This window comes from Bradyrhizobium sp. SZCCHNPS1003, assembly GCF_032381555.1.
In the GTDB taxonomy this organism is placed as follows: domain Bacteria; phylum Pseudomonadota; class Alphaproteobacteria; order Rhizobiales; family Xanthobacteraceae; genus Bradyrhizobium.
Genome location: NZ_JAUHIU010000001.1, coordinates 112746 through 168397 on the forward strand (window position 1 = coordinate 112746; position 55652 = coordinate 168397).

Sequence of the window (55652 nt, forward strand, 5' to 3'; positions counted from 1 at the left end):
TTGTCGACGCCGATCGGCCAGACCTCGCTCGGCAACTACATCTTTGCCGGATTGCAGACCCAGAACTGGGTGCTGGTCGTGTTCGGCTGCGTCGCCGCCGCGGTGCTGGCGCTTGCGGTCGATCAGTTGCTAGCGCTGATCGAGCATGGCTTGCGCACGCGCAGCCGCGCCCGCGTGGGCCTCGGCACCGCGACGATCGCGCTGATGGTCGGCGCCAGCCTGCTGCCCTCGCTCGCCGGCACGTCCGCGCGCTACGTGATCGGCGCCAAGACCTTCACCGAACAATATGTGCTGTCGGCGCTGCTCGGCGAGCGGCTGCGGGCGGCAGGCCTCACGGCCACATCCCGCGCCGGCCTCGGCTCCAGCGTCATCTATGGTGCGCTCAAGAGCGGCGACATCGATCTCTATGTCGAGTACTCCGGCACGCTGTGGGCGAACCAGTTCCACCACACGGAGCAGCTGCCGCGCGTCGCACTGCTCGGTGCGTTGAAGCAGGATCTCGCCAAGGACAAGGTCACCCTGCTCGGCGAGCTCGGCTTCGAGAACGCCTATGCGCTGGTGATGCCGCGCAAGAAGGCGGAAGCCCTCGGCATTCGCTCGATCGCCGACCTCGCGCGCCATGCCTCCGAGATGTCGATCGCCGGCGACTACGAGTTCTTCTCGCGCCCGGAATGGGCGGCCCTGCGCGACGCCTATGGTCTCGCCTTCCGCGCCCAGCGCCAGATGCAGCCGGACTTCATGTATGCGGCAGTCGCGTCCGGCGAGGTCGACGTCATCGCCGGCTACACCAGCGACGGGCTGATCGCGAAACACGACCTCGTCGTGCTCGACGATCCCAAGCAGGCGATCCCGCCTTACGACGCGATCCTGCTGCTGTCGCCGAAGCGCGCCGAGGACCACGCATTGCAGGATGCGTTACGGCCGCTGCTCGGCCGCATCGACATCGCGACCATGCAGCAGGCCAATCTGCGCGCTTCCGGTAGTGATGCACAGTCCTCGCCGCAGGCGGTGGCGCGCTGGCTGTGGAGCAAGATCGCGAAGTAAGCCCTGCCTTCGCAGCACGTCATTGCGAGGCGCGTAGCGCCGAAGCAATCCAGAGTCCTTGCGGAGCCCTGGATTGCTTCGCTTCGCTCGCAATGACGGCGGTGGTTGGCGCTGCGACCGCCGCACCAATCAGCTGGGCACGCTCACATCCCCGGCTCGATCGGCTTCTCCACCCCGCCGCCATTCTCGGCCCAGTCCTTGAACGCGCCGACGTTGAACACCTTGTCGTAGCCGAGATCCTTCAGCGTCTTGCCCGACAGCGCCGAGCGGCCGCCCGAGGCGCAATACAGGATCACGCTCTTGTCCTTGGCGAAATTCTTGTCGTGATAGGGCGAGTCCGGATCGGCGCGGAATTCGAGCATGCCGCGCGAAACGTGCACGGCGCCGGCAATCTTGCCGCTCTTCTCGACCTCCGGCGCATCGCGCACGTCGACGATGAGGGTGTTGCCCTTGGCGATTATGGCCTGCGCCTCGGCCGGCGTGATCTTCGGAACCGCGGCGTTGGCGGCTTCCAGCATCTGCTTGACTGATGTCGACATCGATTGGCCTCCCGGACGTTGAGGCGGCACCGGTAGCGGGCCTCCACCCGCGTCACAAGCCACGATCGGGCGAGCATCGCGCGTGGCCACCGCACGTCCGACATTTGTCCACATAGTGGACGTACAATCATTATATCTACAAATATATGGACTCTCCAAAATTCCTGGATCATTCTCCGCCGCATGCCCGCACCTCCACGATCCGCCCTCGCCGTCCGCAATCGCGCCCTCGAAACGATGCTGGCCGACAGCGCCGGCGACGCCGCCTTTGCCACCACGCTGGCCAAGGGCCTCATCGTGCTGGAGGCGTTCGGGACGGAATCTCCCGTGCTCGGAAACATGGACATATCGGTGCGCACCGGAATTCCGCGGCCTACGGTCGCCCGGCTGACCCACACGCTCACCGAGCTCGGCTATCTCTCCTTCGATCAGGACCTCGCGAAATATCGCCTTGGTGTCCGCGCGCTGCGGATGGCGCATCCGCTGCTCGCCGACATGCCGTTCCGGCAGCTCGCACGACCGTTGATGCAGGATTTTGCCGCCAGCGTGCGCGGCACCGTCTCGATCGGCCTGCTCGACGGCAACGCCGTGGTGTATGTCGAGACGGCGCGCTCCGGCGATGTCGGGCCGCACGTTCCCGACATCGGCATGCCGATCACCGTGGTCGCGACCGCGATGGGACGCGCGGCGGCCGCGATCCTGCCTCCAGCCGAAGCCGCGCGCTTCGACGCGCAGCTCGCCGCCGACGATGCCAAGCAATGGGCCAGCTTCCGCACGCTCTATTTCGACGGCATCACGCAATGTGCCGAGCGCGGCTTCTGCACCTGTGTCGGCGAATACATGCCCGCGATTCACGCCGTCGCTGCGCCGCTGCATTACGCGAACAGCTCCGGCCGCGCCTTCGCGATCAATTGCGGCATTCCCGCTTTCCGGCTGCAGCCGGGTCAGCTCGAGGCCGAGATCGGTCCGCGCATCACGGCGCTCGCCGCCAGCATCCGGGCGCTCATCAACGAAGCCGAGCCCGAGATCATCAGGCGCGCGCCGGAGCCGGCGCTTGCGGCCGAAGCCGGCTGAGACAGGTGCATCACGACATGGCCGGGCCACTCCAGGGTTTGCGCGTTCTGGACATCGCGACGATCATCGCTGCACCGTTCGCGGCGACGCTGCTCGCCGACTACGGCGCCGAGGTTCTGAAGATCGAGATGCCGGGCGATGGCGACGCTGTCCGCACCTTTCCGCCGTTCAAGGACGGCAAGCCGCTGTGGTGGAAGACCGCCAACCGCAACAAGAGCCTCGCGACGCTCGACCTGCGCACGCCGGAGGGGCTCGCGCTGTTCAAGCGGCTGCTGCCGCGCTTCGACGTCCTGATGGAGAACTTCCGCCCCGGCACGCTCGACCGCTGGGGCCTGACGAAAGAGGTGCTGTGGTCGATCCAGCCGCGCCTCGTCATCCTGCGCGCCACCGCGTTCGGCCAGGACGGGCCGTACCGCGACCGTCCGGGCTTTGCCCGCATCTTCGAGGCGATGGGCGGGCTCACCTACATCACCGGCGAGGCCGAGGGCGAGCCGACCCATCCGGGCTATCCGATCGGCGATGCCATCGGCGGCGCGTTCGGCGCACTCGGCGTGCTGGCAGCGTTGTGGAAGCGGGCTGTTGATCCCGAGGCGCCGGGCGAGGAGATCGACCTGGCGCTGACGGAGGCCGTGTTCCGGCTGCTCGACGTGCTGCCGGTCGAGCACGATCAGCTCGGCTTCAGCCGCAGCCGGATCGGCAATGCCAACGGCTACTCGGCGCCGGCCGCGGTCTATCGCACCCGCGACGATCGCTGGGTGACGCTCGCCGGCTCGACCAACGCGCTCTACGCCGCCAATTGTCGCGCGATCGATCGTCCCGACCTGATCGACGATCCGCGCTTCGCGAACAATGCCTCGCGGGTGAAGCATGCGGCCGAACTCAACGCGATCTTCGCCGCCTGGTGCGCCGCGCATGACCTGGATGATGTCGTCGCCCGCTTCACCGAGGCCAAGGGAACGATCGCACCGATCTACGCGATCGACCAGATCGCGACTGATCCGCAGGCGATCGCGCGCGAGATGATCACGCGCGTGCCCGACCGCGATTTCGGCTCGGTGGCGATGTCGAACGTCGTGCCGCGCTTTGGCAACGATCCCGCCACGCTGCGCCATGCCGCCGGCGACGTCGGCCAGGACAACCGCGAGATCTACCAGGGCTGGCTCGGACTATCAGACCAGGAGATGGACGATCTCGCCCGCAGGAAGGTGATCTGACGCGGCGCGAGCAAAGACGACAAGGCGCGGCGAAGAACGCGTCGGAGCAGCCCGGACAAGGGATGCAGCAGACAGGGAGACGCGCGATGAGACAACCGACGATGACGCGCCGCGGCCTGCTCGGTGCAGGGGCCGCGCTGGCGCTGGGCTACGGCCATCGTGCACGAGCCGAGGGCGATTGGCCGACCCGCATGGTGCGGCTGATCTGTCCCTATGGCGCCGGCGGCGCCAGCGACATCTCGCTGCGCCTTCTGGCGGCGGAGTTCGAACATCACCTCGGCCAGCAGTTCATCATCGAGAACAAGCCCGGCGCCGGCAGCCGCATCGCCAACGACCTCGTCGCCCGCGCCGCACCCGACGGCTACACCCTGCTCTACGCCGCCGCGCCCTACGTCACCGCCGAAGCGCTGTTCGGCAAGCTGACCTACGATCCGGTGAAGGACCTGCGCCCCGTGGCCGGCACCGTCGTTGCGCCGATCTTCCTGATGATCAGCGCCAACGCGCCGTTCAAGACGCTGGCCGAGCTGATCGCCTACGGCAAGTCCAAGCCCGAGGGCCTGACCTTCGCCTCGCCGGGCGCCGGCTCGCAGCCGCATCTCGCCGCCGAGCTGCTGTTCCGCGACGCCAAGGTGACCGGCCTCAACATTCCCTTCCGCGGCGACTCGATGGCCTACACCGAGCTGCTCGCCGGCCGCGTCGATGCGACGCTGACCGCGATCAGCACCGCGCTGCCCTACATCCAGGCCGGCCAGTTCCGCGTGCTCGGCGTCGCCGCCACCGAGCCCAGCGCGATCTATCCGCAGGCGCCGCCCCTGCGCGAGCAGGGCCTGCCGAACGTGGTCGCGTCGGGCTGGTACGGCTTCATGGCGCCGGGCGCGACGCCGCAGCCCATCGTCGACCGGCTGTCGCGCGAAATCCTCACCGATCTCGCCGCACCCGAGGTGAAGCAGAAGCTGCTCGCCCAGGGGCTCGATCCGCAGCCGCGCGACGCTGCAGCATTCGGCCAGTTCATCGCCGACGAAACCAAGAAGTGGAGCGCGGTCATCCGCGACGCCGCCATCAAGGCCGAGTGAGTTTCACAAAAGATATTCAGGGAGTGGATGTGATGAGGATTGGGACCACCGCGCTGGCCGCGCTTGCTCTGCTGTCGCTCGCGGCAACCGCGCCGGCGCTTGCCGCCGAGAAGAAGTACGATACCGGCGCCAGCGACAGCGAGATCAAGGTCGGGCAGACCGTGCCGCTGAGCGGCCCGGCGTCGGCCTATGCCACCATCGGCAAGGCGCAGGCCGCCTATATGAAGATGATCAACGACCAGGGCGGCGTGAACGGGCGCAAGATCAACCTGATCCAGTATGACGACGCCTACTCGCCGCCGAAGACGGTCGAGCAGGTGCGCAAGCTGGTCGAGAGCGACGAAGTGCTGCTGACATTCCAGATCATCGGCACCGCGCCGAACGTCGCCGTGCAGAAATATCTCAACACGAAGAAGGTGCCGCAGCTGTTCGCGGCCACCGGCGCCTCGCGCTTCACCGATCCCAAGAACTTTCCTTGGACGATGGGCTTCAATCCGAGCTACGTCGTCGAAGGCCGCATCTACGGCCAGTACATCCTCAAGACCCATCCCGACGCCAAGATCGGCGTGCTCTACCAGAACGACGATCTCGGCCGCGACTATCTCGCCGGCCTGAAGGCCGGGCTGGGCGACAAGGCCGCCAAGATGATCGTGGCCGAATCGTCGTACGAGATCACCGAGCCGACGATCGATTCTCACATCCTGAAGCTGAAGGACGCCGGCGCCGATCTGCTGTTCAGCGCCTCGACGCCGAAGCAGGCGGCGCAGGCCATCAAGAAGGTCGCCGAGCTCGGCTGGAAGCCGGTCCACATCGTCGACATCAATGCCAATTCGCTCGGCGCCACCCTGAAGCCCGCCGGGCTCGAGAATGCCAAGGGCCTGATCAGCGTCGGCTACGTCAAGGACCCGCTCGAGGAGGGCTTCAAGAACGACCCCGGCGTGCAGCGCTATCTCGCCTTCATGGAGAAGTACTATCCCGACGGCGACAAGGGCTCGAACTTCAACGTCTATGGCTACATCACCGCCGAGCTCCTGGTCCAGGTGCTGAAGCAGTGCGGCGACGAGCTGACGCGGGAGAACGTGCTGAAGCAGGCCACCCATCTCGACCATGTCGAGCTCGGCATGCTGCTGCCGGGCATCAGCATCACGACCTCGCCGACCGACTATCGCGTCAACAAGCAGTTGCAGATGATCCAGTTCGACGGCGCCCACTGGCAGAACATCGGCGGCATCGTCACCGACACGGCGGCGGAGTAGCAGCGGGCGTTGCAAACACGTTGCCCGGCCGACCTTGGCGTCGGCCGGTCACAGCCCCCGGATCAGCTCGGCGTCGATCAGCATGCGGTTGAAGCGGCGCGCCTCGGCGCCGTCGCCGCAGGCGTAGAACACGCCCTTGCAGCGGAGCATGATGTCCTTCTGCTCGGCGAAGGACGGATCGAGCGGAATGCCGGCGGCTTCGAGCGTGACCAGCGGCAGATAGGCGGCGTCGATCCGATCCATCACGACCGCGCTCTGGCGCGGCTCGAAATTGACGGCATCGACGGCGTAATAGGTCCGATAATAGCGCGGATCATAGCTCTCGAGCTTCTCGCCGATGCCGGCCTCGTCGAGCTTGGGATCGAGAATGTGCGGCGAGAACTCCGGCTGGTGATCGCCGTAGCGCACGATCAGGAACGGCTGGTCGCCGAAGCGCTTCTTCAGGCTGGCGAGGAAGCGCTGATAGTCCGTCGCGCTCATCGCCTGGCGGCGCAGATACTCATCGATCGAAGGCAGATTGCCGGGCGCTCGCCAGGATGGCGTCAGGTCGGGCCGGAACGTCGTCTCCCACGGGAAATGGTTGGCGGCGAGATAGACGAACATGAACAGCGGCTTTCCGCGCGGCCGGTGCTGCATCAGATCGAGCGCGGCATCGTAGAAGAAGCCGTCGGGCTCGACGCCCTTGGCGCCGAGATCGCGCGCGTCGAGGAAGCGGTCGACGCCGACCGTGGTCTGGAAGCTGCGCGCGCTCATGAAGGCGCCCTGCGCGGGATAGAGCGACACCGTGTCGTAGCCGCAATTGCGCAGCGCCAGCGGCAGGCCGCGCTCGACCCGGCCGGACGCGATCCGGGTCACGAAATAGGCGAAGCGGCCGAACGAGCGCGACGACAGGCCGGCAAGCACGTTGTACTCGGTGAACCAGCTCGGTCCGCCATTGCTCTCGGCCATGAACTGCCGCGCCTTGCCGTCGAACGACTTGAAATGGCTGCCATAGCCATCCGGCACCTTGATGCCTGGCGCCGAGCGGATGTCGAAGCTGGATTCGTCGTGGATCAGCACGATGTTCGGGCGCCGTCCGGCCGGATGACAGGAATCCGGGACGAAGGCAGCCAGACTTCGATCAGCCGTGGCGTCGGATTCCATGAAGCCGTTGGCGAGGAAGTCCGACACCGCCGTGACGCCGGAGCGGGCGAATTTCGACAGATAGCCGTCGTCATAATAGCCGCGCCAGGTCTCGTCGCGCCAGTTGAGCGAATACAGCGTGAGCGCGGCAAGGCAGGCGAGCTTGCCGGCCAGCGCCGGCAGCCGCGCGATCCGGAACGGATCCGCCCACCACAGCAGCCCCATCAGCGGCAGCACGACGGCGGCCGCCACCAGCACCGACAGCTTCAGGTTCGGGAAGATCGTGAACAGGAACGCCGCGCTGTCGTGATCGATCAGCATCACGTCGACGAAGTTCGCCGTCATCTGGACCACGGCGTGCTTGAGCTGCGACAGCAGCACCAGCACCACGACCATGGTCAACGCCAACGCGCCGGACACCGCAGGCCGCCGCAGCAGCACCAGCCAGAAGCAGTTCAGGATGCCCCAGGCCAGCACGAAGCCGAGCCGCGAGCCGAAATCGGTCTCGGTGTGCAGCATCAGGGCCAGCGCCGCGACATGCGGCGCGGCTACGGCGGACAGCCGGACGGCCGCGGAGCGTGTTGCGCTCGCCGCGGCGAGCGTGGTGATCGGTTGGTCGTTCGGGGTCAGTGACATCAGGCGGTCGAATGCAGGCGCCCTTCGCCGGCGCATGCCGACAGATCAAGGAAGCCTATCCTGTCATCCGACCGTAATGAAATCGTCACAAATCACAACAGCCCGGATTTACACGGAGGGCGGCGTGTCGTCTCGCGCCACGACGAGAGGTGGCATCACTGCCGTCCTCGCGTACCGATCCTCGCCCTTTTTTCAATTCTGGGTGCCGGTCTCGAGCAGCCGCTCGCGCACCAGACGCACCGCGCCGCGGCTCCATGAATAATTGGCGCCGAGGCGCAATCCGCTGTCACCGGCGGCGACGAGCGCGCCACTGTCGGCCTGGCGGACACGAAAGCCGATGATGTATTCAGTGCGGCCGATCCGCCGGACGATGCCGAGCAGCGATTGCTGGGCGCCGACGGCCCGGGCCGCCCGGGCCTCGCAATCGTCGCACTCACGCACGGGCTGCCCCGGCTTGATCTCGCCGGCCGCGTCCACCAGGCGATAGCGCCCGGACTGCGCCAGCAGCTGCCGCACCGCGTCGGTCGCCTCCTGCAGCCCCTTCTGGTCGGATTCGGTCTCGCCGAGCGCCGCGCCTGCGCTGGTGTCGTCGAGCTCGAACGGCAGCAGCGCCAGCCGGATCGGCTCCGGCGGCGCCAGTGCGTCACGGACCTGGCGCGAAACGAAGATCGCAGCGCGCTGCCAGGCCTCGTCGCTATCGCCGCGGAAGGTGAAGACCTTGTCGAAGACGACCCGATGGGAGGCGACGTCGATGGCCGCGGCGCGCGCCCACTGCACCAGCGTGGAGAGCTTCTGGACTCCGCCGGTGATCACGACGGTTGCGCCGGCCGCGGCCGCCATCTGCAGCCGGGCCTCCGGGGACGCATCGGTGGGACAGGACGGCGCGCAGGACGGGCTGACCGGCCGCAGCCGCGCGTCGGCGGCGACGTCGCTGCGGAGCGCGGCGATGAATGCATCCAGCCGCCGCTGATGCGCTGCGGTCTGATCGACCGGCTCGCCGGACGTGTCGAGATAGCTGAAATCGTCGACCAGCACAGCCGGGACATCGCCGGAGGCGGCGCGGACCGGGCCGGCCGCGAAAGCAAGCGCGAGAACGAGACAACGGACGACGCGACGGTTCGACATGGGATCCCCCTGCAGCGGTGTCTGGCGGTCCAAAGCTAGACGCAGCGGCGCTATGGCCGCAGCGGCCGCGGTCCCGGCGCGGCACGGGAAATTTTCACGACGGTGACGGCGACCAGGCCGCAGCGCTTTTGGCCCAGGCGGTTCTGCCGTTAAATGCCGGCGGGCAGGGCTACCATGGACGTGCCGAAGATGCGGACCCGCTACGACCTCAAATACCGTCTGACCCTGCGCATCTCGGTGGTCTCGGCGCTCTGCTTTGGGGCGATCTGCGCCTATGTGCTGTTCGACACCGACCGCTCGGTGCATGCGCGCAATGAGCGGATCGCCGAGATCACGGCCAGGACGCTGCAATTGCAGCAAAGCAAGATGCATTGGGTCAACAGCCCGCCGGCCGGCTTTCCCGACCTCGATGCGGTCGCTGCCGCCGCGATGCGACCGGGCCTGTGCATCGCCTATCGCGGCGTCGACGGCGCGATCGTGCAGCGCATCTGCGGCGGCGCCGAGGCGCAGACGGACGATCCGCCCCGCGCCTTCGCGATGCTGTATCGGCGGCTGTTCGATCCAGGCCGGGAAGCGGCACGGCCGGTCAGCTTTCGCGGCGAAACGACCGGCGATGCCGTCGTCTGGGCCGATGCCGGCGTCATGACCGCGGAGGCCTGGCGCGAGCTCAGCCGGCTGCTGCCCGTGCTCGGGACGGCGCTGGCGCTGCTGTGCATTCTGGCCTACGCCGCGCTGGCCCGCGCGCTGCGCCCGACCCGGCTGATCCGCGCCGGGCTGGAGCGGATCGCGGCCCATGATCTGTCGGCACGGCTGCCGCCGTTCGACCTTGCCGAGCTGTCGGCGATCCGCGATGCCTTCAACCAGCTCGCCGAGGGGCTGGAGACAGCGCTGGCCCAGCGCAGCGAATTGACCCGGCGCCTGATCGCCCTGGAGGACGACGAGCGCCGCCACCTCGCGCGCGAGCTGCATGATGAATTCGGCCAGTCGCTGGCGGCGATCCGGGCGCTCGCGGCATCGATCCGTCACAGCGCGGCGCAGGATTGCCCCGCTCTGGTGGGCGATTGCGACGGCATCGCGCGCACCGCGAGCGACATGATGGACCAGTTGCGCGGCGCGCTGATGCGGCTGCGTCCACCTGATGTCGACGAGCTCGGCCTCGCCGGCAGCCTCGAAGGCCTCGTCGCCGGGTGGAACAGGCGGCAGCACGGCCGCACCGTTTTCGAGATCAGCCTGTCGGGCGGCATCGACCGACTGCCCGGCATCATTGCCACCAACCTCTACCGCATCGCCCAGGAGGCGCTCACCAATGCCGTCAAGCACGCCGGAGCGACGCGCGTGCGGCTGCAGTTGACGCTTCAGGACGGGCCGGCGAGCGCGACCGTGCTCACCGTCGAAGACGACGGTCCCGCAGGTGAAGCTCCCGACAAGCCGGGCATGGGCCTGCTCGGCATGCGCGAGCGCGTCGCCTCCATGGGAGGCCAGATGAGCTTCGCGGCCACCTCCGGCGGTAGCGCGCGACTCCGCGTCGAGATTCCGCTGCCGGCCCTGCCCGACCTCTCGCCTACCCAGCCGCAAGCGGCATGCGCGGCATGACGGCGCCCGCCGGCACCATCCTGCTGGTCGATGACCATGCCGTGGTCCGCGAGGGCTACAGGTCGATGCTGCAGAAGCAGCCGGGGCTGCGCGTGGTCGCCGAAGCCGCCGATGGTGCCGAAGCCTACCGGCTGTTCAAGGAAGTCAGGCCCGATCTCGTCATCATGGACCTGACCATGCCGGGCGTCGGCGGCATCGAGGGCATCCGCCGCATCCGGCAATGGGATCGCAGCGCGCGCATCCTCGTCTTCACCATGCATGAGAATGCGGGCTTCGCGGTGCAGGCGATCCGCGCCGGCGCCCGCGGCTATGTCACCAAGAGCAGCCCACCGGAGACGCTCGTGCACGCCGTCATGGACGTGCTCGCCGGCCGCATCGCGATCAGCCCCGACATCGATCACGAGCTCGCGCTCAGCCGGCTGTCCGGCGAGCGGGCGGCCGCCGACGTCCTGTCCGCGCGCGAATTCGAGGTGATGCAGATGCTGCTGGCCGAACGGACCACCGACGAGATCGCGTCAGCGCTGCATCTCAGCCCGAAGACGGTTGCCAACCTGCACTCGCTGATCAAGGACAAGCTCGGCGTCGCCAGCGACATCGAGCTGGTACGGCTGGCGCTGCGGCAGGGCCTGCTGACCTGAGACCGCAGGGCTCACGTCAGCGCAAGGAATGTCAGGAGTCGTCGGTGTCGATCTGGGGCGTCGCGGCGGCTTCCGACGCTGGCTCCGTGACGGGATCATCGATCAGGTGAAACTCGCGCCCGAGCCGGCGCTGCACGCTCATCACGGCGCGGTCGACGTCGCTGATCAGGCTGTCGCCGAGAACGACATGCGGGATCTCCCAGTTGCGGCCGCTGCGCACGTCGAGCGCATGAACGGCCGGCACGCGTGCCGTCTCGCACCCCGGCTGCGCGCGAATCTCCTCCTCGACCAGGCGGGTCAGCTCCGCCTGGGTCTTGCCGATGGTCGTCATCGCCGGCATCAGGCCCTGGTCACCGGCGTCAGACCGAGCCGCTTGGCAATGATGCGATCGACGGTCCGCTTCGGAAGCACCCGCACGATCCATTGCCTGATAGCATCGGGCGCGATCTCGTAGCGCACCCTGGGCGCCGGCAGGGTCAAGGCGTCGGCCACCCGCGCGGCGATGGTCTCGGCCGGCAGCCCGGTCTTGCCGAGATGCAGCATGAAGCCACGAATCTTCTGCAGCGCCGGGAAGAACGGCGAGGCCTGGTACGCCGACAGGTCGACCTCCTCGGCCTTGGCCCAGATCGGCGTCTTCACCGCCCCCGGCGCGATGACGATGACGTCGATGCCGAACAGCATCAGCTCGCGGCGCAGGCTCTCGGATAGCCCCTCGACCGCATGCTTCGAGGTCGAATACGGCGCCATCAGCGGGTTGCCGTTGCGGCCCGCGACCGAGCTGATCATCACGATCCGGCCGCGCTCTCCCTTCATGGCAGGATCGGCGCCGAGCAGCGGCGCGAACGCCTGGGTCGCAATGACCGGACCGATGACGTTCACTTCCATCTGATGGCGAAACTGCTCGATCGGCAGCTCCGTCACCGGCCCCGCGACGGCGATGCCGGCATTGTTGACCAGACCGGCGAGCGTCTCGCCCTTGAGCGCCGCTCGCACCTCGCCGGCGGCCGCCTTCACCGCCGCTTCGTCGGTCACATCGAACAGCAGCGGCGTGAAGTTGGCGCCGAGCTCGCTGCGCAGACGGTCTGCATCAGCCTGCTTGCGAACGCTGCCGAACACGTGGAAGCCACGCGCGAGCAAGAGCTTCGAACAGGCGAAGCCGATGCCGGTGGACGCGCCGGTGATGACGACGGATTTCATGGCGACCTCAACGATTTGCGCGGCGATTATCGCACGGGATGCGGCGCGATGCTGGCGCTGATTTTTCGCGCGAGATCATCCCTCTTCCGAGCCCGCCCTGGAACACCGGGAGACCGCACGCAGCGCACGGCGCATCAGCAAAATGGCCGCGGCAAGAATGGGGTTTAAGTTTCAATGCTTGGGAGGATGACAGCTGACGTGAGATCGAGGGCAGCGAGCAAACTGGATGAAGGAAGGTCCGTGACCTTATGAGATCATTAACCTTTCCGTTTCGCTGGCCTGTCGTCGCCGCGTCTGCGGGGAGGTGTTCGGGCCTCATTCCATCGCCTGTCCGGCGAATCTCCGGAAGACCGCGCTCCAGCTCGTCGTCCCCCTCTACGCGTATCGCCTTAATTTTCCGTATCCGTGTTTCTCCGGGGTACTACGTCCTCCGACCCTAACGCGTTGTTATCGCCCGTGCCGAAAACTGCTCCGGCCGAGAGCCTTGCAGCGGGATCACAAGCGCGTCGCTGTCGCTCCGGCCATCCGGACAAACGAGCGCGATCGTGTCACAGCCAGAACAGCTCCCGCCTTCAGAACACTCCATCATCACCGAGCTCGAAGAGGCCGTCCGCAGCGGCTCCTCGGCGAAGCGCGTCAACACGCTGCGCCAGGTCACCAATCTGTTCCTGCATGACGGCGAACGCCTCACCGAGGACCAGATCAAGGTGTTCGACAATGTGCTGTGCATGCTGGTCTCGCGAGTAGAGACCCGCGCGCGGGCCGAGCTCTCCAAGCATCTCGCGCCGGTCGACTACGCGCCCGTCGAATTGATCCAGCAGCTCGCCCGTGACGACGAAATCTCGGTGGCCGAGAGCGTGCTGATGCACTCGAGCCGGCTGACCGAGCATACGCTGGTCGAGGTCGCGGCGACCAAGGGCCAGGATCACCTGATGGCGATCTCCAGCCGTCCGCATCTGACCGAGGCGGTGACCGACATCATCGTCGACCGCGGCGAGCGCCGGGTCATCCGCAAGCTCGCCAACAACCAGACCGCGCGCTTCTCCGATACCGGCTATTCCGGGATGATGGCGCATGCCGCGGATGACGACGAGCTGTCCGAGATCATCGGGCTGCGCGTCGACCTGCCCACCAAGCACCTGCGCGACCTCTTGCGCCGCGCCACCGAAGCCGTGCGCGCCAAGCTGATGTCCTCGGCGCCGCCGGCGTTGCAGCAGGAGATCAAGAAGATCCTCAAGGCCATCGCGGACGTCGCGCGCAGCGACGGCGGCCTGGTCGGCCGCGACTTCACGCTGGCCGAAGAGGCCGTCAAGCGCATGAAGGGGCTGAACGAGCTCAACGATGCCGCCATCGCCTTCTTCGCCGAGACCCGCCGCTTCGGCGAGGTTTCCGCCGCACTCGGCCTGCTCAACAACGTCCCGACCGAGATGATGGCCAAGGTGCTCGAGGGCCCGCGCACCGACATCGTGCTGATCCCCTGCCGTGCCGCCAGGCTGGCCTGGTCGGTGGTGGCGAAGATCCTGACCCATCGGCCGATCAAGCACGCCATCGACAGCGACACCCTGAAGCTCGCCGAGCGCGACTATGCCCGGCTGTCGCTCGACACCGCCCAGCGCACGCTGCGGTTCTGGATGGTGCACAACAAGGTCGAGAAGTGAGCGGGTGCTCACAAGACGCAATCCTCATCAGCAACGACTCGCGAGCCTCCTCATACTCCGCTGTCGTCCCTGCGAACGCAGGGACCCATACAGCGTGATGTGAATTGGCGGAAAATGTCTGGATCGTCGTCCTTCGCCACACGACCGCCGGCGGCTATGGGTCCCTGCGTTCGCGGGGACGACAGCTATGGTTGTCGCAGGCGGCCGGGCATCATCAAGCCGACCGGCCAGCGTTATCGCCAGGAGATCACCGGGCGCCGGATTGACTTTGGTGCGCCCGCACTCCTACGGTGATCGTGACGGTGCCCCTCGACCGGGGCTCAAAAGGGAATGCGGTGCCGGATGCGTCTCGCAAGAGACGTGATCGAAGGCCGCAGCTGCCCCCGCAACTGTAAGCGGCGAATCTCGCGTCATAGGCCACTGGGAAATCTCGGTCCCGGGAAGGCGACGTGGAGGTGACGACCCGCGAGCCAGGAGACCTGCCGTCAGCCGTGGTCACACGCGAGGATGCCGGTCGGGGCGTTATTGGCATCGTTTTCAGGCAGGTCTGCAAAGGTCTGCGTGAGACCTCGTTCGCGGTGACGTGCCACTGACGTCATGCCGAGGTCACTCGTGTCTCCCGTTCCCCATGCCAGGCGGCATCGCGCCGTTCTGTCGTCGCTCTGCGTCCTCGCGTCGTTTGCGCTGCTCGGTGCTTTCCCGGCAGCCGCGCAGCAATCCGCCTCCCCCAACCTTTTGCCGCCGGTCGAGGTTGACGCGCCGCGCAAGCCGGCTGCCGCAGGGCCGGCGGTGTCCGGCGGTTCTCCAACCCGCAACGCCGCGCGACGGCAGACGCCGGCTGCAAAGCCGGCAGCGCCGGCCAGCGCCCCCGTCGCCGTCAGCCCGACCGGCGTTGTGACGCCGGTCGCCGACGTCGCGAATGCGATCACCGTGGTGACCGACAAGGATATCGCCGCGCAGCAGGCCCGCACCGTGCCGGACATCCTGAGCTCGGTCCCCGGATTGAACATCGTGCAGGCCGGCGGCCCGGGCGGCCAGACCAACATCTTCATGCGCGGCACCAATGCCAACCACACCAAGCTCATCATCGACGGCATCGACGCAGGCGACGTCACCAACGGCAACGGCGCGTTCGATTTCGCACATCTGCTCGCCACCGACATCCAACAGCTCGAGGTGCTGCGCGGGCCGCAGAGCGGGCTGTACGGCTCCGATGCCATCGGCGGCGTCATCTCGGTGGTCACGCGCAAGGGCGACGGACCGGCGCGGGCAACCGCCTCGGTCGAGAGCGGCTCGTTCAAGACCTTCAACCAGACCGCGGGGCTGAGCGGCTCTCGGGACAATGTCAACTACGCAGTCAACGTCGCGCGTCTGCACGCCGGTGACGTTCCGGTGACCCCGTGGCAATTGCTGCCTGCGGGGCAGAAGGCGATCGGCAACGCCTACGACAACGTCACCGCCTCGTCCAAGCTCGGCGTCGATCTCAACGAGGCCTGGACGCTCAATTCGGTGGTCCGCTACACCGACGCCACCCTGCTGTTCACCGGCGACAGCGGCTTTCCCAGCTTTCCCGACGCCGCCCAGAGCAACCACACCGTCCATCAACTGGCGACGCGCGAGGAAGCCGTATGGTCGCTGCTCGGCGGCCGCATCAGGAACTACTTCGGCGTCAACTATGTGAACAACTGGTCGTCCGATCTGACGGCCGGCAATCCCGTCGCCGCGGTCGCGACCGGCGAGCGCATCAAATATGACTGGCACGCGGTGACCGAGCTCGCCCCGCGCAACAACCTGATCGTCGGCCTGGAGCAGCAGACCGAACGGCTGAAGACCACCGACCTTTCGGCCGAGAACGGCAACAAGGCCGGCTTCGTCGAGCTGCAGACCGAGTTCGCGAAGCGCTGGTTCGTCGTGGCGAGCCTGCGCAACGACGTCAACGACCAGTTCGGCGGCCATGGCACCTACCGGATCGCGCCGGCGGTGATCCTGCCGGTCACCGAGACCAAGCTGAAGGCGAGCTACGGCACCGGCTTCAAGGCACCGACCTTGAGCCAGTTGCACCAGGATTTTCCGGCGTTCAACTTCTTCGCCAATCCCAACCTCCGGCCGGAGCAGAGCACCGGCTACGATGCCGGCTTCGAACAGCCGCTATTCGACGATCGCGTCCGCTTCGGCACGACCTACTTCCACAACAGCATCACCAACCTGATCAATTTCAACGCGACCTTCACCTCCTACGCCAATGTCGGCCTCGCCACCACCGAAGGCACCGAGAGCTTCGTGACGGCGCGGCTCACCGATCGGATATCGCTGCGCGCGGACTACACCTTCACCCGCGCCGTCGACGCGGCTACCGGCCAGCAGTTGCTGCGCCGGCCGAAGGAGAAATGGAGCGCCACCGCCACCTGGCTGCCGATCGATGCGCTGAGCCTGTCGGCCACCTTGCTGCGGGTCGGCGACTGGCTCGATGTCAGCCGCGACGGCATGACCACCGGCCTCGTCGCACCCGGCTATACGCTCGTGAACCTGCGCGGCGACTACACGCTGTCTGACCAGGTCAAGGTGTTTGGCCGGATCGATAACCTGTTCAACCGTCACACCCAGAACCCGACCGGCTTCTTGGCGCCCGGCTTCGGCGTGTTCGGCGGCATCCGACTCGCGAGCTTCGGCGTGCAGTGACGCAGACCTCCCGAAGCGGCTGACAGCCGCCTCAAAACTGGACTACAATTGCAACAACAGGAGATGGTTCCATGACTCTCGACGTCCTCGCCCCCTCTGGTTCCGAGGCTCGCCTCGCGCCCGTCCCGCCGCGGCATGCAGCCGCGTTTTGTTTCGCGCTGCTGACGACCGCCTGTGCGCTGGCGAGCTTCGTGTTCGCCTGCGCGACGCCGTTTGCGGCCTTCGCCGTGATTGCGGCCGCCATGCTTCCGCTGCGCACGGCGCTGCCGGTGATGCTCGGCGCCTGGCTGGTCAACCAGGGCATCGGCTTCGGCGCCCTGCACTATCCGGTCGATGCCAATACGCTGGCCTGGGGCGCGATGATCGGCGCCGCCGCGCTCAGCGCCACTGCCACGGCCCGGGGCGTGCTGCAGGCTCTGCGCGCAAGCCCGGCTCCGCTCGCCTTTGCCGCCGCTCTGCTGGGCGCCTACACGGCGTATGAGCTGGTGCTGCTGGCCGCCACGCCCGCGCTCGGCGGTGCCGCGAGCTTCACGCTCCCGATCGTCGCCCGCCTCGGCCTGACCAGCGCCGCCTGGCTCGTCGGCCTGGTCGCTGTCAGCGAGATCGTCCGCCTGCTCGCGCCGCTGGCCTCACGCCGCGCGACGTCCTGAAACAGCCTAAGGACTCACCTACCAAACAAAAACGGCGGGCCTCGGCCCGCCGTTCTCAATTCTCAGCAAGTCCTGCGCGAACTCAGTTCTTCGACTTGTCGACCAGCGCGCCCTTCTTGATCCAGGGCATCATGTCGCGCAGCCGGGCGCCGACCTCCTCGATCGGATGCTGGGCGAGCTTGGCGCGGGTCGCCTTGAACGAGGTCTGGTTGACCTTGTTCTCCAGCATCCAGTCGCGTGCGAAGCGGCCGGACTGGATATCGCCGAGCACCTTCTTCATCTCCGCCTTGGTCTCGGCCGTGACGATGCGCGGGCCGGTGACGTATTCGCCATATTCGGCGGTGTTGGAGATCGAGTAGTTCATGTTGGCGATGCCGCCTTCATAGATCAGGTCGACGATCAGCTTCACCTCGTGGAGGCACTCGAAATAGGCCATCTCCGGCGCGTAGCCGGCCTCGGTCAGGGTCTCGTAGCCGGCCTTGATCAGCTCGACCAGGCCGCCGCACAGCACCGCCTGCTCGCCGAACAGGTCGGTCTCGCACTCTTCCTTGAAGGTGGTCTCGATGATGCCGGCGCGGCCGCCGCCGATCGCCGAGGCGTAGGACAGGCCGAGGTCATGGGCGTTGCCCGAGGAATCCTTGGCGATCGCGATCAGGCACGGCACGCCGCCGCCGCGCTGGTATTCGGAGCGGACGGTGTGGCCGGGGCCCTTCGGGGCGATCATCAGCACGTCGAGATCGGGGCGCGGGTCGAGCAGGTTGAAATGCACGTTGAGGCCGTGGGCGAACACGAGCGCGGCGCCCTGCTTCATGTTGTCGTGCAGGTGCTCGCGATAGATGTCGCCCTGCAGCTCGTCCGGGGTCAGCATCATCACCAGGTCGGCCCATTTGGCGGCCTCGGCGACTTCCATCACCTTGAAGCCGGCGCCCTCGGCCTTCTTGGCCGAAGCCGAGCCCTTGCGCAGCGCGATCGCGACGTCCTTGACGCCGGAATCCTTCAGGTTGAGCGCGTGGGCGTGGCCCTGGCTGCCGTAGCCGACGATGACGACCTTCTTGCCCTTGATCAGGTTCAGATCGGCGTCGCGATCGTAGTAGACACGCATTGTCGTTTCCTCTTTGAGATGGCCGGAATTGGCTGAAAAGTCAGACGCTTGGGTGAGGCACGGGCGGCTGCGCCCGGACGAAATCCGGCCCGTGTCTAGAGCATTTTGGGCGTGGTTGGAAACCCCGATCTCGCATGGCGGCCGCCTCCCTCATGCGTCCATGAAGACGGGATAGAGCGAGGCGAGCAGCAGCACGGCCATCAGAATGTTGAAGCCGCGCACCGCGCGTTCGGAACTCAGCAGCGGCCGCAGCGCCGTCCCGAACAGGGTCCAGGTGATGGTCGAGCCGATCGCCATCACGAAGCTGATCCCGACCTGCAGCGCGACATTGGCAGGGAAGCTGGCGATCGCGGCATAGGCGGTGATGGTGCTGATCACCATCACCCAGCCCTTGGCGTTGACCCACTGGAACAGCGCCGCGCCCCAGAACGACATCGGGCCGCGCGGCGTCGTGTCGTCATCCGGCTTGGCCGATCCGGAGAACGCGATCACCACGGCGAGATAGATCAGGTAGGCGGCGCCGAGATATTTCAGCACCTCCTGCAGCACCGGATAGGAGATGAACACCGTGGCGAGGCCGAAGCCGACGGCGCCGACCATGAAGGCGAAGCCGAAGCTGACGCCCATCATGTGCGGCACCGTGCGGCGGAAGCCATGGGTCACGCCCGACGACAGTAGCATGATGTTGTTCGGCCCTGGCGTGAACGCCATCACGAACGCGAAGGTGACGAAGGCGATGAGGAGCTGCTGGGACATTCTAATGAGTTCTCTCCGCACGACGACTCTTCACCCTCCCCTGGAGGGGGAGGGTTGATCGCGCATGCAATGCGCGATCGGGGTGGGGTGGGCCCCAGACATAGCTCCGGCGTGGAGGCATCACTCCACCCCGGCTCACATCGCAGCTTCGCGCGATGTGAGCCGACCCTCCCCCTCCAGGGGAGGGTGGCAGCGTGCCCACTTCACCGTCGTGCAAAAACATCAGCGCCTAGCCCTGCCCCGCCGGCTTCTGCAGCACGTAGGTGGCGTGCATCGGCGCATGGTAGTCGGCGGAGACCGTCACGAATCCGACCTCGGCGAGCATGCGCTCCATCACCCAGGCGAAGGTCGAGTTCTCGTCACGCATGTGGGTGATGACGCTGTCGCGAGCGAGGTCGTGGTTCTTGATGTTGAAGTCCGCCCACTGCTCGACCGAGCGCTCGGCGCCGTCGGGCATGCTGACATAGACAATGTCGCGCAGGAAGAACTGCGCGCCCGGCTTCAGCGCCGCGAAGATCCGCGCCAGCGCCACCGCCTTCCAGAAATCCGGCAGATGGTGCAGCGTGAACTCGCTGGCGATCAGGTCGTAGGTCGCAGCCTCATAGGCGAACGACAGCAGCCCCGCCGAATGCATCCGCACCGCGGTACGGCGGTCGCGGCTGTAGATCCGGGTCAGCGCCAGCATCGCCGGCGAGATGTCGATGGCGTCGACCACCGCGCCCAGCAGCGCCGCTTCGGTCGCCAGCACACCGTTGCCGCAGCCGATGTCGGCCACCCGCCAACCCGGCTTGACGCCGAGCATCTTCAGAGCTGCGCGCGCGCGCTCGTCGGCATCATCGCCCGAGCCATAGATCGAGGCCACGGCATGGTCGAGCCCGATCCGGTTGCGTTCGTTGTAGTACCAGTCGCGCGCCAGCATGGCTCACATCCCTTCCGATCCCCGCCCGATCGCCGCAATGCCGGTCCTGGCGACTTCCACCAGGCCGAGCGGACGCATCAGATCGATGAATTGCGTGATCTTGTCGGTATTGCCTGTGATCTCGAACACGAAGCTTTCCGTGGTGGCGTCGATCACCCGGGCGCGGAACGCATCCGCCAGCCGCAGCGCCTCGACGCGCGGCTCGCCGGTGCCGCGCACCTTGACCATCGCGAGCTCGCGCTCGATCGCGCGCTTGGTGAGCGTCATGTCGACGACGCGGTAGACCGGGATCATGCGGTCGAGCTGGTGCTTGATCTGCTGAATCACCATCGGCGTGCCGGTCGTCACGATGGTGATGCGCGACAGATGCTTCTGGCTCTCGGTCTCGGAGACGGTGAGGCTCTCGATGTTGTAGCCGCGGCCCGAGAACAGGCCGATGACGCGCGCGAGCACGCCCGGCTCGTTCTGGACCAGCACCGCAAGCGTGTGCGTCTCGTTCGGATCGTGACGCTCTTCCATGAAATAGGCCGATGCTGGCTGGTTCATTGGTGTCCCCTTGTTCCCTCTGCCGTCATGCCCGCGCAGGCAGGCATCCGGTCGACGCCGGCCGTCGTGAGACTCACGATCGCCGCGGCGTACTGGATCGCCCGGTCGCGCCGGGCGATGACAGTGGTTTGTGTGGCAGGCCGGGTGCGCATCATGCAGCTCCCGCTTCGGCATGAGCGGCCGCCGGCATCACCCAGCGCCTGAACAGGTCGAGATCGATGTTGCCGCCCGTGAGCACCAGGCCGACGCGCTTGCCGGCGAGCCTGCCCTTTTCCTGCAACGCACCTGCGAGCGGTGCCGCGCCGGCGCCTTCGGCGAGATTGTGGGTGTCGGTCCAGAGAATGCGCACGGCCTCGGCGATCTCGGCGTCGCTGACCTGCACGATGCGCGAGGCGCCTTTAAGAATGATCGCCAGCGCATCGGCATCGGGACTGCGGGTGGCAAGGCCGTCGGCGTGCGTATCGGCGCTGTTGGTCGTCACGACGGTGCGGGCCGCAAACGACAGCGCGTAGGACGGCGCCTCGGTCGATTGAACGCCGACGATCTCGGTCTTCAGGCCCAAGAGATCACGCGCCAGGATGCAGCCGCAGATGCCCGAGCCCTGCCCGATCGAGACGTAGAGCACGTCGAGATCGGGCGCGCTGCGGAACAGCTCCAGCGCGTAGGTGGCGACGCCGCGCACGAGATCGGGATGGAACGACGGCACCATGTGCAGGCCGTCGCGCGCGGCGTGGCGGCCAGCCTCCTCGCGCGCCTCCTGGAAGTCGCTGCCGTGCTCGATCAGCTCGGCGCCGAACGCCGCCATGGCGCGGTTCTTCTCGACCGAATTGCCATGCGGCACATAGATCGTCACCGGCAGGCCGTTGCGACGGCCGGCAAACGCAACGCTCTGGCCATGATTGCCGCGCGTCGCGGTGATCAGGCCGCGAACGCCGGGATGCGTGCGCTTCAGGTTGTCGACATAGACCAGCCCGCCGCGCACCTTGAAGGCGCCGGCCGGGGTGTGGTTCTCGTGCTTGACGACGACATGCGTCCCCAGCCGCTGCGCCAGCAGCGGCCACGCATGCGCCGGCGTCGCCGGCACCGCGGCCGCGACGATGGCGTGGGCGGCTTCGAGCTCGGCTAGTGTGAACACGGCCGCCTCCTGATCACAGCTGTCATGCCCGCGAAAGCGGGCATCCAGTACGCCGTCGCCGTCGTAGGACTCATGGTGGCCGCGGCGTACTGGATCGCCCGGTCCCGTCTTCGCCAAGGCTTCGACGAGGCCGCGCGTTCAGGGCGCGCCGAAGCTTTAGCGAAGGCGGCAAGCCGGGCGATGACAGCGGAGTGTTGGGTTGGCATCGCCCTCACGATCAGTCCTCACACCAGCGCCTTGCCGCCGGCGAACGCCGCGGCCGGATCGGACGCTTCCGCCGGCAGGATCATCTCGTTGTGCGCCTTGCCGGACGGAATCATCGGGAAGCAGTTCTCCAGCGCCGCGACGCGGCAGTCGAATAGCACCGGCTTCTTGACCGAGATCATCTCCTTGATCGCGCCGTCGAGATCGCCGGGCTTAGACACCTGCAGGCCGACGCCGCCATAGGCCTCTGCCAGCTTGACGAAGTCCGGCAGCGCCTCCGAGTAGGAATGCGACAGGCGGTTGCCGTGCAGGAGCTGCTGCCACTGCCGCACCATGCCCATGTACTGGTTGTTGAGGATGAAGATCTTGACCGGCAGCTCGTACTGCACGGCCGTCGACATCTCCTGCATCGTCATCTGCACCGAGGCGTCGCCGCCGATGTCGATGACGAGGCTGTCGGGATGCGCCACCTGCACGCCGATCGCGGCCGGCAGGCCGTAGCCCATGGTGCCGAGCCCGCCCGAGGTCATCCAGCGGTGCGGCTCCTCGAAGCCGTAGAACTGCGCCGCCCACATCTGGTGCTGGCCGACCTCGGTGGTGATGTAGGTGTCGCGCCCGCGCGTCAGCTCGAACAGCCGCTGGATCGCATATTGCGGCATGATCACGTCGCGGTTCGGCTTGAAGGCGAGCGAGTTGCGCGCGCGCCAGGTGGCGATCTGCTGCCACCACGCCTTGATGTCGGGCTTCTTCGCCTCGGCCCTGAACACCTGCAGGATGTCGGCGAGCACATCGCCGCAATCGCCGATGATCGGCACGTCGACGCGGATGTTCTTGTTGATCGAGGACGGATCGATGTCGATGTGGATCTTCTTCGAGTTCGGCGAGAACGCGTCGGTGCGGCCGGTGATGCGGTCGTCGAAGCGCGCACCGACGCACAGCATGACGTCGCAATCATGCATCGTCATGTTGGCCTCGTAGGTGCCGTGCATGCCGAGCATGCCGAGCCAGTTGGTGCCCGACGCCGGATAGGCGCCCAGCCCCATCAGGGTCGAGGTGATCGGGAAGCCCGTCACCTCGACCAGCTCGCGCAACAGCTTCGAGGCCTCGGTCCCCGCATTGATGACGCCGCCACCGGAATAGATCACCGGCCGCTTGGCGCCGGCCAGCAGCGCCACCGCCTTGCGGATCTGCGTCGCATCGCCCTTGACGCGCGGGGCGTAGGAGATGTGCACGTCCGACTTGCGCGGCGGATGATAGGTTCCGGTCGCGAACTGCACGTCCTTCGGCACGTCGACGACGACCGGACCCGGACGGCCCGTGGTCGCGACGTAGAACGCCTCGTGCAGCACTTTTGCGAGATCGTTGACGTTGCGGACCAGCCAATTGTGCTTGGTGCAGGGCCGGGTGATGCCGACCGTATCGCACTCCTGGAAGGCGTCGTTGCCGATCAGGTGCGTCGGCACCTGGCCGGTGATGCAGACCAGCGGGATCGAGTCCATCAGCGCGTCGGCCAGCGGGGTCACCATGTTGGTGGCGCCGGGGCCCGAGGTCACCAGCACGACGCCGGGCTTGCCGGTCGAGCGCGCATAGCCTTCGGCGGCGTGGCCGGCGCCCTGCTCGTGGCGGACCAGGATGTGCTGAACCTCGCTCTGCTGGAAGATCTCGTCATAGATCGGAAGCACCGCGCCGCCGGGATAGCCGAAGAGGTGCTGCACGCCGTGGTCGATGAGCGCGCGCACGATCATCGCGGCGCCGGTCATCTGGTTCGGATCGTGGCTCTTGTCGGTCATGGCAGGCTCCGGATCGCTTCTGTCAGCGGCTTGTCGTCTTGGTCGGTCGGGTCTAGCGGATGGCTTCGGTCAGTGGCTCGGCTGGTCGGTTCGACGGCTTCCGGGCAATAAAAAAGGGCCCTGGAAGGCCCTGCGCACCGCTCGGATCATGGATGGCCGCTAGCCATCCCCGGCGATGCGCCTGGGTACGACTACAATAAGGATGGCGGTAATAATGTTGCGCATGGTGCCGATCTAACTTCCCAAAGGTTGCGCGAAAGATAGCCAGCGATGCCCCAATGTCAAGGCAAAGCCGGCTCGTCAGCGCGATTTTGTAATGTTAACGCGGAATTTTCCGTTCGGCGAGCGGTAAATGAGCCCCCGGCCGTCACTCCGGGGCAACGTCTGCACTTCTCGTTCTAAGACCTCGGGGCATTCTCCCTCATTTTCAAGCGAAACCACATGAACTCTCGGGCAAGCTTACGAGAGTCCAGCAACTCAGTTAGGACGTGTTCAATATCTTTGGGGTCCAAAGAGCCAGCAATGGCATCATGAATCACCTGCTCATTTGCGAATCCACGGACATCCGCGAAATAGTTTGGACCCGGTATTCCCATACTTGTCCCAAGGCGGAAATGCTTTCGATCCTGGCCCGCAGCGCGACCATAAAACTCGAACTGCATCGATTGTCCGTCGTTCTTGGTTCCCAAGGGTGCCTCCTCCTCTGAGACCAACCACACACCAGGATGGTTGTTAGCCATGAGCTTCGCAAGGACGGGTAGCGATGTGGAGGTCCTTGCCCCGCATTAGTAGGGTTCACAGAACCTTAAGTCCCGTCCTCCCGCTGCGGGGCCTGGAATGATCGAAGCGTGCTGCGGGGCTCCCGAAGACGCCGTAGTTCTTCATCCAAGTCGACGCCGGGCCTCGAAATTGAGAATAGCCAACTGCCGAACGGTTCATCGTCATCGGCGGAACCAGCTTCCTCGCGCGCAAGCTTCTCCAGTATCTCAAACAGATAGGCATCCAAGCTGAGGCCCCGCAGCTCGGCCCTGCGGCGCAGCAAGCTCATTGTGGTCTCGTCGACGTCACGGATCAGAATATCTGCCATCGTGATCTCCTCCTTCACTCGGCTGACGCCACCCACGCCCGCGCCTGCTCCGGCGTCATCCACCCGAACTCCGGCAGCTGATGCCGGAACCAGGTGAACTGCCGCTTGGCATAATGGCGGGTGTCGGCCTTGCCGATGACGGCCGCCTCCTCCCGCGTGATCTCCCCGCGGAGATAACGGATCAGCGCCGGCACGCCGTGCGCCTTCATGGCCGGGAGCAGCGGATCGAGCCCGCGGGCCGCCAGCTGTTCAACCTCCTCCAGCGCGCCGCGATCCAGCATCAGATCGAACCTCGCGTCGATCCGCGCATAGAGCGTCTCGCGCTCCGGCGCGATGAACAGCGCCCGATAGCTGCCCTCCGGCAGCAGCGGCGGGGTGGTCTCGGCATGCCACTCGGCCAATGGCCGACCGGTGGCTTCGATCACCTCCAGCGCGCGGGCGACGCGGGTGCGGTCGCGCACGTTCAGCCGCGCGCCCGCCGCCGGATCGCGCCGCGCCAGCTCGGCATGCAGCGCCTCGACCCCGTCGCGGTCGAGCCGCAGGCGCACCGCGTCTCGGACCTCGTCAGGGACGGGCGGGACCGCCGCCAATCCCCGTGTCAGCGCTTTGAAGTACAGCCCGGTGCCGCCGATGAAAATCGGCAGCCGCCCGGCCGCGTGCGCCTCGGCAAGAACGACCGCGGCATCCCGGACATAGTGGCCGGCCGAGTAGTTCACGGCTGCGTCGACATGGCCGTAGAGCCGGTGCGGCACATCAGCCTCGTCGTCAGGTGTTGGCCGCGCCGTCAGGATTCTCAGGTCACGGTAAACCTGCATGGAATCGGCGTTGATGACGACCCCGCCCGCTTTTTGCGCAAGTTCCACCGCCAGCGCCGACTTGCCGCTGGCGGTCGGCCCTGCGATAAGCACGGCTTTGTTGATCCCTGGCAAAGTCACCTGATGTCTCTCGTCGCCACCTTCATCTGCAATCCCGCCGATCCCGCGCTTGATACCACGATCGTGGAGGCCTTCCTGGCCGTGCTGCCCTCGCCGGGCACGCCGCGCTGGCTGTTCGACGAGGTCGCGATCGACATCCCCTTCGCCCACGACGGCGAGGTCCACAAGCTCGAGGCGCGCCTGCGCGACCTGCGCGGCGACATGCCGATCGACATCGTCGTGCAGCCCGAAGCCGTCCGGCGCAAGAAGCTTTTTCTCGCCGACATGGATAGCACCATGATCGGCCAGGAATGCATCGACGAGCTCGCCGACTTCGCCGGGCTGAAGCCGCGTGTCGCCGCCATTACCGAGCGCGCCATGCGCGGCGAGATCGCGTTCGAGCCGGCGTTGCGCGAACGCGTCGCATTGCTGAAGGACCTGCCGGTGAGCGTCGTCGACGAGGTCCTGACCAAACGCATCAAGCTGACGCCGGGCGGCCGTCATCTGGTGATGACCATGCGCGCACACGGCGCCTATACCTGCCTGATCTCCGGCGGCTTCACGCTGTTCACCAGCGCCATCGCGGCCAAGATCGGCTTCCAGGAGAACCGCGCCAATGAGCTCGTCATCGATGGCGGCAAGCTCACCGGCGAGGTGCGCGAGCCGATCATCGGCCGCGACGCCAAGCTCGCCACCCTGATCGAGCTGCGCGAGTCGTTCGATCTCGACGAGATCGACACCCTGGCGGTCGGCGACGGCGCCAACGACCTCGGCATGATCGAGGCGGCCGGCCTCGGCGTCGCCTATCACGCCAAGCCCGCGGTCTCGGCCGCCGCCTCGGCCCGCATCGACCACGGCGACCTCACCGCCCTGCTCTATGCGCAAGGCTACACGCGCGATCAGTTCGTCGACTGACAGGGCCGCCGCCGTGGCGCGGATGTCAAACGACGCGTGCAAGCGAAGCGCAATACGGCGCCCTCTCCCCTTGTTGTGAGAGAGGACGCATTCATGGGCAGCCGCCAGGCCGTCATTGCGAGCGCAGTGGCGCAGCGAAGCAATCCAGAGTCGGACGCAAGGCTCTGGATTGCGTCGTCGCTTCGCGATCAGCGCAGCCTGCTGCGCGTGACATTTGATCAAAGTCTTGCGAACGCTCGGCGATCGCAATCGGACGCCGTATACGAATCGCCACCGCAAGCAAAGCCGTTACGAAAAGCCTGATCAGCACATCATTAGGATTTTATTTCAATCCTACGCACTCGCACGTAACTTCATTCCAATCTCATCTCAGATCGCAGATCAGATCATTCGCCCTCCGCATCAAGGCGGGGCGCGCAGTGTCGCTTTAACCGCATCACCAATCGATGAATTGTCAAATCATGCTGCAGCGCATATAAAGCTGACAAGGCTAGGGAGTGTCCAAGGAAACGAAAGCGATTGCACGCGATGCAATCGATCATCGTCACAAAAGGACCTCCCGATGACCATCAAGCACATCATTCCCGGCTCTCTTCTTGCCCTCGCGCTGCTGACCGGCGCGGCTGTCGCCGGTGAGCTGCCGAGCTACGAAGTCGGCGCGCTGCCGGCCACCCCGCACCAGCTTTCTGTCGTCGGTGCATCCGCCGCGCAGCAGACCATCGCCGCGGACAGCGCCGCCTCCCCGCACCAGCTCGCCGTGCTCGCCCAGCACCGTCGCAGCGCCGCTCTCGTCGCTCCGACCACCGTGGGCAGCGTTCGCAACTGAGCGACGCGAGCAACCCATCGTCACATAGGCAGCGCGCGTCTCGCTCGGCGAGGCCGCGCTCCCTATCCGAGAAAACGCGTGGCGTCGCGCGTGGTGAATATCCTGGACATCCGCTCCGCGGACAGCCCAGACGCCCAGCCCGCTGCACCTTTGGGTCTTCGAGGCCAACATCGCCGCTCTCCGCTTTCATGCCCCGCTCGGCGGCCGCGTCGTCGAGACCAGTCGCACGGACATTCCGGCCGCCGGCGGCAAGACCATCCTGCGCGTGCATTGGCCTGACGCCAAGCAGCTCGCCTAATTTCCCAACCTGGATCTCGCAGGGCGTCGCCGCGCGGGCCATGCATCACCAGCCATTGTCAGCCTGACGCCGCGCGCCGCGCCGATTGCCGGTCAAACCGCACATCCATAACCATTATATGCGCTATTGCGCAAATACGAAAATACGCATATATCGCCGCCATGTCCGATCCTGTCCCGCTGCTCGCCGCTCTGGCCGAGCCGACCCGTCTCGCCGCCCTGCGCATCCTTTGGGACGGCGGCGAGCATTGCGTCTGCGAGCTCATGCGGCAGCTCCGAGCCAGCGCATCGCGCATGAGCCGGCACATGTCCGCCCTCAAGGCCGCCGGTCTCGTCATCGACCGGCGTGACGCCCAGTGGGTCCGGTATCGGCTGAGCCCTGACCTGACGCCCGATCGCCGCGCCATCCTCGACGCCGTCATGGCGGCCATGCCTGAGCCGAACAGGAGCGCAGCATGAAAACCGAAGCTTCGACCTATCCTGACGGGTCGGCATCGGCTGCGATCTGGATCATGGCGACGGCAACTGCCGTCGCGATGTGGTTTGCGATCTACTGGCAGCTTGAGGCGCTCTCGGCATGGCTGGTGTCGTTGCTGCCGGTGCCCCGCGGCAGCCATCTGGAACAAGCCGCGCGCTTCTTCGTGTTCGACGCGCCCAAGGTGCTGATGCTGATGACGCTGGTCGTATTCGGCATGGGCGTCGTGCGCAGCTTCTTTTCAGCCGAGCGAACCCGCGCATTGCTCGCCGGCAAGCGCGAGGGCCTCGGCAACGTCGCGGCTGCGATCCTCGGCGTATTCACTCCCTTCTGCTCGTGCTCGGCGGTGCCGCTCTTCGTCGGCTTCGTCTCGGCGAGCGTCCCACTCGGCGTGACCTTCTCGTTCCTGATTGCGGCGCCAATGGTGAATGAGGTCGCGCTCGGCCTGCTGTTCGCGCTGGTCGGCTGGAGGATCGCCGCGATCTATCTGGCCTTCGGCCTGGCGGTCGCGATCGTGGCGGGATGGATCATCGGACGACTGCATCTCGAAGGCTGGCTCGAGGAATGGGTTCGCAACGTGCGCGCAGGACAGGCGGATCTACAGCCGGATTCACAGACCGTCGCCAATCGGATCCGGGCCGGGATTGACGCGGTGCGCGACATCGTCGGCCGCGTCTGGGCCTGGATCATCATCGGCATTGCGGCGGGCGCATTCATTCACGGCTATGTCCCGAACGACCTGCTCGCCTCGATCATGGGCAAGGACCAATGGTGGTCCGTGCCGGCCGTGGTGCTGATCGGCGTGCCGATGTACGCCAACGCTGCGGGCATCATTCCCGTCGTCGAGGCGCTGCTCGGCAAGGGCGCGGCGCTCGGAACGGTGCTCGCCTTCATGATGAGCGTCATCGCGCTTTCGTTTCCCGAGATGCTCATTCTGCGCAAGGTGCTGACGCTCCGGCTGATCGCTGTCTTCGCGGGCGTGGTCGCCGCCGGCATCGTCGCCGTCGGCTATCTCTTCAACGCCCTGTTCTGATGAAAGGACAAGCCCCATGAAGAACGTCAAAATTCTCGGCGCCGGCTGCAAGCGCTGTGTTCAGACCGCAGCAATGGCCTCCTCGGAAGCAAGCAAGCTCGGCATCGAGATCGAGCTGGAAAAGATCACGGACTTCGCCGACATCGCCCGGTTCGGCATCTCCTCGACGCCGGGCGTGGTGATCGACGGCAAGGTCGTCCATGCGGGCGGCCTGCCGAAGCCAGAAGACATGGCGAAATGGCTGTCGGCGTGATGGTGTTGCGTCCGCTGCTCGCAGTGGTCCTCCTGCTCGGCCCGGCTTTCGTGGCGCGCGCCGACGAACCCACGTGGACGCGCCGGATCATCGCGCCGGACACGGCGCTCAAGGCGGCACAGGCGGCGCTCGCCGGAGTGCCGCAAACGCGGCTGGCAGGCTACCGTGACCGTGAGCGATCCGTCGGGGCTCGCGCTGGTCACCCTGCGCGATCGTTTCGCCGGCTGGCATACGCTAGAGGCCGCGACGGGCAAGGCGCGGACGGCCGCGAGCTGGCGCGAGGCGACGAGCACGCTCGCAGCCCGCCTGGCACGACCGGATGCTCGGGAACGGGCCATCGTCAACGTTCCCGGCGTTGTCGTGGTCGGCGGCGGCATGCCAATAGAGGCCGCTGGCCAGCAGGTCGGAGCGATCGGCGTATCCGGCGCGCCCGGAGGCGACAACGACGACATCTGCGCGAACGCCGGCATCGAAGCCGTCGCTGCGGACATCGCGTTCTGAGCGCTTGTACCGGCGGATCTCGAACGAGGACGGCCAACGCCGATCATTTTGCCGGAGGATACCGCGTTGTCTGACACGATGCCTCAATTGGACGAAACCTCATTCCGTGCCATCGACCGCGCGAAGCTGCTGGAGCCTGCGCTCTCCTCCCACCCTCCGCGAATCCTGCTGCTCTACGGATCGCTCCGGCAACGCTCGTTCAGCCGGCTGCTGACCGAGGAAGCGGCGCGCATTCTCGTGCGCTTCGGCGCGGAGACACGGACTTTCGATCCGCACGGCTTGCCGCTGGTCGACGACGCCGAGCCGGATCATCCGAAGGTCCGCGAGCTGCGCGACCTCGTGACCTGGTGCGAAGGCATGGTGTGGTGCTCGCCGGAGCGGCACGGCGCGATGACCGGCGTGATGAAGACCCAGATCGACTGGATCCCGCTGTCGCTCGGGGCCGTCAGGCCGACGCAGGGCAAGACATTGGCCGTGATGCAGGTCAGTGGCGGCTCGCAGTCGTTCAACGCGGTCAATCAGCTTCGGGTGCTCGGCCGCTGGATGCGGCTGATCACCATCCCGAACCAGTCATCGGTGCCGAAGGCGTTCGCGGAGTTCGACGACACCGATCGCATGAAGCCGTCGTCCTACTACGATCGCGTCGTTGACGTCATGGAAGAGCTCGTCAAGTTCACACTGCTGACGCGCGACCGGGCGGACTATCTGGTCGACCGCTATTCCGAGCGCAAGGAAAGTGCCGAGGAGCTTTCGAAGCGGGTCAACCAGCGATCGCTCTGAGCCGGCGCCTGCCGTGGAGCGGCTGCCGCCCGTTTAATTCTGGAAAAAATAAATATCTTGCTATTTTACAGAATTCATGATTGTCTAGCGCCATCCCGCCTCACTGCGGAGCAACTGTGCTGTTGAGGTAGGCCGGCGAACGGCCGGCCTCAAGGCTGGCGCGAGACGCGCCCCCGCCTTCGGCGGCTGAAGGCCTTGACCCCGTCCGCTCGCCGTCCTGTTGGCTTGGCATGCACTCGGTCGTGGACCGAGCGCAGTGTGGCGCTCGATCAGTTCATCGCAACGCGCGGCTGCTTGGGATTCCATTTTTCGCCGCGGGCGATCATCGTGTTGAGGATGATGATCAGCTTGCGCATGCAGGCGATGAGGGCAACTTTCGGCTCTTTGCCCTTGGCGATGAGGCGTTCATAGTAGGTCTTAAGCACCGGATTATGCTGCGTCGCTGCCCCGAGGCAGGGAAGGAACAGGCCGTTTCTCACCCAGCGCCGACCTCCCTTGATGTGGCGCTCGCCTCGGCGCCTGCCGCTGTCGTCGTCGTAAGGGGCAACACCGATCAGGGCAGCGGCGATCCTGTCACTCACCTTGCCGAGCTCCGGCGCTCCTGCGATGAGGAGCGCGGAGGTCATGACGGCAAGCCCCGGCACACTTTCAATGATCTCGGCGCGCTCGGCAAATTCCGGCGTCGCCTTGACCCTGGCGAAGATCGCAGCCTCGAGCTTCGCAATCTGAGCCGCGAGCGTCTTCAACACCTGGGAATGGGCCTTCTGCGCCAATCCCGGCACAACATGCTCGGTCTGGTTCTGCAAACGGGTTTTCAGATCCATCAGATTCTTGCGCGCTTTCACCAGCCCCGCCAGTTCCTCGCGTGCAGCATCGTAGGTCTGGCTCGGTGCCTCGTCGAACGTCTCGGCGAACCAGGCGATCATCTCTGCGTCGATCGTGTCGTTCTTCGCCAATCGACCCGCCGACAAGGCGAAGCTGCGAACCCGTTTGGGATCAACGATCCGCACCTCTATCCCGGCCTCGCGCAGCGCCTTGGCCCATTCGCGCTCATAGCCGCCGCTGGCCTCCATGACGGCCTTGGTCACCTTGTGCTTGCGAAGCAAGGCCACCAGCTGGCGATGCCCAAGCGAACTGCTCGGGAATATCTGCCGTACTCCGAGTTTCCGAATGCAGCCGTCCACCTTGTCCTTGGCCACATCGATACCAGCGACACCATTTGCGATCTGTGTCATCATCCACTCCCTTCCTTGCCTTGTATGGGCTCGAAGCCCTTGCAACTGTTCGGGTTGAGGAAGATCACCGGAGCTGTCCCTCGCTCTGATACAGGCTCTGCCGCGTTTGGGGCGTACCGGGCTCAGATCCAGCGACGGGCGGTTTTGCGAGAACCGCCCGTTCGCGCATTCTGGCAGATCTGGCGTACACAAGGGGCGTAGCGCGCGATCGTCACGACACGCGAGGCGGGGAGCGGTGGCCGCGAGAGATCGCAGCATTCTCTTCAATGAGAGTGCGGACGAACGATCGCTCGCGGACGTGAAGTCGCAGCGTCCTGACACCCCGATGCTGGTGTCACGCTCGTGACAATGCTTCGCATTGCATTGGCAATGGTGGCCAACAAGCCCGGCGCACCAGGGAGACTGCGTATAAGCGTGAAGACCGCCGCGCAGGGAATGCCGGTTGAATCGGCTTTGCCTGTGGTACCTGCCGCCTGCATTTTTTCAGCAGGCGGGCCATGGGTGAGGCCTTCACCCGGCATTCCCTGCGCCCTCTGCATTTCGAGAGGGACGAACTGATTGCAGACCTCGGGCGCGATGCGCCGCGAGACTGCAAAGCTATGTCGATTGCTGTTTGAGCCGTGAATTCGCCTTGCGAACCGTCGTCGTCCCGGACAAGCCACGGCGCGCGCCAGCGCGTCGGGGCGCCGATCCGGGACCCATACGCCGCGGCCGTCGTGACGAGCAAACGGCCAATGATCAGCCCGGCCCAAACTGCTCTCTGGGGCTATGGGTCCCGGCTCAAGGCCGGGACGACAGCGGAGTGTGGAGCTGCCGTAGGGTGGGCAAAGCAGCCGTCCGCAGGGCGGCAGCGTGCCCACCGTCGTGCCGCGAACGCAGAGCCACATGGTGGGCACGGCGCGCGAGAGAGCGTCGTACCAAGCGTAGGTCACGGTGCGCCTTTGCCCCACCCTACGCACCGTACCCCGCGATGTGGAGGCGTGGACTCCTGCCCTACTGCAAACTCAACGCCACGAAGCGCAGCTCGCCGTCGGCGTTGGAGACGAGCAGCAGCACCGACTTCTTGCCGTCCTTCTTGAGCTGGTCGACGCGCTTCTTGATGTCGACGCCCGAGGTCACCGCCTCCTGGGCGACCTCGACGATGACGTCGCCGGCCGACAGCCGCTTCTCGGCGGCATCGGAGGCCTGGTCGACGCCGGTGACGACGACGCCCTTGACGCTGTCCTTGATCTTGTAGCGGGCGCGCAGGTCCTTCGACAACGCGGCGAGATCGAGCCCGAGCGCCTTCTGGGTCACCGGCTTCTCGGCCGGCTCGTCCTTCTTGATCGCCGCCTGCTGCACCTTCTCGGTATCCTCGAGCCGACCGAGCTTGACCTTGAGCGTCTGCTCCTGGCCCTTGCGGATGACGATGACGTCGACCTCCTTGCCGACGGCGGTGTCGGCGACGATGCGCGACAGGTCCTTCGGCTCCTTGATGTCATGGCCGTCGAACCTGACGACGACGTCGCCCGGCTCGATGCCAGCCGGCTTGGCCGGTCCCTTGTCGTCGACGCCGGCGACCAGCGCGCCGCGCGCCGGCTTGATGTTGAGGCTCTCCGCGATCTCGTCGGTGACGCCCTGGATGCGCACGCCGAGCCAGCCGCGGCGCAGCTCGCCGAACTGGCGCAGTTGGTCGACGACGCCGGCCACGGTCTTCGACGGCACCGCGAAGCCGATGCCGATCGAGCCGCCCGACGGCGAGATGATCAGCGTGTTGACGCCGATGACCTCGCCCTCGAGGTTGAACAGCGGGCCGCCGGAATTGCCGCGGTTGATGGCGGCGTCGGTCTGGATGTAGCTGTCATAGGGTCCCGACGAGATGTCGCGGTTCTTGGCCGAGACGATGCCGGCGGTGACGGTGCCACCGAGGCTGAACGGGTTGCCGATCGCGACCACCCAATCGCCGAGCCGGAGCTTGTCGGAGTCGCCGAACTTGACCACGGTCAGCGGCCGCGGCGGCTTGAACTTGAGCACCGCAAGGTCGGTCTTCTTGTCGACGCCGACCAGCTCGGCCTTGATCTTGGTGCCGTCGTTGAGGATCACGTTGATCTCATCGGCATCGGCAATGACGTGGTTGTTGGTGACGACAACGCCCGAGTCGTCGACGATGAAGCCCGAGCCCAGCGAGTTGGTGCGGCGCGGCGAGTTGTCGGCACCGCCCCGGCCGCCCGGACCGCCGCGGCGGTTCTTGAAGAAGTCGTCGAAGAACTCCTCGAACGGCGAGCCCGGCGGCACCTGCGGATTGGCGTTCCGCCCCTCGGACGAGCCGCCCTTGGGCTCGACAGTCTGCGAGGTCGAGATGTTGACGACGGCGTCGATCACCTTTTCGGCGACATCGGCGATCCCCTCCGGCCCCCGCGCCGAGGCCGGGGCCGGCGCGAGCGCCCAGCCCGCGGCAAGAACCGCCGCGGTCAGAATCGGGCGCAGTCGACGGCTGAAAGCAAGGGTTGCGGTCATCGGGCGGATCTCCAGAAAAGTCGGCAAATTCAACCGTTACAGTGCGCCGGAACCGGCGGGGGACGCAAGCACGCCGGATCGGACCGCAGATTCATCATTGAGGGCGACCTAATACGGCAAAATGGCGCAGCCATCGCCTCACAATGGCGTTGGCCGGCCGGCGGACCGTCGTTTGCCGCGGCCGCCCCTCGTTCGGCGAACGCGCAAACGCACAACAATCCGCCGCTCAGATCGGTCGCCGGATCACCCAGATCAGGACCAAACCGGCCACCGCGGAGCCGATGCCGACCGCGCGCAGCACGTTGTCGGGCGTGGTCATCGCGGTCTTCATGGCCCGCCGCATCCACTCCGGACTGGCCGCGAACATCAGGCCTTCGAGCACGAACAGGATACCTAATCCGATGAGGAAATCGGAAAACGCAATGGACCTCATCGGACCCGGACCTCCCGTTCGACCTTCTTGATATGTAACGGGGCGAAGCAACGGCTTCGCCCCGTCCATGTCAACTCCTATTCGCCCGGATCAACCGCCCTGGGCATCAGGCAGGTGCCATCAGGGCTTGGGCGCCGGCACCGCGGCGGCCGCGGTCGAGCCGGCGGTGGACGACGTCTCCGCCGCCGGCTTCCCCGAGGGGTTGGCGAAGTAGCGGAAGAACTCCGAATCGGGCCGCAGCAGGAAGCGGGTGTCGCCGGATTTCAGGCCGTTCTCATACGCCGTCATCGAGCGATAGAAGGCGAAGAAGTCGCGGTCCTTGCTGTAGGCCTCGGCGAACAGCCGGTTGCGTTCGGCATCGCCGGCGCCGCGGGTCTGCTCCGCCTGCGAGTTGGCCTCGGCGACGATCACGGTGGCCTCGCGATCGGCCTTGGACCTGATCTCCTGGGCCTTCTGGCCGCCGAACGCCCGGAACTCCTCGGCCTCGCGCTGCCGCTCGGTCTTCATCCGGTTGTACACCGCTTGGCTGTTGGCCTCCGGCAGGTCGGCGCGGCGGATGCGGACGTCGACCACCTGGATGCCATAGGCGTCGGCCTCCTTGTCGAGCTGATCGCGGATCTTGCGCATCAAGCCCTCGCGCTCGTCGCGCACGACTTGCGTGAAGGTGACCTCGCCGAGCACGCGGCGCAACGAGGCGTTGAGCAGCGTGCCGAGCTGGACGTTGGCGGTCTGGATCGAGCCGACGCTCTGGTAGAATTGCAGCGCGTTCTTGATCTTGTAGCGCGCGAAGGCGTCGACGACGAGCCGCTTCTGGTCGAAGGCGATCACTTCCTGCGAGGGGTTCTCGAGGTCGAGGATGCGCTTGTCGATCGAGATCACGTTGTCGATGAACGGCGCCTTGAAGTTCAGGCCAGGCTCGGTGACGACGTCGACCGGCTTGCCGAACCGCACGACCAGCGCCTGCTCGGTCTGCTGCACGGTGAACAGCGAGCTGTAGCCGATGACGACGAGCACGAGCACGGCGACGAGCGCGACGATGCCTGCAACGGGGGACCTCATCGGACGCCTCCCTGCTGAGCGGCCGGCGCCGTACGGCGCGGCAGGAGATCGCCGAGCGGCAGCAGCGGCACGGGGCCGCCGGAGGCACCGCTGTCGAGCACGAGCTTCTCCGAGCCGCCGAGCACGCGCTCCATGGTCTCGAGATAGATCCGTTCGCGGGTCACGTCGGGCGCCTTCTTGTACTCGTCATAGACCTTGAGGAAGCGCGCGCTCTGGCCCTTGGCCTCGGCGATCGCCTGCTCCTTGTAGCCTTCGGCGACCTGCAGGATCTGCGCGGCGCGACCGCGCGCATCCGGCACGACCTTGTTGGCGTAGGTCTGGGCTTCATTCTGGAGACGCTCGAGGTCGGCACGCGCCGCCTGGACGTCGCGGAACGCCTCGATCACCTGGGCCGGCGGATCGACCTTCTGCATCTGCACCTGGGTGATCTGGATGCCGGAGCCGTAGTTATCGAGCGTCTTCTGCATCAGCTCCTGCACGTTCTGCTCGATCACGGTGCGGGCGCCGGTGAGAATCGGCTGGATGTTCGACCGGCCGATCACCTCGCGCATCGCGCTCTCGGCCACCGCCTTCACGGTGCCCTCGGGGTTCTGGATGTTGAACAGGAAGTCGGCGGCGCCCTTCGGCTTGATGCGCCAGAGAACGGTGACGTCGACGTCGACGATGTTCTCGTCGCCGGTCAGCATCAGGCTTTCCTCGGGGACATCGCGACCGCCGCGGCCGCGCCGGCCGGGATCGTCATTGGCGGTGATGCCGATCGAGATCGAGTTGACGCGCAGCGCCTTGGGCAGCAGCACGGTCTCGATGGGATAAGGCAGGTGATAGCGCAGGCCCGGCTGCTCATCGCGGACATATTTGCCGAAGCGGAGCACAACGCCGAGCTCCTCGGACTGCACGCGGTAGATACCGGAGGCGAGCCAGATGATGATGGCGCCGAGCACGATCAGCAGGACGCCGGCGGTGCCGAAGCCGCCACCGGGGATGAACTGCTGCAGCCGGTCCTGGCCGCGCCGCAGAAGATCTTCCAGGTCGGGCGGCCTTGGACCGACCGGTTGCGGTCCCGAGCCCCAGGGCCCCTTCGGACCCTGACCCCACGGGCCTCCGCCCTGATTCTTCCACGCCATCGATCGATCTCCTCCGAGAGGCTGAGTGTGCACCAACGCCGGCCCCGACGGTCGCCGGGTTATAAGGGACGGCCCCGCCCCTTACAACGTAGCGCTCCAGCTAAGCCCGAACCGGGTTTTGTCAATGTAAACAGGGCCGGAAGCGCCGGTTTGCCGCGGCCTCAAATCCGCCACGCGGCCAAACAACGCGACTTCATCATTAACGGACGGTCTTGAACGGCCGTCGCGCCGGTCCCACCGGCAAACGCTCACCGCCGCCGGCGATAGGTGACGTAGGAGAATTCGGCCTGATCGTCAGGCCCCGAGGCATGGCGCTCCCGCGCCACCTCCTCCCATTGCGCCGCGTCGATCGCCGGAAACACGGTATCGCCCGGCGGGCTCGCATGCACCTCGGTGATCTCCAACCGGTCGGCGATCGGCATCGTCGCAGCAAAGAGCTCGGTGCCTCCGATAACCGCGATCTCCGCGGCTGAACGCCGCAGCGCATCACCACGCGCGATGCCGAGCGCTTCATCGACGGTATGGGTCACGATCGCGCCCGGCGCGCGAAACTCGGCATCGCGGGTGACGACGATGTTGGTGCGGCCCGGCAGCGGCCGGCGCGGAAACGAGATGAAGGTCTTGCGGCCCATCACGATCGGGCGGCCCATGGTCATCGCCTTGAAGCGCTGCATGTCACTCTTCTGCCGCCACGGGATCGCACCGGCGGCGCCGATGATGCCGTTGTCGGCGACTGCGACGATCAGCACGATCTCGATCACGGCGCCCTCTCCGCGAGCTGAGCGAGCGCCTCGCCCATGACCTTGCAGAGCTTCCAGTCGTCCATCAGCTCGGCACCGAGCGACTTGTAGAAGGTGATCGACGGCGCGTTCCAGTCGAGCACCGACCATTGCAGCCGCGCCCAGTTGCGCTCGACACAGGTGCGAGCGAGATGGCCGAGCAGCGCCTGGCCGATGCCGTTGCGGCGAAACGCGGGGCGAACGAACAGGTCCTCGAGATAGATGCCGGGCTTTCCGGCGAAGGTGGAGAAATTGACGAACCAGACCGCAAAGCCCGCGACCTCGCCGTTCCACTCGGCGATGTCGCAGAACAGCGTGGGATGCGCGCAGAACAGCGCCGCGGCGATGTCCGCCTCGCTGGCTGAAACCTCGTGCGAGAGCTTCTCGTAGTCGGCGAGCTCCCGGATCAGCGCGAACACGCTTCCGATGTCGTCAGGCCGGGCGCTGCGGATCGACAGTGGCATGCGTCAGACCGCGACCTCGGCCTTGATATGCGGATGCGGATCGTAGCCGGCGAGCGCGAAGTCCTCGTAGCGGAAGCCGAAGATGTCCTTGACGTCCGGATTGAGCGTCATGGTCGGCAGCGGACGGGGCGCGCGGGTGAGTTGCAGCCGCGCCTGCTCGATGTGGTTGGAATAGAGATGCACGTCGCCGAAGGAGTGCACGAATTCGCCGGGCTTCAATCCCGTCACCTGCGCCACCATCATCGTCAGCAGCGCGTAGGAGGCGATGTTGAAGGGCACGCCGAGGAACACGTCGGCCGAGCGCTGATAGAGCTGGCACGACAATTTGCCGTTCACGACGTAGAACTGGAACAGGCAATGACACGGCGGCAGCGCCATCTTGTCGACGTCGGCTGGATTCCAGGCGGTCACGATCAGCCGGCGCGAATCCGGATTGCGCCTGATCATGTCGATCACGCCTCCGATCTGGTCGATATGGCCGCCGTCCGGCGTCGGCCACGAGCGCCACTGATAGCCGTAGACGGGGCCGAGATCGCCATTGGCATCGGCCCACTCGTCCCAGATGGTGACGCCGTTGTCGTGAAGGTATTTGATGTTGGTGTCGCCCTTCAGGAACCACAGCAGCTCGTGCACGATCGCCTTCAGCGGCAGCCGCTTGGTGGTCACCAGCGGAAAGCCGGCCGCAAGGTTGAAGCGCATCTGGTGGCCGAACACCGACAGCGTGCCGGTGCCGGTGCGGTCGTGTTTCTCGGCACCGTCGGACAGGATGCGTTCGAGCAGGTCGTGATACTGGTGCATGGTGCGCGCTGGCGGCCTTTCGCAGAAGGCGGCGAATTTAACGGCAGGAACCGCCCGGCCCTAGCCTCGACTCGGCCCGGTCGCCAATTATACCCCGAAAATTGTCGGCCGCCGCCGCAAATGACAAGGGCGGAACCGTCCGTTTCGCCCTGCCCCTTCCGCCTCGATGGTCGTCTCGCGCTAGCTCGCCGGCTTGAGCACCGCGGTCCATTTGATGATTTCCGCCTTCACCAGCGCCGCCAGCGCTTCCGGCGTGCGGTCCGCAGCACCGGGAATGACGCTATCGAACTCAAGCAGGCGCTTGCGGACGCCCTCGTCGTCGAGCGCCTGGGCAGCGGCGGCGTTGAGCTGGCCCGCGAGGTCAGCCTTCGCTTTCCACGAAAACCTCGTCGCGCTTGCGGCGCAGCGTCGGCAGCACCGCCAGCACCAGCAGCCCCGCGGCAATCGCGAGCAGCACGGCGGACAGCGGCCGCGTCAGGAACACCGACCAGTCGCCGCGCGAGATCAACAGCGCGCGGCGCAGGTTCTCCTCCATCAGCGGCCCCAGCACCATGCCGAGCAGCAGCGGCGCCGGCTCGAAATCATGCTTGATCAGCCAGTAGCCGACGAGGCCAAACGCGCCCGCCAGGATGACATCGACCGGCGCGTTGTTGACGGAGTAGATCCCGATCGCGCAGAAGATCACGATCGACGGGAACATCAGCCGGTACGGCACGCGCAAGAGCCGCACCCAGATGCCGACCAGCGGCAGGTTGATGATGATCAGCATGAGATTGCCGATCCACATCGAGGCGATCATGCCCCAGACCAGGTCGGGCTGCTTCTGCATCACCTGCGGGCCCGGCACGATGCCGTGGATGGTCATCGCGCCGACCATCAGCGCCATGACCGCATTCGGCGGAATGCCGAGCGTCAGCAGCGGAATGAAGGAGGTTTGGGCCGCCGCATTGTTGGCGCTCTCCGGCGCCGCGACGCCCTCGATCGCACCGCGACCGAACCGCGACGGATCTCGCGCGAGCTTCTTCTCCAGCGTATAGGCCGCGAACGAGGCGATCACCGCACCGCCGCCCGGCAGGATGCCGAGGATCGAGCCGAGCACCGTGCCGCGCAGGATCGCCGGCGTGGAGTCTTTCAGATCCTTCCGGGTCGGCATCAGGCCGGTGATCTTCTTCTGCACGAGGTCGCGGTCCATCTCCGCGCCGGCATCGAGATTGCGGATGATCTCGGCAAATCCGAACACGCCCATCGCGACGGTGGCAAAGCCCAGGCCGTCGGCGAGCTCGGGAATATTGAAGGCCATGCGCGAGACGCCGGTCTCGATGTCCGAGCCGACCATCGACAGCAGCAGGCCGAGCACGATCATTGCGATCGCCTTCAGCACCGAGCCCTTCGCCAGCACGACTGCGAAGATCAGGCCCAGCACCATCAGCGAGAAATACTCGGCTGGGCCGAACGCCAGCGCGAGCTTGGTCAACGGCGCGCCGAGGATCGCAATCAGCACGGTGGCAACGCAGCCGGCGAAGAATGAGCCGATCGCGGCAATCGCCAGCGCCGGACCGGCACGGCCCTGCTTCGCCATCTGGAAGCCGTCGAGCGCGGTTACCACCGACGTCGCCTCGCCAGGAATGTTGACCAGGATCGACGTCGTCGAGCCGCCATACTGGGCGCCGTAGTAGATGCCGGCCAGCATGATCAGCGCGCCGACCGGCGGCAGGCCGAAGGTGATCGGCAGCAACATCGCGACGGTGGCGATGGTCCCGATGCCCGGGAGAACGCCGACCAGCGTGCCGACCAGCGCGCCGATCAGGCACATCAGCAGATTGATCGGCGACAACGCGACGGCGAAACCGTGGGCGAGATTTGCAAACAGATCCATCACGCCCTCACTGCAAAAGGAAACGCGGCAACAGCGGCATCGGCAACCCCAGCACGTAGGGGAACAGCAGCGCGCAGCCGCCGGTCAGGCAGATGCCGACGATCAGGGCCTCGCGCCAGCGCGTCTCGGGGCTGCCGATCGCCGCGATCAGGAAGCTTGCAAGCCCCGTGACCAATAGTCCGAGCGGGCGAATGGAGACGGCGAAGGTCAGGATCGCGAGCGAGACGAACAGCGGTCCGCGCCAGTGATAGGTCGCAAGCTGCGCGCCTTCACTCACGACGCCGATCACGGCCACGGCAGCTCCGAGCCCCAGCAGCAGCAGACCGAACATCCGCGGCGCAGTTCCGGCACCGAACGAGAAGCCGCGCATGCCCTGCAGATCGCTGGAGGCCCACAGCGCGAACAGCGCGATCGCCATCAGCACGACGCCGCCGAAATAGTCCTGCGGCGCGCGTGGACGTACCATGAATGTGAACACCGCGACCGCGATCAGCGGATAGGTGTAGATGAGAGCCAGCAGAATATCGGAAGACAGCGAGGTCTTGCCGCTTGCGGCATATTGCTGCGCCAGGCTCGGGATCGCCATTGACAAGGCCGACGCATGGGCCGCAATGACCTGCAGCGGACCGCGTCCGGATAGTGGCGCCACGAGACCAGCCAAGGCGATCAGCAGTTCGATGATCTGTGGCGCGAAGGCAAGGACCAGAATGATCGATGCGCCGGTTGCGCTGCGGGCAGCCGGCATGCCCGCCGTTTCGCCCGACAATTGGCCCGTGGTCTCGGCCATGCCTCGCCCTCCCCGATCGGCCTTGATGGCCGGCACTGTTTTCGTTCGGCGGCCCGGAGCAAACCGGTCGCGCTTCTATTTTGCCTAGCGACTTTCCCTAGAGAAGGCCAGCAAAACCAAGACAGCCGCCCGCGGCGAGCAGCCAGAGCGGATTGAGTCGCGTCATAGATGCAACGACTGCGGCAAGGACCGTCAGCGCGAACGCCCGCCACGTCTGGTCGGAAGCCTGACCGAGAATCCATGCGCTCGCCGCCATCAAGCCGATCGACAGCGGCACCAGCGTCGCCTGCAGAATGGCGGGCCAGCGCGCATCCCGCGCATTCGAGAGCCAGCGGCTGACAAAATAGGAGAGCACGGCGGTGGGACCGCACATCGCGATCGTCGCGACCGCCGCACCTGCCACGCCTGCAACCGAATAGCCGATCAGGGTGACGATCAGAACGTTGGGCCCGGGCGACAATTGCGAGAGTGCGAACAGATCGGCGAACTGTTTGTCCGTCATCCAGTGCCGGGCCTCGACTGCAACACGTTGCAGTTCGGGAATCGCCGCCACTGCGCCGCCAACCGCAAACAGCGAGATCAACGCAAAGGTCCAGAACAGCTGGAACAGCGGATTGTCGTCCCCGCTCATCGTGCCCGCCGCGTCTTGGCATAGGTGACGGCAAGGCTGAGCGGCACGGCCACCAGCAGAACCTCCTGAAGCGGCAGGCGCGCCAACCCGATCGCCACGAACACGCCGGCCACGACGACGAGGCCCGCCAGGTCGATCTTCTTCAGGAGCGGCGAGATCATGCGAAACACCACCGACGCCAGCAGGCCCACGGCCACGCAGGACACGCCAGCAAGCCCCCGTCGCCACGTGTCGGCTTGTCCAAAATGACCGTAGATGGCGCCGAGAGAGGTGATCAGCAGCATCGGAGGCCCGAGCAGGCCGGCAAAGGCAGCGAGTGCGCCGGGGACACCGCGCAACCGCGCGCCGAACACCACGGAGAAATTCACGATGTTGGGTCCGGGCAGGAAATGGCAGAGCGCGAAGGTCGCGTTGAACTCCTCCGCCGTCATCCAGCGATGCTCATCGACGATTGCACGCCTGGCGAACACCAGCACGCCCCCAAAGCCCGACAGCGACATTTTCGCGAATGCGAAGAAGAGCGTGCGAAGGTTGGGCGGGTGTTTGGCGATGTCGGCCGCGGGAGAGGCAACCCGCGCAACTTCGGAAGGCATGCCGCACTGTAGGAGGACAAAAACCAGAATGCCAAGGTTGAACCAGAGGGTTCCCGGCAGCCGCCCACATTTTTGTCGCGTGCCGCGGCGTTTCGGCCCTGTGCATCCGCCGGCCGGGGGCCTATATAGAACCTGCCGGCTTGCCGGCTATGGAAATAAATCGCCGTCGAAATAAACCATTCGGACCCGGGGGCGGTACCCGGCGCCTCCACCAAAGCCCATCGACAGATGGGTTTTGGCGGGGGCGAAATAGGATCGACGAGGGCGTAAAGGGCGAGCTTTTTCCCGGTATTGTTCCGCCGTTATCGGGCTACTGCAATAGTTGCCAACGACAACTTTGCTCCGGTTGCTCAGGCTGCGTAACGCAGTTTGAAAGACCACCTTAAAGTCCTAACGGGTTAAGCTCCGTTAGGCGGGGTTCGGAGGCACCTGGCAACAGAAGCCTCCACTTTCACGTTCCTCCGCTTTAACCTGTCTCCGCTTTAACCCATCTCCGCTTCAGGGCCGTGCTGTCCCCAGCTTTTTGGCGCGGCTTCGATTCATTCCTTCGTTGACCGGACTTCCGCCAGCTTCTACCCGTTCCCATATCTGGCGATCGACCGGCATGGCTGCTGACCTCAGCGCCGATGCCGGGTACGATGTGATTGACGCGAGTCGGGAATGCTGCTGCCTTGCCGGGCGCGGCCGCCCGAAGCGTCGGGCGCAGCCCTACACGACACAGGACCGATCATGGCGACGGATCATATTCGATACGATGTGCTGGCGCGCGACGCGTTGCGCGGGGTGCTGCGCCGGGTGCTGAGCGACGCTGCCGCCCATGGACTCCCAGGCGAGCATCATTTCTTCATCACATTCGTGTCCAAGGCCGAGGGCGTGAAGCTGTCGCCGCGGCTGCTGGCGCAATATCCGGAGGAGATGACGATCATCCTGCAACACCAGTTCTGGGATCTGGTGGTTTCGGAGGATCGGTTCGAAGTCGGCCTGTCGTTCGGCGGCATCCCTGAGCGCCTCGTGGTGCCGTTCCACGCCATCAAGAGCTTCTTCGATCCGTCCGTACAATTCGGACTGCAGTTCGAGCCGTCGGAGGCGATTGCCGAGACGCCGGCCGCGCCGAAACTGCCGGCCGCGCCGGCGCCATCGGCCATTGCCGGTCCGTTGCCTGCGACGCCGGCCGAAGCCGGCGACGACAAGCCGCTGCCGCCGGCCACGCCAGGAGAAGGCGCCGAAGTCGTGCGTCTGGACCGTTTCCGCAAGAAGTAGGCGCATTCGCCCCGCGCGGAACGACGGTCGGATCACTAGATTGAAGCATGCTCGAACCGGTCGACGCCGGTTCGCAACCAATGACGGGCATGCTTCATGGCACATTCAGCTAGTTCATCATCGCACGGATCGACGCGCACGGAGACCGACAGCTTCGGCCCGATCGAGGTCGCCGCCGACCGCTATTGGGGCGCGCAGACCGAGCGCAGCCGGCAGAATTTCCGCATCGGCCACGACCGCATGCCAATCGGCATCGTGCGCGCGCTCGCGCTCGTGAAGATGGCCGCGGCGCAGACCAATCGCGAGCTCGGACTGCTCGAGCCGCGCATGGCGGACGCCATCGTCCAAGCGGCGCAGGAGGTCATCGACGGCAAGCTCGACGACCACTTTCCGCTGGTCGTCTGGCAGACCGGCTCGGGCACCCAGAGCAACATGAACCTCAACGAGGTGATCGCCAACCGCGCCAGCGAACTGCTCGGGGGCGAACGCGGGACCAAGAAGCCCGTGCATCCGAACGATCACGTCAACATGAGCCAGTCGTCCAACGACTCCTTCCCCACCGCGATGCACATCGCCGCGGCACGGGCGATCTCGGGCCATCTGGTGCCGGCGCTGTCGGAGCTGCTGGCGGCGTTGCGCGCCAAGCAGGACGCGTTCGCGGACATCGTCAAGATCGGCCGCACCCACACCCAGGACGCCACGCCGCTCACGCTTGGCCAGGAGTTCTCCGGCTACGCCGCGCAGGTCGAGAGCGCGATCGCAAGAATCGAGACGGCGGCGCGAGATCTCTTGCCGCTGGCCCAAGGCGGCACCGCCGTGGGCACCGGCCTGAACGCGGATCCGAAATTCGCGAAGCTGTTCGCCAAGCATGTTGCCGACATCACCGGCTGGCCCTTCACCAGCGCCGCCAACAAATTCGAAGCGCTCGCGTCCAACGACGCCTATGTGTACGTACATGGCGCGCTCAACGCGGCGGCCACCGGCCTGTTCAAGATCGCGAACGACATCCGCTTTCTCGGATCGGGCCCCCGCTCGGGATTGGGGGAATTGATCCTGCCGGAGAACGAGCCCGGCTCCTCGATCATGCCGGGCAAGGTGAACCCGACGCAGTGCGAAGCACTCACGATGGTGTGCTGCCAGGTGTTCGGCAATCACACGGCGATCACCATGGCCGGCAGCCAGGGGCATTTCGAACTGAACGTCTACAAGCCATTGCTCGCACATTGCATGATGCAGTCCGTACAATTACTAGGTGATTCAGCGCGTTCATTCAGCGAACATTGCGTGACGGGAATTCGCGCCGACGAGAATCGGATTCGAGAGCTGATGCAGCGCTCGCTGATGCTGGTGACGGCGCTTGCGCCGAAGATCGGCTACGACAATGCGGCCAAGGTCGCCAAATCAGCGCATCAGCACGGCACGACGCTGAAAGAGGAAGCTTTAAGGCTCGGTTTCGTGTCTGAGGACGAATTCGACCGCCTCGTGCAACCCGAGAAGATGACGAGGCCCGGACGACCCTGACGGTAGTCCCGTAGTACTACGGGGGGTGATGCAATTCTCGCCGTTAACCCCTAAAGGATACTCTCGACTACAAGTTCTGCTGCGTTTGGTGAGTAAACAAATCCCGCTCGCAACGACGCGACTGGCCCTCGAACTATCAGGGAGCGATGACGTGATTGTCTGGAGAACGCCTGGGCTCATCCGCGCAATGCGCATGCTCTCGTCACGACGTCGATGGCTTAGATGATTGGAGCAAGCATGGGTGATGTCATCAACTTGAAACGTTTCAGAAAGCGCGTGGAGCGCGATGAAGCAGCGAAGGTCGCCGAAAGCAACCGCGCTCGCTTCGGCAGGACGAAGTCCGAACGCGCAAATGACGCGCAACGCGACAAGCGCGCGAACGAATTACTCGATCAACATCGTATCAATGGCGAGGACGCGTGATGAAGTCGCCCGTCGTAAAACGTTCAATCGTGGTTGCTGGCCACAAGACCAGCGTCAGCCTCGAAGAGGCCTTCTGGAACGGCATGAAGGAGATTTCGGGTCTCCGTAACATGACCTTGTCCGAGCTGGTCGGAGAGATCGACAACAATCGCCAGCAGGGCAACCTGTCCTCGGCGATCCGGCTGTTCGTGCTCGACCACTTCAAGAGCCGCGCCGCAGCTTCTTCCGGCCTCGAGCCGAAGGCGGCGGTGGACGCCCGGCACACGGCAGCCGCCGCGGCTCCTTGAGGCAGATCAGACGGCGGTCCGCCCGGCCTGTTTAAAATCGCTCTAAGATGCAGCGGCATTTAACATGCCGCGCTTGACCTCTTGGCACGCGATTGAAAATACAGGCTATGAGCGAAATCTGCGATACAAGGCCGCCTCAGCCGCTCGGTCTCGCCCGGCGAGGCTATACCGGAACAATCCAGCATCTGGCTGCGGGCGGCGCGAGCTCGTCCCTGCCGGACGTCGAATTGGAGAGCCGGCTGATCGAACTGGGCTTCGTCGAGGGCGCCCGGGTCGAAATTCTGCATGAGGGGATCGTCGGGCGCGATCCGATCGCCGTGCGTGTCGACAACATCACCGTCGCGGTCCGCCGGCGCGAGGCCATGGCCGTCATCGTGGCATAGGCCGCGCGGAAAGCGTCGTCATGGAAAGCCCTCTGCTGCATCTGGCCCTGGTGGGTACGCCCAACAGCGGCAAGACCTCGCTGTTCAACGCGCTGACGGGAAGCCGCCAGAAGGTCGCGAACTATCCTGGGGTCACGGTCGAGCGCAAAGAGGGCGCCTTCGTCACCCCGCAGGGCCGCCAGGTCTCGCTGGTCGACCTGCCCGGCACCTATTCCTTGCGCGGTCGCAGCCCTGACGAGGAAATCACCAGGGATTTCGTGCTGGGACGTGCCACCGGCGAGGTCCTGCCCGATCTGGTGTTGTGCGTCGCCGACTCCACCAACCTCAGATTGACGATCCGACTCCTGCTCGAGCTCAAGAGCACCGGCCGGCCGCTGGCGCTCGTGCTCAACATGTTCGACATCGCCAAGCGGCGCGGCGTCACGGTCGACGTCCCCGCCCTGTCGCTAGCGCTGGGCGTGCCGGTGGTGACGTCGATCGCCGTGCGCAAGGGCGGCACCGACGACCTGCTGCGGCTGACCGACGAGCTCCTCGCCCGGGCGGCCGCGGCCACCGGAGAGCGCGCCAACACCTGGCGTCCTCTCACGGTCCCGGAGCTGCGCGCCACCCAGCGCGAGGCCGACCGTATCATCGCAGAGACGGTCAGCTTGCCCGAGCGGCCCGATACCTGGACCGCCCGGATCGATGCCATCGCGCTGCATCCGGTCGGCGGCCTGCTGATCCTGCTGGCGATCCTGTTCGTGATGTTTCAGGGGGTGTTCGCCTGGGCCCAGCCGCTGATGCAGGTGCTGTCGGCGGCTTTTGACGCGCTCGGCCAGCTCGTTCACGACGAGCTTCCCGAAGGCCTGCTGCAGAGCTTCCTGCAGAACGGGGTGATCTCCGGCGTCGGCAGCGTCATCGTGTTCCTGCCGCAGATCATCATCATCTTCCTGTTCATCCTGCTCTTGGAAGATTTCGGCTACATGGCGCGCGCGGCGTTCCTGATGGACCGCATCATGGGCGGCGCCGGGCTGCATGGCCGCGCCTTCATCCCGCTGCTCTCGAGCTTTGCCTGCGCCATTCCCGGCATCATGGCGACGCGCGTGATCGATAACCGCCGCGACCGGCTCACCACGATCCTGATCGCGCCGTTGATGACCTGCTCGGCGCGGATCCCGGTCTATACGCTGATCATCTCGGCCTTCATCCCGCCGACCAAGGTGTGGGGCCTGGTCAACCTGCAGGGCCTGGTGATGTTCGGGCTCTACGCCGCCGGGATCATCAGCGCGCTGCTGGTGTCGTTCCTGGTGAAGTTCTTCCTGATGCGCGACTACCAGCCGGCGCCGTTCATGCTGGAGCTGCCGGACTACAAGATGCCGCGGTTGCGCAGCATCGCGATCGGCGTCTACACCCGCGCCAAGATGTTCTTGCAGCGCGCCGGCACCACGATCTTCGCGATGATGGTGCTGATCTGGTTCCTGGCGTCGTTCCCGCAGCCGCCGGAGGGGGCGACCGAGCCCGCGATCAATTACAGCCTCGCGGCGATGATCGGCCAGGCGATCGCCCCCCTGCTCTCGCCGGTCGGCTTCAACTGGCAGATCGCGGTGGCGCTGGTGCCCGGCATGGCCGCCCGCGAAGTCGCAGTCGCCGCGCTCGGCACCGTCTATGCGATCGAAGGCGGCAAGGAGGCCGCCGAGCAGATCGGACAGGTGCTGGCCAGCAAATGGAGCCTCGCCACGGCACTGGCGCTGCTCGCCTGGTACATCTTCGCCCCGCAATGCGCCTCGACCCTCGCCGTCATCCGCCGAGAAACCGGCAGCTGGCGCTGGATGGCCGTCACCTTCTTCTACATGTTCGCGCTCGCCTATGCGGCCGCGTTCGCGACCTACCACATTGCGGTCGCGATGGGCGCGGGCTGAGCCCGCGCCCTCCGCGTCAGCGCGCGGCGTCGACATGCAGCGCGAAGCCGCGCGCGTCCGGCGCGCCGAGCTCGGGACGAAGCTGCATCGACGGGATCAGATAGTCGCCGTGGTTCTGCCGCCGGTACGGAATCGGCTGATCCGTGAACAGCGTCCGCATGCGCTCGCGCAGCCGCTCGGCGATCGCGGCAAAGCCGGCATCATCGAGCCGGTTGACCCGGTGCGCCACGAACGCCGGCAGCACGTCGAAGCCTGGATAGAACAGGATGCCGTGGTTGATCGGAAACAGGAGATCGTCGATCGGCCCGTTGATGCCGCGCGCCGAATAATGCTCCTCCCAGCCGCCGGTGGTCACGACCAGCATCGCGCGCTTGCCGGCAAACACACCCTCGCCATAGCGGTTGCCCCAGCGCTTGTCGCTGTGCTCGCCGACGCCATAGGTGAAGCCATAGGAATACACCCGGTCGACCCAGCCCTTGAGGATCGCCGGCATCGTGAACCACCACAGCGGAAATTGCAGGACCACCGCGTCGGCCCAGAGCAGCTTGTCCTGCTCGGCCCTGACGTCCTCGGTCAAGGTGCGGGTCTTGAAGGCCTCGCCAGACGCGGTGGCGACGTTCAGAGGCCCGTCCGGCGGCAAGAGCGGGAAGTCGGCGCGGTCGGTGGCCGACTTCCAGCCCATCGCGTAGAGATCTGAGACCCGGATCTCGTGGCCCTGGGCCTTGAGCTCGGCGACGGCGACCTCGCGCAGGGCGCCGTTCAGCGAGCGGGGTTCGGGATGGGCGAAGACGAGCAGCACGTTCATGGCCTGGATCCTTTGCTGGAACAGCCGGAACATAGACGCGCGCCAACTTATCCACTATATGGCGTATATCGATAACGTTATGCTGTTTTATGGATAAATCAGACATCAGCCTCATCAACATGCGCAGCTTCGTCCGGGTCGCCGAGCGCGGCAACCTGTCGGCCGTGGCGCGCGAGCTCGGGCTGGGCCAGTCCACCATCTCGCGTCACCTTCAGGAATTGGAGGATGCGATCGGCGTGCCGCTGCTCAGCCGCACCACCCGGCGCGTCACCCTGACCGACGAAGGCAGCCGCTACTACACGAACTGCGTCCAGATCCTGCGGCTTATCGAACAGGCCGGCGACGAGGCGCGCGGTGCGCGCGGCGCTGCCAGCGGCATCATCCGGATTTCCTGCACGGCGGCCTTCGGCATCCTGCATGTCGCGCGGCTGGTCTTCGCGTTTCAGGATCGCTATCCGGACATCGCGATCGATCTCAATTTGACCGACGAGCGCATCGATCTCGTGCGGGAGGGTGTCGACATCGCGCTGCGTCTCGCCCCGCTCAACGACAGTTCTCTGAAGCTGCGGTCGCTCGGCTACTCGCACCGGCTTCTTGTCGCCTCGCCGGACTATCTGGAGAAACGCGGCACGCCGCGCACGCCGCAGGAGCTGATCGGGCATGACGGCATCCGCATGACCAACGTCGCGGGCAGCGAGTCGCTCGTCGTCATGGGACCCGACGGAGAACGCCATGAGGTGCCGTTCAGAGGCTGCTTCCGCACCAATCACGGACTCGCGGTTCGAGAGGCCGTGCTGTCCGGGCGCGGAATCGGCGGGAGCCATGCGTGGCTGGTCGACGACCTCATCGCGGCTGGCAGGCTGACGGTCATCCTGCCCGACCACCGTCTGCCATCGACTCCCCTCAACATGCTGATCGTCCCGGAGCGCGCCGGCATCGCGCGCGTGCGGCTGCTGATCGACTATCTCGCCGAGGAGATCGTCCGCCTGCCCGGCATCCGGCCCGAGCCCTGAGCTACAGCCGCGGCATCGCGTCCGGCCGCACCTCGCGGGCCTGCGCCGCCAGCCGGATCGCGGCATTGGCCGCACCGAAGCCCTGATAGTTGCGCCGCTGCACGATCTCGAAGAAGAAGCGCTCCTCGAAGATATGGGTGTAGACTTGGAAGAACTCGGCGTCGCCGTCGCGGTCGTACAGGATCTCGTTGGCACGGAGCGCTGCGATCGTCTCGGGCGCAAGATCATACTTGGCTTCGAGATCGTCGTAGTAGTTATCGGGAATGTCGAGGAAGCCGGCGCCGCGGGCGCGCATCTCGGCCACGGCTGCAAAAATGTCGTCGCAGGAGAACGCGATGTGCTGGACGCCGGAACCGAAGAACTCGGAGATGAAACGCGAGGACAAGGTGCGCGTCGCCGAGGAGCCGTTGAGGATGAAGCGCAGGCTGCGATCGCCGTTGACGATCGCCTGGCTCTGCACGAGGCCTCGGGGGTCGGCGATCTCCATCTGCGGCAGCCGCGAGAAGTCGATGATCCCGGCATAGAACAGCAGCCAGGACAGCATCTCTTCATACGGCATCGACTGGGCGATGTGATCGACCGCGACGAGACGGTCGGTGCTCCTGTCGCTGGCGACAGCTTCGAAATCGACGTCCCAGTGCCGCCCGTGCGTATCCAGGAAGTACAACAGGCTGCCGCCGACGCCGTGGATCGCCGGAATTTCCAGTTCCCCCGGCCCGACCGGCTGCGTGAAGGTGCGCGTCTTCAAGGACTGCGCCCGCGCCATGGCACGAGCGGCGCTGTCGACGTCCAGCGCCAACGCGCAGACGCCTGCCCCATGCGTGACGTAATGCGAATGCGCAAAGCTGGCCGGCTCGCAGTTGATCACCAGCTCGATTGCGCCCTGGGACCAGCGCTGCACCGCCTTGCTGCGATGACGCCCCGTCTTGCGGAAGCCAAGCTGCCCGAACAGTCTCGCCAGAGACTCCGCTTTGTCCTCGCTGACCGCGAATTCCACGAAGCCGATGCCGTGGCTCCTGACCCGAGGCTCGAAGCGCGGCTCCGGCTGGGCGGGCATCTTCCCGGCGAGGTCATCCTGCAACAGCAGCAGCGAGCGCATGCCGTCGAGCGCGGTGCGCGGCGCCGAGCCGGCGCGGAACTGATCGTTGAAGATCTCCAGCGACAGCGGCCCCGTATAGCCGGTCGCGGCCACCGCCTCCATGAACGCCCCGACCGGCAGATCGCCTTGCCCGGGAAAGCTGCGGAAATGCCGGCTCCAGGACAGCACGTCCAGTTCGAGCTTGGGCGCGTCGGCCAGCTGCACCAGGAAGATCTTGTCGGCGGGAATGGAGCGAATCGCGTTGGTCGGCAGCGCCGGTGCGAGCGCATGGAAACTGTCGAGGATGACGCCGATGGCTTTGTGATCGGCGCGGCGCACGATCTCCCAGGCATCGCGATAGTCATGCACGTGACGGCCCCAGGCCAGCGCCTCGTAGCCGACGCGCAGGCCACGCTTCGCGGCGCGCTCGCCGAGCTCGTGGAAATCGGCGGCGGCGCGGTCGATGCCGCCGAGCGAGGCCGGCGACACGCTGCTGCAGATCAGCAGCAGATCCGTGCCCAGCTCCTGCATCAGGTCGAACTTGCGCTCGGCGCGGATGAAGTTGCGCGCGCGCTGCGGCTCCGGCATGCCCTCGAAATCGCGGAACGGCTGATAGGCGCAGATCGCAAGTCCGAGGTCGCGGCACATCTGCCCGATCTCGCGCGGCCGCATCCCGAACGCGACCAGATCGTTCTCGAAGATCTCGACCGTATCGAAGCCGGCGGCAGCGATCGCCTTGAGCTTCTCGTCGAGCGCGCCAGAGATGGAGACGGTTGCGATCGAGCGCTGGTTCATGCCGCCGTCTCCTCCATCGCGCCGCCCAGGAACAGCTGGCCGATGCGCGGATCGGCCAGCACGCGATCGGCCTTGTCGATGATGCGGGTGCGGCCGAGCTCGAGCACGATGCCGTAGTCGGAGATCTCCAGCGCCGAGCGCGCATTCTGCTCGATCAGGAGCACCGAGACGCCGCGGTCGCGCAATTGTTTCAGCATGTCGAAGGTCTGCTGCACCATCAAGGGCGACAGGCCGATGGAGGGCTCGTCGATCAGCACCAGCTGCGGCTCGAGAAGCAGCCCGCGCGCGATCTCGAGCTGCTTCTGCTCGCCGCCCGACAGGGTCGAGGCCTGACGATCCGCCTTCTTGCGCAGCACCGGAAAGACGTCGAGCGCCGCCTCGACGCGGGCGGTCAGATCGAGATCGCGCGAAGCGGCGACGCCGCCAAGCTCGATGTTGTGACGCACCGACAGCTCGCCGAAGATGTTGCGGCCCTGCGGGATGTAGCAGATGCCGGCGCCGAGCAGCGCGCGCTGGCTCAAGCCGGTGACGTCGCGGCCCTTGAAGACCACCTTGCCTTCGCGCAGCTTGAGCAGGCCGAAGATCGCCTTGAACACGGTCGACTTGCCGGCGCCGTTCGGACCGATGACGGTGGTGATCGAGCCCGCCGGCACCGAGAAGGTCGTGCCGTTGAGGATCGTCATCTTGCCGTAGCCGCCGACGAGGTTCTGGACATCGAGAATGGGATCGCTCATCGCCGGCTCCCTCAGTGTCCGAGATAGGCTTCGATCACGGCCGGGTTGGCCCTGATCTCGTCGGGTTTGCCGATCGCAAGCACCTTGCCTTCCGCCATCACCATCACGCGCGAGCATAGCGACATCACGAACTCCATGTTGTGCTCGATCACGACGAAGGTGGCGCGGCGCTCGCGATTGATCGCGATCAGCCGCTCCTTGAGGTCGCCCAGCATGGTCGGGTTGACGCCGCCTGCAGGCTCGTCGAGCAGCACCAGCCGCGGGCCGCCCATGAACGCCATGGCCGCATCGAGCAGCTTCTGCTGGCCATAGGACAAGCCACCGGCCGGCTCGTTGGCGAGGTGCTCCAGCTTGAAGAAGCCGATCATCTGATCGGCGGTCGTGGTCAGGCCGGCATCCGACGGACCGAACAGGCGCGACAGCATGCTGCCGCGATGCTCCTGTCCCGCAAGGATCAGATTGTCGCGCACCGACAGTTTCGGGAACACCTGCAGCAACTGAAACGTGCGGCTGACGCCGAGCCGGTTCAGCTCCGCCGGACGCTGTCCAGTGACGAGCTTGCCGTCGACCCTGACCTCGCCGGCACTCGGCACCAGCTGGCCGAGGATACAGTTGAACAGGGTCGACTTGCCGCAGCCGTTGGGGCCGATCAGGCCGAGGATCTCGCCCTCGTGCACGTCGAAGCTGACGCCGTTGACGGCGGTGATGCCGCCGAAGCTCTTCTTGACGTCGCGTACGTCGAGGACTGCGGTCATCGCGCGGCCTCCAGCTTGGATTGGGCCGCGGCCCGCAGCGCGGAGGCAGCCTGGGTTCGCCGTGAGCTGAGATAGCGATCGATAATGCCAAGGATGCCGGTGGGCGAGTAGATCAGCAGCAGGATGACCGCCACGGCATAGAGCATCAAATAGTAGCCCTCGGCGAAGCGCAGCCACTCCGGCAGCAGCACCGCGATCATGGCACCCAGGAACGGCCCGAGCATGAAGCCCGAGCCGCCGACGATCACCATCATCAGGAGGTCGAGCGAAAGCTGCAGGTTGAACGGCACCGGGTCGACATATTGCGTCAGCGGCGCATAGAGCACGCCGGCAATGCCGCCGAGCACGGAGCCGATCGCGAACGCCATCAGCGTGTAGCGCCTGGTATCGATGCCGAGCGATTGCGCCCGGATCGGATTTTCGCGCAGCGCCATGAAGGCGCGGCCCCAGGGCGAGCGGATCAGCCACCACATCGCGAGCGTCACGAGGCCGAGGGAGCCGAGACAGAGATAGTAGAACGGCAGCGGCTTGCGGGTCGGGTAGCCGAAGATCTCGGGGCGCGGAATGTTGCTGATTCCGTAGATCCCGTTGGTGAGCCAGCTCTCGTTACGGAACACGAGGAACGCCAGCGTCGAAAACGCGAGCGTGACGAAGGCGAGGTAGTGATGCTGCACGCGCAGCGCCGGATAGCCGAGGAGCCAACCGACGATGAAGCAGATCACGATGACGAGGCCGAGCGCGGCAATCAGCGGCCAGCCATGCGTGGTCAGGATCGCCGCCCCATAGGCGCCAATGCCGACGAAGGCGCCCTGCGCCAGCGACACCTGCCCGGCGTAGCCAAGCGTGAGGTTCAATCCCATCGCGGCGATGGTCATCACGGCCCACTGGCTCAGGATGTACAGGCCGTAGCGGTTGAAGTTCATCGGGACGATGATCAGGCCCGCGATGATGACGAGACCGAGCGCGACGAGAAGCAGTTTGCTGTGCTTGCTCATACCGTACGCTCCTCGGCGCGTCCGAGCAGGCCCTGCGGCCGGAACAGGATGACAAGGATCAGCAGCACCATCGGAACGGCGGCGCGATACTGAGTGGAGACGTAGGCGGCAGCGAGGTTGTCGACGACGCCGATCAGGAGACCGCCGGCAATGGCGCCGCGCACCTGGTTGAAGCCGCCAACGATCGCGGCGATGAACGCCGCCTGCCCGAGCACCTCACCGCTGGAAAACTTCGCGAGATAGATCGGCGTGATCAGCAGCGAGGCCAGCGCGACCAGCACGGCATTGATCAGAAAGGTCAAGAGGATCATACGCTCGACGGGCACGCCGATGATGCGCGCCACCGTGGGATTCTGCGCGGCCGCCTGCATCTGATGGCCGAGCGAGGTGCGGTTCAAC

The 55652-nt window shown here is 65.9% G+C and carries 56 protein-coding genes, 1 other RNA gene, 1 pseudogene and 1 riboswitch (2 of these 59 cut by a window edge); of the genes and pseudogenes, 25 read left to right on the top strand and 33 right to left on the bottom strand.

The window, feature by feature from the left end:
- Positions 1-1044 carry the 3' portion of a glycine betaine ABC transporter substrate-binding protein gene (locus QX126_RS00540; RefSeq protein ID WP_315778660.1) on the top strand. The gene continues 513 nt to the left of window position 1, outside the view, so 1044 of the gene's 1557 nt are visible here — the last part of the coding sequence; its start codon lies off the left edge, out of view; the stop codon is at positions 1042-1044.
- Between the two features lie 143 nt (positions 1045-1187).
- On the opposite strand, the gene QX126_RS00545 is transcribed toward QX126_RS00540, so the two are convergent.
- Entirely contained in the window at positions 1188-1583 is a 396-nt protein-coding gene (locus QX126_RS00545; RefSeq protein WP_315778661.1) for a rhodanese-like domain-containing protein, read from the bottom strand.
- A 183-nt stretch (positions 1584-1766) separates the two neighbouring features.
- On the opposite strand from QX126_RS00545, the gene QX126_RS00550 reads away from it, so the two are divergent.
- The 4 genes from QX126_RS00550 to QX126_RS00565 all read left to right on the top strand — a co-directional run bounded on the left by QX126_RS00550 (position 1767) and on the right by QX126_RS00565 (position 6200).
- Positions 1767-2657 (top strand): IclR family transcriptional regulator, encoded by an 891-nt coding sequence (locus QX126_RS00550; protein WP_315778662.1) that lies wholly within the window; start codon positions 1767-1769, stop codon positions 2655-2657.
- Between the two features lie 17 nt (positions 2658-2674).
- The gene (locus QX126_RS00555) at positions 2675-3871 is read left to right on the top strand and encodes a CoA transferase (RefSeq protein ID WP_315778664.1); all 1197 of its coding nucleotides are present in this window, start codon (positions 2675-2677) and stop codon (positions 3869-3871) included.
- 86 nt (positions 3872-3957) lie between these two features.
- Positions 3958-4944 (top strand): tripartite tricarboxylate transporter substrate binding protein, encoded by a 987-nt coding sequence (locus QX126_RS00560; RefSeq protein ID WP_315778666.1) that lies wholly within the window; start codon positions 3958-3960, stop codon positions 4942-4944.
- A 32-nt stretch (positions 4945-4976) separates the two neighbouring features.
- A complete protein-coding gene (locus tag QX126_RS00565) occupies positions 4977-6200 on the top strand; it encodes an ABC transporter substrate-binding protein (protein WP_315778668.1) in 1224 nt (407 codons plus the stop codon).
- 48 nt (positions 6201-6248) lie between these two features.
- On the opposite strand, the gene QX126_RS00570 is transcribed toward QX126_RS00565, so the two are convergent.
- Both QX126_RS00570 and QX126_RS00575 read right to left on the bottom strand, forming a co-directional pair.
- Positions 6249-7958: a sulfatase-like hydrolase/transferase gene (locus QX126_RS00570; RefSeq protein ID WP_315778669.1), complete on the bottom strand. Its 1710-nt coding sequence runs from the start codon at positions 7956-7958 to the stop codon at positions 6249-6251.
- Between the two features lie 192 nt (positions 7959-8150).
- Positions 8151-9083 carry a DUF2380 domain-containing protein gene (locus tag QX126_RS00575; RefSeq protein WP_315756353.1) on the bottom strand — a complete coding sequence of 311 codons (933 nt, stop codon included), beginning with the start codon at positions 9081-9083 and terminating at the stop codon, positions 8151-8153.
- 174 nt (positions 9084-9257) lie between these two features.
- Between QX126_RS00575 and QX126_RS00580 the strand changes: the two genes are divergently transcribed.
- Positions 9258-10676 carry a sensor histidine kinase gene (locus QX126_RS00580; protein ID WP_315778670.1) on the top strand — a complete coding sequence of 473 codons (1419 nt, stop codon included), beginning with the start codon at positions 9258-9260 and terminating at the stop codon, positions 10674-10676.
- Positions 10673-11314: a response regulator transcription factor gene (locus QX126_RS00585; RefSeq protein ID WP_315778672.1), complete on the top strand. Its 642-nt coding sequence runs from the start codon at positions 10673-10675 to the stop codon at positions 11312-11314. Before QX126_RS00580 ends, QX126_RS00585 begins: the two co-directional genes overlap by 4 nt.
- A gap of 31 nt (positions 11315-11345) precedes the next feature.
- Here QX126_RS00585 and QX126_RS00590 read toward each other — a convergent pair whose 3' ends face one another.
- Together QX126_RS00590 and QX126_RS00595 are read right to left on the bottom strand one after the other, a co-directional pair.
- Entirely contained in the window at positions 11346-11654 is a 309-nt protein-coding gene (locus QX126_RS00590) for a hypothetical protein (protein ID WP_315778674.1), read from the bottom strand.
- Positions 11654-12511 carry an SDR family oxidoreductase gene (locus tag QX126_RS00595; protein WP_315778676.1) on the bottom strand — a complete coding sequence of 286 codons (858 nt, stop codon included), beginning with the start codon at positions 12509-12511 and terminating at the stop codon, positions 11654-11656. The genes QX126_RS00590 and QX126_RS00595 overlap by 1 nt, the downstream gene beginning before the upstream one ends.
- A gap of 545 nt (positions 12512-13056) precedes the next feature.
- Between QX126_RS00595 and QX126_RS00600 the strand changes: the two genes are divergently transcribed.
- From QX126_RS00600 to QX126_RS00610, 3 genes are all read left to right on the top strand, one after another.
- Entirely contained in the window at positions 13057-14169 is a 1113-nt protein-coding gene (locus tag QX126_RS00600; RefSeq protein ID WP_315778678.1) for a DUF2336 domain-containing protein, read from the top strand.
- A gap of 283 nt (positions 14170-14452) precedes the next feature.
- A riboswitch (cobalamin riboswitch) is annotated at positions 14453-14671 on the top strand.
- Positions 14672-14766: 95 nt separating this feature from the next.
- On the top strand, positions 14767-16848 hold the full coding sequence (locus QX126_RS00605) for a TonB-dependent receptor plug domain-containing protein (protein ID WP_409999063.1): 2082 nt from the start codon (positions 14767-14769) through the stop codon (positions 16846-16848).
- Between the two features lie 71 nt (positions 16849-16919).
- On the top strand, positions 16920-17498 hold the full coding sequence (locus QX126_RS00610; RefSeq protein ID WP_315736893.1) for a hypothetical protein: 579 nt from the start codon (positions 16920-16922) through the stop codon (positions 17496-17498).
- An 82-nt stretch (positions 17499-17580) separates the two neighbouring features.
- On the opposite strand, the gene ilvC is transcribed toward QX126_RS00610, so the two are convergent.
- The 9 genes from ilvC to miaA form a co-directional block, all read right to left on the bottom strand.
- On the bottom strand, positions 17581-18600 hold the full coding sequence (gene ilvC / locus QX126_RS00615; RefSeq protein WP_315736892.1) for a ketol-acid reductoisomerase: 1020 nt from the start codon (positions 18598-18600) through the stop codon (positions 17581-17583).
- A 150-nt stretch (positions 18601-18750) separates the two neighbouring features.
- Complete coding sequence (locus QX126_RS00620) at positions 18751-19356, bottom strand: LysE family translocator (RefSeq protein WP_315736891.1); 606 nt, start codon at positions 19354-19356, stop codon at positions 18751-18753.
- Positions 19357-19585: 229 nt separating this feature from the next.
- On the bottom strand, positions 19586-20275 hold the full coding sequence (locus QX126_RS00625) for a class I SAM-dependent methyltransferase (protein WP_315778683.1): 690 nt from the start codon (positions 20273-20275) through the stop codon (positions 19586-19588).
- 3 nt (positions 20276-20278) lie between these two features.
- Positions 20279-20821 (bottom strand): acetolactate synthase small subunit, encoded by a 543-nt coding sequence (ilvN, locus tag QX126_RS00630; protein ID WP_315736889.1) that lies wholly within the window; start codon positions 20819-20821, stop codon positions 20279-20281.
- Positions 20822-20972: 151 nt separating this feature from the next.
- A complete protein-coding gene (locus tag QX126_RS00635) occupies positions 20973-21956 on the bottom strand; it encodes a threonine dehydratase (RefSeq protein ID WP_315778684.1) in 984 nt (327 codons plus the stop codon).
- Positions 21957-22180: 224 nt separating this feature from the next.
- Entirely contained in the window at positions 22181-23950 is a 1770-nt protein-coding gene (locus QX126_RS00640; protein WP_315778685.1) for an acetolactate synthase 3 large subunit, read from the bottom strand.
- 398 nt (positions 23951-24348) lie between these two features.
- The gene (locus tag QX126_RS00645; protein WP_315778687.1) at positions 24349-24639 is read right to left on the bottom strand and encodes a hypothetical protein; all 291 of its coding nucleotides are present in this window, start codon (positions 24637-24639) and stop codon (positions 24349-24351) included.
- A 116-nt stretch (positions 24640-24755) separates the two neighbouring features.
- Positions 24756-25037, bottom strand: coding sequence for a FitA-like ribbon-helix-helix domain-containing protein (locus QX126_RS00650; protein ID WP_315778689.1), 282 nt, complete (start codon positions 25035-25037; stop codon positions 24756-24758).
- Positions 25038-25051: 14 nt separating this feature from the next.
- Complete coding sequence (gene miaA, locus QX126_RS00655) at positions 25052-25972, bottom strand: tRNA (adenosine(37)-N6)-dimethylallyltransferase MiaA (RefSeq protein WP_315778690.1); 921 nt, start codon at positions 25970-25972, stop codon at positions 25052-25054.
- Between the two features lie 3 nt (positions 25973-25975).
- Here miaA and serB point away from each other — a divergent pair, with 3 nt between their 5' ends.
- From serB to arsH, 7 genes are all read left to right on the top strand, one after another.
- Positions 25976-26866: a phosphoserine phosphatase SerB gene (gene serB / locus QX126_RS00660; RefSeq protein ID WP_315736884.1), complete on the top strand. Its 891-nt coding sequence runs from the start codon at positions 25976-25978 to the stop codon at positions 26864-26866.
- A 562-nt stretch (positions 26867-27428) separates the two neighbouring features.
- Complete coding sequence (locus QX126_RS00665) at positions 27429-27692, top strand: hypothetical protein (protein WP_315736882.1); 264 nt, start codon at positions 27429-27431, stop codon at positions 27690-27692.
- Positions 27693-28151: 459 nt separating this feature from the next.
- Positions 28152-28448: a metalloregulator ArsR/SmtB family transcription factor gene (locus QX126_RS00670; protein WP_315713353.1), complete on the top strand. Its 297-nt coding sequence runs from the start codon at positions 28152-28154 to the stop codon at positions 28446-28448.
- On the top strand, positions 28445-29497 hold the full coding sequence (locus QX126_RS00675) for a permease (protein WP_315778692.1): 1053 nt from the start codon (positions 28445-28447) through the stop codon (positions 29495-29497). The genes QX126_RS00670 and QX126_RS00675 overlap by 4 nt, the downstream gene beginning before the upstream one ends.
- 16 nt (positions 29498-29513) lie before the next feature.
- A complete protein-coding gene (locus tag QX126_RS00680) occupies positions 29514-29750 on the top strand; it encodes a thioredoxin family protein (RefSeq protein WP_315778695.1) in 237 nt (78 codons plus the stop codon).
- 165 nt (positions 29751-29915) lie between these two features.
- Complete coding sequence (locus QX126_RS00685; RefSeq protein ID WP_315778697.1) at positions 29916-30251, top strand: heme-binding protein; 336 nt, start codon at positions 29916-29918, stop codon at positions 30249-30251.
- Positions 30252-30329: 78 nt separating this feature from the next.
- Complete coding sequence (gene arsH / locus QX126_RS00690; RefSeq protein ID WP_315771725.1) at positions 30330-31031, top strand: arsenical resistance protein ArsH; 702 nt, start codon at positions 30330-30332, stop codon at positions 31029-31031.
- A gap of 269 nt (positions 31032-31300) precedes the next feature.
- On the opposite strand, the gene QX126_RS00695 is transcribed toward arsH, so the two are convergent.
- The 13 genes and pseudogenes from QX126_RS00695 to QX126_RS00755 form a co-directional block, all read right to left on the bottom strand.
- Positions 31301-32266 carry an IS110 family transposase gene (locus tag QX126_RS00695; protein WP_315778699.1) on the bottom strand — a complete coding sequence of 322 codons (966 nt, stop codon included), beginning with the start codon at positions 32264-32266 and terminating at the stop codon, positions 31301-31303.
- 993 nt (positions 32267-33259) lie between these two features.
- Positions 33260-34762, bottom strand: coding sequence for a Do family serine endopeptidase (locus tag QX126_RS00700; RefSeq protein ID WP_315778701.1), 1503 nt, complete (start codon positions 34760-34762; stop codon positions 33260-33262).
- Positions 34763-34988: 226 nt separating this feature from the next.
- Positions 34989-35195 (bottom strand): DUF2065 domain-containing protein, encoded by a 207-nt coding sequence (locus tag QX126_RS00705; protein WP_008960820.1) that lies wholly within the window; start codon positions 35193-35195, stop codon positions 34989-34991.
- Positions 35196-35315: 120 nt separating this feature from the next.
- Complete coding sequence (gene hflC / locus QX126_RS00710; protein WP_315778703.1) at positions 35316-36254, bottom strand: protease modulator HflC; 939 nt, start codon at positions 36252-36254, stop codon at positions 35316-35318.
- Complete coding sequence (gene hflK, locus QX126_RS00715; protein ID WP_315736878.1) at positions 36251-37378, bottom strand: FtsH protease activity modulator HflK; 1128 nt, start codon at positions 37376-37378, stop codon at positions 36251-36253. The genes hflC and hflK overlap by 4 nt, the downstream gene beginning before the upstream one ends.
- A gap of 248 nt (positions 37379-37626) precedes the next feature.
- On the bottom strand, positions 37627-38139 hold the full coding sequence (locus QX126_RS00720) for a dihydrofolate reductase (RefSeq protein WP_315778705.1): 513 nt from the start codon (positions 38137-38139) through the stop codon (positions 37627-37629).
- Entirely contained in the window at positions 38136-38621 is a 486-nt protein-coding gene (locus QX126_RS00725; RefSeq protein ID WP_315736874.1) for a GNAT family N-acetyltransferase, read from the bottom strand. The genes QX126_RS00720 and QX126_RS00725 overlap by 4 nt, the downstream gene beginning before the upstream one ends.
- Positions 38622-38624: 3 nt before the next feature.
- Positions 38625-39419, bottom strand: a complete 795-nt coding sequence (locus tag QX126_RS00730) for a thymidylate synthase (protein ID WP_315736873.1) — start codon at positions 39417-39419, stop codon at positions 38625-38627.
- A gap of 180 nt (positions 39420-39599) precedes the next feature.
- Positions 39600-39779, bottom strand: a pseudogene (locus QX126_RS00735) (tripartite tricarboxylate transporter substrate binding protein BugD); the annotation flags it as partial.
- A 1-nt stretch (position 39780) separates the two neighbouring features.
- The gene (locus QX126_RS00740; protein ID WP_315778707.1) at positions 39781-41295 is read right to left on the bottom strand and encodes a tripartite tricarboxylate transporter permease; all 1515 of its coding nucleotides are present in this window, start codon (positions 41293-41295) and stop codon (positions 39781-39783) included.
- A 7-nt stretch (positions 41296-41302) separates the two neighbouring features.
- The gene (locus QX126_RS00745; protein WP_315778709.1) at positions 41303-42082 is read right to left on the bottom strand and encodes a tripartite tricarboxylate transporter TctB family protein; all 780 of its coding nucleotides are present in this window, start codon (positions 42080-42082) and stop codon (positions 41303-41305) included.
- A gap of 97 nt (positions 42083-42179) precedes the next feature.
- Positions 42180-42713: a chromate transporter gene (locus tag QX126_RS00750; RefSeq protein WP_315778710.1), complete on the bottom strand. Its 534-nt coding sequence runs from the start codon at positions 42711-42713 to the stop codon at positions 42180-42182.
- Positions 42710-43306: a chromate transporter gene (locus QX126_RS00755; protein ID WP_315778712.1), complete on the bottom strand. Its 597-nt coding sequence runs from the start codon at positions 43304-43306 to the stop codon at positions 42710-42712. The genes QX126_RS00750 and QX126_RS00755 overlap by 4 nt, the downstream gene beginning before the upstream one ends.
- A 95-nt stretch (positions 43307-43401) precedes the next feature.
- On the opposite strand from QX126_RS00755, the gene ssrA reads away from it, so the two are divergent.
- From ssrA to feoB, 7 genes are all read left to right on the top strand, one after another.
- Positions 43402-43756: a transfer-messenger RNA gene (gene ssrA, locus QX126_RS00760) on the top strand.
- Positions 43757-44035: 279 nt separating this feature from the next.
- On the top strand, positions 44036-44566 hold the full coding sequence (locus tag QX126_RS00765; protein ID WP_315778714.1) for an SspB family protein: 531 nt from the start codon (positions 44036-44038) through the stop codon (positions 44564-44566).
- A 96-nt stretch (positions 44567-44662) separates the two neighbouring features.
- A complete protein-coding gene (gene fumC, locus QX126_RS00770; protein ID WP_315778716.1) occupies positions 44663-46087 on the top strand; it encodes a class II fumarate hydratase in 1425 nt (474 codons plus the stop codon).
- 237 nt (positions 46088-46324) lie between these two features.
- A complete protein-coding gene (locus QX126_RS00775) occupies positions 46325-46510 on the top strand; it encodes a DUF4169 family protein (protein ID WP_315736863.1) in 186 nt (61 codons plus the stop codon).
- Complete coding sequence (locus QX126_RS00780) at positions 46510-46797, top strand: ribbon-helix-helix domain-containing protein (RefSeq protein ID WP_315736862.1); 288 nt, start codon at positions 46510-46512, stop codon at positions 46795-46797. The genes QX126_RS00775 and QX126_RS00780 overlap by 1 nt, the downstream gene beginning before the upstream one ends.
- A 107-nt stretch (positions 46798-46904) precedes the next feature.
- Positions 46905-47180 carry a ferrous iron transport protein A gene (locus QX126_RS00785; protein WP_315713372.1) on the top strand — a complete coding sequence of 92 codons (276 nt, stop codon included), beginning with the start codon at positions 46905-46907 and terminating at the stop codon, positions 47178-47180.
- 20 nt (positions 47181-47200) lie between these two features.
- Positions 47201-49078, top strand: coding sequence for a ferrous iron transport protein B (gene feoB / locus QX126_RS00790; protein WP_315736861.1), 1878 nt, complete (start codon positions 47201-47203; stop codon positions 49076-49078).
- A gap of 16 nt (positions 49079-49094) precedes the next feature.
- Here feoB and QX126_RS00795 read toward each other — a convergent pair whose 3' ends face one another.
- Complete coding sequence (locus tag QX126_RS00795) at positions 49095-49883, bottom strand: NAD(P)H-dependent oxidoreductase (RefSeq protein WP_315778717.1); 789 nt, start codon at positions 49881-49883, stop codon at positions 49095-49097.
- A gap of 89 nt (positions 49884-49972) precedes the next feature.
- Here QX126_RS00795 and QX126_RS00800 point away from each other — a divergent pair, with 89 nt between their 5' ends.
- Positions 49973-50896 carry a LysR family transcriptional regulator gene (locus tag QX126_RS00800; RefSeq protein WP_315778719.1) on the top strand — a complete coding sequence of 308 codons (924 nt, stop codon included), beginning with the start codon at positions 49973-49975 and terminating at the stop codon, positions 50894-50896.
- A gap of 1 nt (position 50897) precedes the next feature.
- Here QX126_RS00800 and QX126_RS00805 read toward each other — a convergent pair whose 3' ends face one another.
- The 5 genes in view from QX126_RS00805 to QX126_RS00825 are tightly spaced (at most 11 nt apart) and all read right to left on the bottom strand, a layout consistent with a single transcriptional unit that may run on beyond the window.
- On the bottom strand, positions 50898-52769 hold the full coding sequence (locus QX126_RS00805) for a bifunctional sugar phosphate isomerase/epimerase/4-hydroxyphenylpyruvate dioxygenase family protein (RefSeq protein WP_315778720.1): 1872 nt from the start codon (positions 52767-52769) through the stop codon (positions 50898-50900).
- Positions 52766-53503 carry an ABC transporter ATP-binding protein gene (locus QX126_RS00810; RefSeq protein WP_315778722.1) on the bottom strand — a complete coding sequence of 246 codons (738 nt, stop codon included), beginning with the start codon at positions 53501-53503 and terminating at the stop codon, positions 52766-52768. Before QX126_RS00810 ends, QX126_RS00805 begins: the two co-directional genes overlap by 4 nt.
- Positions 53504-53514: 11 nt before the next feature.
- Positions 53515-54258 carry an ABC transporter ATP-binding protein gene (locus tag QX126_RS00815; protein WP_315736855.1) on the bottom strand — a complete coding sequence of 248 codons (744 nt, stop codon included), beginning with the start codon at positions 54256-54258 and terminating at the stop codon, positions 53515-53517.
- On the bottom strand, positions 54255-55253 hold the full coding sequence (locus tag QX126_RS00820) for a branched-chain amino acid ABC transporter permease (protein ID WP_315778725.1): 999 nt from the start codon (positions 55251-55253) through the stop codon (positions 54255-54257). Before QX126_RS00820 ends, QX126_RS00815 begins: the two co-directional genes overlap by 4 nt.
- On the bottom strand, positions 55250-55652 hold the 3' end of the coding sequence (locus tag QX126_RS00825) for a branched-chain amino acid ABC transporter permease (protein ID WP_315755128.1). The gene runs 473 nt beyond the window's last position; 403 of the gene's 876 nt are visible here — the last part of the coding sequence; its start codon lies beyond the right edge, outside the window; its stop codon occupies positions 55250-55252. Before QX126_RS00825 ends, QX126_RS00820 begins: the two co-directional genes overlap by 4 nt.

Excerpts from the sequence above, each read along its gene's own strand:
- QX126_RS00545 (WP_315778661.1), bottom strand. The coding sequence starts at position 1,583 with ATGTCGACATCAGTCAAGCAGATGCTGGAAGCCGCCAACGCCGCGGTT.
- QX126_RS00550 (WP_315778662.1), top strand. The coding sequence starts at position 1,767 with ATGCCCGCACCTCCACGATCCGCCCTCGCCGTCCGCAATCGCGCCCTC.
- QX126_RS00555 (WP_315778664.1), top strand. The coding sequence starts at position 2,675 with ATGGCCGGGCCACTCCAGGGTTTGCGCGTTCTGGACATCGCGACGATC.
- QX126_RS00560 (WP_315778666.1), top strand. The coding sequence starts at position 3,958 with ATGAGACAACCGACGATGACGCGCCGCGGCCTGCTCGGTGCAGGGGCC.
- QX126_RS00565 (WP_315778668.1), top strand. The coding sequence starts at position 4,977 with ATGAGGATTGGGACCACCGCGCTGGCCGCGCTTGCTCTGCTGTCGCTC.
- QX126_RS00570 (WP_315778669.1), bottom strand. The coding sequence starts at position 7,958 with ATGTCACTGACCCCGAACGACCAACCGATCACCACGCTCGCCGCGGCG.
- QX126_RS00575 (WP_315756353.1), bottom strand. The coding sequence starts at position 9,083 with ATGTCGAACCGTCGCGTCGTCCGTTGTCTCGTTCTCGCGCTTGCTTTC.
- QX126_RS00580 (WP_315778670.1), top strand. The coding sequence starts at position 9,258 with ATGGACGTGCCGAAGATGCGGACCCGCTACGACCTCAAATACCGTCTG.
- QX126_RS00585 (WP_315778672.1), top strand. The coding sequence starts at position 10,673 with ATGACGGCGCCCGCCGGCACCATCCTGCTGGTCGATGACCATGCCGTG.
- QX126_RS00590 (WP_315778674.1), bottom strand. The coding sequence starts at position 11,654 with ATGCCGGCGATGACGACCATCGGCAAGACCCAGGCGGAGCTGACCCGC.
- QX126_RS00595 (WP_315778676.1), bottom strand. The coding sequence starts at position 12,511 with ATGAAATCCGTCGTCATCACCGGCGCGTCCACCGGCATCGGCTTCGCC.
- QX126_RS00605 (WP_409999063.1), top strand. The coding sequence starts at position 14,767 with ATGCCGAGGTCACTCGTGTCTCCCGTTCCCCATGCCAGGCGGCATCGC.
- QX126_RS00610 (WP_315736893.1), top strand. The coding sequence starts at position 16,920 with ATGACTCTCGACGTCCTCGCCCCCTCTGGTTCCGAGGCTCGCCTCGCG.
- ilvC (WP_315736892.1), bottom strand. The coding sequence starts at position 18,600 with ATGCGTGTCTACTACGATCGCGACGCCGATCTGAACCTGATCAAGGGC.
- QX126_RS00620 (WP_315736891.1), bottom strand. The coding sequence starts at position 19,356 with ATGTCCCAGCAGCTCCTCATCGCCTTCGTCACCTTCGCGTTCGTGATG.
- QX126_RS00625 (WP_315778683.1), bottom strand. The coding sequence starts at position 20,275 with ATGCTGGCGCGCGACTGGTACTACAACGAACGCAACCGGATCGGGCTC.
- ilvN (WP_315736889.1), bottom strand. The coding sequence starts at position 20,821 with ATGAACCAGCCAGCATCGGCCTATTTCATGGAAGAGCGTCACGATCCG.
- QX126_RS00640 (WP_315778685.1), bottom strand. The coding sequence starts at position 23,950 with ATGACCGACAAGAGCCACGATCCGAACCAGATGACCGGCGCCGCGATG.
- QX126_RS00650 (WP_315778689.1), bottom strand. The coding sequence starts at position 25,037 with ATGGCAGATATTCTGATCCGTGACGTCGACGAGACCACAATGAGCTTG.
- serB (WP_315736884.1), top strand. The coding sequence starts at position 25,976 with ATGTCTCTCGTCGCCACCTTCATCTGCAATCCCGCCGATCCCGCGCTT.
- QX126_RS00665 (WP_315736882.1), top strand. The coding sequence starts at position 27,429 with ATGACCATCAAGCACATCATTCCCGGCTCTCTTCTTGCCCTCGCGCTG.
- QX126_RS00670 (WP_315713353.1), top strand. The coding sequence starts at position 28,152 with ATGTCCGATCCTGTCCCGCTGCTCGCCGCTCTGGCCGAGCCGACCCGT.
- QX126_RS00675 (WP_315778692.1), top strand. The coding sequence starts at position 28,445 with ATGAAAACCGAAGCTTCGACCTATCCTGACGGGTCGGCATCGGCTGCG.
- QX126_RS00680 (WP_315778695.1), top strand. The coding sequence starts at position 29,514 with ATGAAGAACGTCAAAATTCTCGGCGCCGGCTGCAAGCGCTGTGTTCAG.
- arsH (WP_315771725.1), top strand. The coding sequence starts at position 30,330 with ATGCCTCAATTGGACGAAACCTCATTCCGTGCCATCGACCGCGCGAAG.
- QX126_RS00695 (WP_315778699.1), bottom strand. The coding sequence starts at position 32,266 with ATGACACAGATCGCAAATGGTGTCGCTGGTATCGATGTGGCCAAGGAC.
- QX126_RS00700 (WP_315778701.1), bottom strand. The coding sequence starts at position 34,762 with ATGACCGCAACCCTTGCTTTCAGCCGTCGACTGCGCCCGATTCTGACC.
- QX126_RS00705 (WP_008960820.1), bottom strand. The coding sequence starts at position 35,195 with ATGAGGTCCATTGCGTTTTCCGATTTCCTCATCGGATTAGGTATCCTG.
- hflC (WP_315778703.1), bottom strand. The coding sequence starts at position 36,254 with ATGAGGTCCCCCGTTGCAGGCATCGTCGCGCTCGTCGCCGTGCTCGTG.
- hflK (WP_315736878.1), bottom strand. The coding sequence starts at position 37,378 with ATGGCGTGGAAGAATCAGGGCGGAGGCCCGTGGGGTCAGGGTCCGAAG.
- QX126_RS00725 (WP_315736874.1), bottom strand. The coding sequence starts at position 38,621 with ATGCCACTGTCGATCCGCAGCGCCCGGCCTGACGACATCGGAAGCGTG.
- QX126_RS00730 (WP_315736873.1), bottom strand. The coding sequence starts at position 39,419 with ATGCACCAGTATCACGACCTGCTCGAACGCATCCTGTCCGACGGTGCC.
- QX126_RS00740 (WP_315778707.1), bottom strand. The coding sequence starts at position 41,295 with ATGGATCTGTTTGCAAATCTCGCCCACGGTTTCGCCGTCGCGTTGTCG.
- QX126_RS00745 (WP_315778709.1), bottom strand. The coding sequence starts at position 42,082 with ATGGCCGAGACCACGGGCCAATTGTCGGGCGAAACGGCGGGCATGCCG.
- QX126_RS00750 (WP_315778710.1), bottom strand. The coding sequence starts at position 42,713 with ATGAGCGGGGACGACAATCCGCTGTTCCAGCTGTTCTGGACCTTTGCG.
- QX126_RS00755 (WP_315778712.1), bottom strand. The coding sequence starts at position 43,306 with ATGCCTTCCGAAGTTGCGCGGGTTGCCTCTCCCGCGGCCGACATCGCC.
- QX126_RS00765 (WP_315778714.1), top strand. The coding sequence starts at position 44,036 with ATGGCGACGGATCATATTCGATACGATGTGCTGGCGCGCGACGCGTTG.
- fumC (WP_315778716.1), top strand. The coding sequence starts at position 44,663 with ATGGCACATTCAGCTAGTTCATCATCGCACGGATCGACGCGCACGGAG.
- QX126_RS00775 (WP_315736863.1), top strand. The coding sequence starts at position 46,325 with ATGGGTGATGTCATCAACTTGAAACGTTTCAGAAAGCGCGTGGAGCGC.
- QX126_RS00780 (WP_315736862.1), top strand. The coding sequence starts at position 46,510 with ATGAAGTCGCCCGTCGTAAAACGTTCAATCGTGGTTGCTGGCCACAAG.
- QX126_RS00785 (WP_315713372.1), top strand. The coding sequence starts at position 46,905 with ATGAGCGAAATCTGCGATACAAGGCCGCCTCAGCCGCTCGGTCTCGCC.
- feoB (WP_315736861.1), top strand. The coding sequence starts at position 47,201 with ATGGAAAGCCCTCTGCTGCATCTGGCCCTGGTGGGTACGCCCAACAGC.
- QX126_RS00795 (WP_315778717.1), bottom strand. The coding sequence starts at position 49,883 with ATGAACGTGCTGCTCGTCTTCGCCCATCCCGAACCCCGCTCGCTGAAC.
- QX126_RS00800 (WP_315778719.1), top strand. The coding sequence starts at position 49,973 with ATGGATAAATCAGACATCAGCCTCATCAACATGCGCAGCTTCGTCCGG.
- QX126_RS00805 (WP_315778720.1), bottom strand. The coding sequence starts at position 52,769 with ATGAACCAGCGCTCGATCGCAACCGTCTCCATCTCTGGCGCGCTCGAC.
- QX126_RS00810 (WP_315778722.1), bottom strand. The coding sequence starts at position 53,503 with ATGAGCGATCCCATTCTCGATGTCCAGAACCTCGTCGGCGGCTACGGC.
- QX126_RS00815 (WP_315736855.1), bottom strand. The coding sequence starts at position 54,258 with ATGACCGCAGTCCTCGACGTACGCGACGTCAAGAAGAGCTTCGGCGGC.
- QX126_RS00820 (WP_315778725.1), bottom strand. The coding sequence starts at position 55,253 with ATGAGCAAGCACAGCAAACTGCTTCTCGTCGCGCTCGGTCTCGTCATC.